Source organism: Marinobacter sp. MDS2 (assembly GCF_030718085.1).
In the GTDB taxonomy this organism is placed as follows: domain Bacteria; phylum Pseudomonadota; class Gammaproteobacteria; order Pseudomonadales; family Oleiphilaceae; genus Marinobacter.
The window spans coordinates 1,778,576-1,835,043 of sequence record NZ_JAVAJF010000001.1; the positions used below are offsets into that span (position 1 = coordinate 1,778,576).

The following is a 56,468-nucleotide window of genomic DNA, read 5'->3' on the forward strand; positions in this document are numbered from 1 at the left end:
ACGCCTTTACCCGGGAGCAATTTGGCCGCACCATCAGTCAGTTTGAAGGAGTTCAGGAAGCACTGGAACCCATCGCTGGCTACACCTACATGATGGATGCCGCCCGCTTGCTGACCGTGGGCATGCTCGATAGAGGCGTGCGCCCAGCGGTGCCTTCGGCTGTTTTGAAATACCGCAACACCGACCTGATGCGCGAGGTCATTAACCACGCCATGGACATTGTGGCCGGCCGCGGTGTGATCACCGGCCCCCGTAACTTCCTGGCTCGCGCCTATCAAGCGGTGCCGATCGGCATCACGGTAGAGGGTGCAAACATCCTGACCCGCAGCCTGATGATCTTTGGCCAGGGCTCTATTCGCTGTCATCCCTTCATCGTGGATGAGATCGAAGCCGCTGGCATGGACGATGAAGAGGCCGCAACCAAGAAATTCGATGATATTTTCTACAGCCATCTGGCGCACACCACCCGAAACTCGTTGCGGGCTTTCGTACTGGGCCTAACGAAAGGTTTGTTGGAAACCGCCCCCCGACAGGGCGATATCCAAGGCTATTACCGCCAGCTTGGCCGATTCTCGGCGGCCTTCGCCATGATGACTGACGTAACTCTGCTGACGGTAGGCGGTGGCCTGAAAGCCCGGCAACGGCTGTCTGGCCGTATGGCGGATTGTCTGGTGCAGCTGTATTACGCCACCGCCGTGATCAAGCAATGGCACGAAGAAGGTTATCCTGAAGATCAGCGGGATTTGGTGGAATGGAGCCTGCAAACCTGTTTGCACGATCTGCAGAATTCCATGCGCGAAGCCATCATCAACTTCCCGGTGCCGGCACTGCGCTGGCCGCTGCGCATTCTAGTGTTCCCGCTGGGTGCTACCGGCCTTAACGGCCCGGATGACAAGCTGGGCGCGAAAGTGGCCGCCACCATCGTGGACGACACCCCCGTGCGCCAGCGGGTAAGCCGTGGCACCTTCACCACTCAGGATCCGAACGATCCGTTAGGGCGCGTGCTGAATGCCTACAAGCTGGCTAACGAAACCCACGAAATGCGCCAGCGCCTGCACGAAGCCATTCGCAACCGCAATGAGGATGAGCTGGATGGTATTGCGCTGCTGATGGGCCACCAACGCAAAGAACTGGTGGACTGGGCCTGCGCCCAAGGCATCGTGACCGCTGATGAATGTCCGAAACTGGAAGAGGCCCTGACCGCCTTGTACGACGTGATTCGTGTCGATGCCTTTGAGCCCGACGGCCTCAAGTCTCTGGCAAAAACCGCCAAGGGCAAACGCAAAGTGGTCGAACGGCCCAAGAAAAAGCACTAGCCTCTGATTGAGGGGCGTTCACTCGCCCCTCAATCCTGCCCGAATCGCCTCATCCACCAGCCAGCGCCGCAAGGTCTGGATTCCGCGCTCCCGCCGGCGACTGGTCTTCCAGGCAAAATAGAACTTGTCGCCGGTTACCACCGCATGGGCCGGCAGCCGCACGAAATCTTCCGAGTCTTTGCGGGTACTGAGCATGTAGTCGTTGGTCAGAGCAATGCCCTGATTGAAACGCGCCGCCTCCAGCGCCAGCAACATATGACTGAAATGCTGAACCCGGGTGCCGCTGGGCAGAGACTGATCCACCGTGCGAAACCAGGCGGCCCAATCACCGGCTTGCCGATCAAAAATGCTGTGCGTCGATAGCAAAGGAAATTGGGCAATCTGCTCGGGCAAAATAGGCAACTCACCGCGGGCATCGGGCTCCGTGTCCCAGCCCATTTCCCGCCGTATCCGCTGCCAATAATCCTGACTGCACACCGGGAACAGACGCTCGGTGTACAAATGCTCGTAACTGTAGGCCGGTGCCGAGGTGTAAATGGTGATAAAACAATCCGCGACCCGATCCGACAACACCGGATTCTGGCTGCTCATCTCCAGCGCCAGATCAATTTGCGGGTGTAACCGCTGCAACTCCGGCAAACGCGGTACCAGCCAGCGCACCGCGAAGGAGCTGAACACCGACAACCGCAGCCGCGATTCTTCGTGCCCCAGCAACTGCTCACTCGCCCGCTCGATCTGCAACAACGCCGAACCAATGGCATCGAAATACTGACGACCTTCATCGGTCAGGGTCACCATGCGCCCCGAACGCCAGAACAAAGGCTCACCCAGATAGGTTTCCAGCTGTTTGATCTGGTGGCTAACGGCACTTTGGGTGATCAACAATTCCTCGGCGGCCGCGGAAAAACTGGTCAGCCGGGCAACCGCTTCGAACACCGGTAAAGCTTTCAGGGGCGGAAGTCTCATCTATCTAAATTTCTAATAGCAAGTGAATAATCATCATTTTATCGGATAGTAAATCATAGATAGACTGGTATTCACAGTTCACGGAGGCAACCGTCTTCTCGTGGCCATTCAACAGGTAAAAAAAGGGGGGATTGAATGTCAGGCAAAACCGTTAATAGCGCTATCTTGTTACTGGTCATCGGCAACGCTATGGCTATCCTCTCTGATATTTTTATCAAAACGCTGGAGCCTGGTGGATCGGTTTTTCAGTTCGCTTTTTTGCGCATCCTTATTACGCTTGTGTTCTTGTTGCCACTGATCGGCAAACTCAACCGTGACCATTTGTTCAGCGGTTTCGGCGTTCACGCGCTTCGCGCACACGTGCACCTGGCGGGTATTCTGGTGATGGTTATCGCCCTCACCAACTTACCGCTGGCGACGGCGAACGCGTTGTTTTATGCCGCGCCTATCATGGTGATGGCGTTATCGGCCATCTTCTTCAGTGAAAAGCTCACGCGGTTAAGCATGGCTGCGGTGATCAGTGGTTTTGCCGGCATTATCGTTATCCTGCGGCCGGTGGAATTCAATTGGGCCGCCATCGCCGCATTGATATCCGCCCTGACTCTGGCCATCAATGCCGTGCTGGTGCGCAAGCTGCCCCAAGAGCAAAGCACGGTGCACAAGTTGTTTCTGAACTACTTGTTGATCATTCCGGCGGCAGGGGCTCTGGCTCTGTGGGAAGGCGCCGAATGGCACCCGGAAATGTTGATCAGCGCAGCAGGCTCGGCCTTTTTCATCCTCGGTTACAACATCGCCGTGTTGCTGGCTTACCATCAGGTGGATGCCAATCAGGTCACCAGTGCCGAATACACCGGTCTGATCTGGGCAGTTGCGATTGGTTGGATATGGTTTGGTGAAGTGCCTGACCTGTGGTTCATTATCGGCAGCCTGATGATCATCGTACCCTTGGTGCTGATTGGTCTGCGCAACCGTAAACGGTCACCAGCCCGGGGCTTCAACCCGGCACCGCGGGATCGCGAGCGCTCGGCAAGCTACCGGGCAACTCAGACGTCCGAGGACAGCTGTTCTTTCAAGCAGGACTCGATCGCAAAGGTGTGATCGCACTGGTCACCCAGTGCCCGGAGTGATTCGGCCAGGCGCAGCAGGTAATCGGTGTTGGGGCCACTGGGCCCCAATGCCTGCGCAATCTGCCGGGCAATATCTTCTGCCGGGGCGTCGCCCAGAAACGCTTCGTTGTCTTCCGTGGCGATGTACACCAAGCCTTCGGCCTGGCCGCCATCATCAAACGTCATCGTAGTGCTGAAACGCAGATAGCCGTTCTTCTCCCGCACATCCAAATGCTCGAACACCTTCGGTGCTACCCGAAACGCCATGCCTTTACACACGGCCCCGGGCCGCTCAATCAAGGTCACCACGCGCCCCGGTGCCTCCGGAGTGCCCCGGTGATCGTGAGAGCCTTGCCAGAACCGGCGCGCCCAGCCCTTGATGGTGGCTGGCTTTTGCTCAAGGAAGGGAAAATCGACCTTGTAGATCAAAGACCCGTAGCCAAACAACCACACCGAATCGATGCCTTCGAAATTCTGGCGCTTACGATTATGGTCAATGGTATTGGCGGGCATACCTATCCTCGTTTCTCAAACTCAAGCACAGTGTGTCAGGCGGCCTGAGTGCTGGCAATAAAACCGGCGATGCCGGTTAGTACAATTTCAGCCGCCATGGCAGACAGGATCAAACCACTGATTTTCGACATGATGTTCAGGCCGGTTTTCCCCAGTGCCTTCTCAAGATAGCTCGACAGCCGCAGTAACACGCCCAGAAAGACCAGACTGGTCACCAGACCCAACAGGCCGCCAACCACTTCCGGCACCTCTTTAAGTTCGGCACCGTAAACCAGAATCGCACCGATGGTGGCCGGGCCGATCATCACCGGAATGGCCAATGGGACCACTGCAACGTCTTCCCGATCTTCCTCTGGCAGGCTGGTTGCGTGATTCCGCGTGCCGCTGGTCACCAAACTGATGGCCGTCAGGAACAACAACGCGCCGGCACCAATCCGGAACGAATTCAGAGTAATCCCGATCGCACTGAACAGCAGCGGGCCGGCGAAGAACAGGATAAGGCCGAGAATCAGCGCTGACACACAGGCGCGGCGAATGATGGAGGCTTTCTCCGACGCGGGTAATCCCCGGGTCAGTGCCAAGAACATAGTGACCACGAAGAAAGGTGCAATCAGGAACCAAAAGCGGATGGTACTGCTGAGGTAGGTGGAGAAAAACGTTTCAAGCATTCAAGGAAATCCGGCCGAGGGTTGGTGCCGGTAAGAATAGCGCTTGTTGCTCATTCCTGCCGTAAGGAACTGAACCTATTTCCCGCCCATCAAGCACTTAACGCTTAACGGACGGCTTGCGTGGTTTTTTCGGTTTGGATGGCCGCCCCTTCGGCCCTGCCGGGTTGCGCCCGCCCGCTTTAGGACCACCCCCCGGCTTACCTCCGGGCCTGCCCGGCCGCTTACCGGGCCCGGGACCTTTACCTCGCCCCTTACCGGAACCTTTTCCGGGCGCACCACCCGCGCCCTTCCCACCCCGGCCAGCGGCCGGTCGCCCTCCGGGCTTGGCACCCGGACGCGGCGGTTTTCCGCCAGCTCCCGAACGGGCAGGCTTCTTCTTGGGTTTGCTCGATGCGGGCTCGGTCGCTTCCGACGAAGAATCCCGCACGGCATCCAACAACGTGGTGAGCTCTTTCTCGGTCAAATCCCGCCATGCTCCCACCGGCAAACCACTGAGGTTCACGTTCATGATCCGCACCCGCTCCAAGCGGGTCACTTCATAACCGAAGTGCTCCGCCATGCGGCGAATCTGCCGGTTTAACCCTTGCACCAAGGTGATACGGAAAACAAAGCGAGAGATTTGCTCAACCGGGCAGGGCTTAGTCACCGTGCCAAGAATCGGAACGCCACTGCTCATGCCCTTAATGAATTCTTTCGTCACCGGCTTATCCACAGTGACGATGTATTCCTTGGAGTGATTGTTACCCGCCCGCAGGATTTTGTTCACCAAATCGCCATTGCTGGTCAAAAAGATCAGGCCTTGGGAGTCCTTGTCGAGCCGGCCAATGGGGAAAATCCGCTCACTGTGGCCCACAAAGCGAACAATGTTGTCGCGTTCGGCGCTGTCGGTGGTGCTCACCACACCCACCGGCTTGTTCAGCGCGATAAAAATCAGGTCTTCTTCGTCTCGCGGCTCCACCACCTGGCCATTCACTTTCACGGTATCACCGGGCATCACCTGGTCACCCACCTGCGCTCGACGCCCGTTAATATGCACGTTGCCTTGCTCGATGTAGCGATCCGCATCCCGCCGGGAGCACATCCCGCTTTCGCTGATGTATTTATTCAAACGGGTGGATGTTTTGGTGGTCATGACGTCCTGCGGGATGGTGGTTGAGTATGTATCAGACGTGCGCGTTGCACAGGGGGCATCATCCCATCGAGATGCAGGCACGGCAACCGCCCACGGGATTCGTCAAGGAGCAAACACGCCAAGATATAGAACAAATACTACGTTTAGACTAAATGATTACGCAATAACACTAACATTTTTCACAAAACTTTGATGATTCACTGCTAAAATAGGGCGGCTTTTTGTAGCTCGCTAATCATCTGTGCTTTTTTCCCGCTCGTCCTGCAGAGCCGTTTTCAAAACATGAGGTCGATCATGTCCACCGAATCCCGAATTCGTTGCCCGAAACTCCGTCAGCGCATTATGAGCGCCCAAGATGCCGCCGCTTTGATTCCCTCCGGCGTGAATGTCGGAATGAGCGGCTTTACCGGCGCCGGCTACCCGAAAGCGGTCCCTGGCGCTTTGGCAGAACACATTCGGGCGGCGCAGGCGCGAGATGAGCGCTTTCAGATTAGCGTGTGGACGGGTGCGTCTACCGCACCTGAGCTGGACGGTGCACTGGCCGAGGTCAATGGCATTCAAATGCGCCTGCCCTACCAGAGCGATCCGTTATGTCGTCAGAAAATCAACGATGGCCACATGGAATACATGGACATTCACCTGTCGCATGTTGCTCAGCATGCCTGGTCCGGCTTTTACGGCAAGCTGGATATCGCGGTCATTGAGGTGGTCGGGGTGACCGAGGACGGCAAGCTAATTCCATCTTCGTCTGTGGGCAACAACAAGACCTGGATTGATCAGGCAGATAAGGTGATTCTGGAAGTGAACCACGGCCAGAGTGCCGGGCTGGAAGGCATGCACGATATCTACTACGGTACCGCCCTGCCTCCGCGCCGAAAGCCGATTCCCCTGACCCGGCCCGACGAGCGTTTTGGAGAAAAATACCTGATGTGCCCACCGGAAAAGATCATTGCGGTGGTGGAAACCAATGCGCCCGACCGCAATTCCCGGTTCAGCCCGCCTGACGAAAACTCGCAACGGATCGCCAACCATCTGCTGGAGTTTTTCAGCCGAGAAGTGGAAACCAAACGCCTGCCGCCGGAATTGTTGCCGCTGCAGTCCGGTGTCGGCAACATCGCCAATGCCGTGATGGCCGGTTTGAACGAAGGCCCGTTCAATCACATGACCGCGTTCACCGAAGTACTGCAAGATGGCATGCTGGCCATGCTGAAATCCGGCAAGCTGGCAAAAGCATCGGCCACCGCGTTTTCCCTGAGCCCGGAAGCCAACGAAGAGCTGGCCAACAACATCGATTTCTACCGCGATCGTATTGTTCTGCGCTCACAAGAAATCAGTAACCATCCGGAAGTGATTCGCCGCCTGGGCGTAATCGCACTGAACGGCATGATCGAAGCCGATATCTACGGCAATGTGAACTCCACCCACGTGATGGCATCGCGCATTATGAACGGTATTGGCGGCTCCGGTGACTTTGCCCGCAATGGCTACCTGTCGGTGTTCATGACCCCTTCCACCGCCAAGGGCGGCACCATTTCCACCATCGTTCCCATGGTGTCGCACGTGGATCACACCGAACACGATGTGCAGATTGTGGTCACCGAACAAGGATTGGCAGACCTGCGCGGCCTGCCGCCCCGCCAGCGGGCGCTGAACATCATCGAAAACTGCGCCCATCCGGATTTCCGGCCCCACCTGCGCGACTACTTCGAGCGCGCCTGCAGCAGCAAGCGCGGCATGCACACCCCGCACCTGCTGGACGAAGCTTTAAGCTGGCACCACCGGTACGAAGCCTGCGGGCAAATGTAAGCGGCCTGACAGGAAAACAAAAAAAGCCGCGGGCCCGAAGGCGCGCGGCTAAAAGAGATCGCAGAATCGAAGGGGCGATCAGTAAAGCTTGGCCAGTGACTTCTTGGCAAAGGCATCCACTTCGTCCAAGCGGCCTTCTTTCACTTTCACCAGCCACTCTGGGTCTTGCAGCAGTGCACGGCCTACCGCGATCAATTCGAATTCGTGGTTGGTCATGCGCTCAACCAGCTCATCAATACCCGATTGCTCAACGGCTTCTTTCTTACTGGCAAAGGTGCCGCTGATGAAGTCTTCGGTCAGGCCGACACTGCCCACCGACATGGTCGGGATGCCGGTCAGCTTTTGGGTCCAACCGGCCAGGTTCAGATCGGAACCTTCAAATTCAGGCTCCCAGAAGCGACGTGTGGAGGCGTGGAAGATATCCACACCGGCATCCACCAGCGGCTTCAGGAACTGTTCGAGCTCTTCCGGGCTGTTTACCAACCGGGCTTCGTAATCCTGCTGCTTCCACTGTGAGAAACGCAGCATGATCGGGTATTCCGGGCCCACGCGGTGGCGTACTTCTTCTACGATTTCAACCACGAAGCGCAGACGGTTTTCCATGCTGCCGCCGTACTCGTCGTCACGCTGATTAGTGCCTTCCCACAGGAACTGGTCGAGCAGGTAACCGTGCGCACCGTGGATTTCCACACCATCAAAACCCAGCGCCTTGGCATCCTGAGCAGCATCGCCGAACGCTTTAACCACGTCTTGAATGTCTTCTTTGGTCATGGCTTTGCCGTTGGGCTTACCCGGCGCAAACAAGCCAGAAGGGCTGTAGCCTGGCTCGGACGGATCCGGCTCGGTGCCTTCTTGACGAACCGCACCCACGTGCCACAACTGAGGGAAGATGGCGCCACCCGCTTCGTGCACGGCATCAACCACTTTCTTCCAACCGGCCAAGGCTTCTTCGCCGTGGAAAGCCGGTACGTTCGGATAGCCATTGGCACCCGCATGGTTCACGGTGGTGCCTTCAGTGATCACCAGACCAACCCCGGCTTCCGCACGGCGACGGTAGTAATCCACCACGTTTTCACCCGGTACACCCTTGGGTGAGAAGTTCCGGGTCATCGGCGCCATCGCTACGCGGTTGCGCAGCTTGAGGTTGTGGAGTTCAAACGGTTCAAACATCGGGCCTAGATTCATGCTCATAATTCGGTGCAACCTTGTTAATTTGGTTTCTTAACGCAACCCTATTCAAATTGGTTTCATAATGCAACCCTATTCGGTACACTCACCTACATGGCCAGAAAACGTTTTGATGACTCCAATTGCTCCGTTGCCCGCGCACTCAATGAAGTGGGCGACTGGTGGTCCCTGCTGATTGTGCTGCATGCTATGTACGGCACCCGCCGGTTCGTGGATTTCCAGCAACAGCTGGGCATTGCTAAAAACATCCTGTGCGACCGCCTGAGCAAACTGGTAGACAACGAAGTGCTGCGCAAAGTGGAAGCCGGCGAGCACGGCTCCCGCTTCGAATACCGGCTCACCGAGAAAGGCCGGGACTTATTCCCGGTGGTGGTTGCCCTGCGCCAGTGGGGTGACAAATGGAACCCCGCGCCCGAGGGTGAACAACTGGACCTGCGCGACCGTGCAACCGGCCAACCCATCCAGCCCGTTACCGTTCGCAACAGCGACGGCGAACCTTTAACCATTCGCGACGTGTTAGTCGCCAACGACTTGAAAGCCGCAAAAGACGCAGGCTGAACAGTGTGGAAAGCCACATGCCGTGTGGCTTTTTGAGCTATATCAATATCTCGACCCTCTCGTTTCCCTCGCCTTGCGTTTTTTGCGCTAAATCAAAAACACACAAGCCATCACCGGTAAATTGGAGCCATCAATTAATGGCGCAATTCTGGAGATGGTTATGTCTCGTAGTTTCAAACTCAGTGTTCTGGCAGCAGCCGTACTGGCCGTAGCTCCGGCCGCTCAGGCCTTCGAAGCGGGTGATTTGATTGTTCGGGCAGGTGCTGTGCATGTGGCGCCGGATGATTCCAGCGATGTGATTACTGTGGGTTCAGTCGCGGCGTTGGGCTCAGATGCTCGCGTTGCGGTTGATTCCAATACCCAGCTGGGCCTTCGCGGAACCTATATGTTCACTAGCAACCTCGGTTTGGGCGTATTGGCGGCCACACCATTCAAGCACTCAATCAGCGGCGCCGGTGACATCGCGGCTCTGGGTGAGATTGGCGAGACGAAGCATCTGCCGCCTACGGTCACTCTGCAGTACTACCCAATGAAAAGCTCATCCGCTTTTCAGCCCTTTGCAGGGATCGGCGTAAACTACACCACCTTTTTCGAAGAAAAGACCGTGTTAGGTGAGCTGGATCTGGATGACAGTGTGGGTGTTGCTGTTGAGGTTGGTATGGACTACATGCTGAACGAAGAATTCGGCCTGAACGCCGCCATCTGGTGGGCTGATATCAATACCGACGCACAGGTTACCATGGCTGACGGCACCAAAACCGATCGGTTTGAAGTCGAAATCGACCCCATGGTTTACATGGTCGGCTTCACCTACAAGTTCTGATTGCTGCTACGTTTTCAGAGCAAACAAAAAAGCGGGACTTTTCAGCCCCGCTTTTTTAATGCCCGGAAAACCGGTTTGGCTTACGCGCTACGGCGCTGAGCCGGGCGACCACTACGGCCTTGCCCTTCACCCTGACCTTGACGACCGCGGCCACCACTGCGGCCAGCAGGCTTAGGCCCGAAGCTCTTGCCATTGCCACCCTGCGGGCGACGGTTACGGGCTTTGCTCGGGTCCGCTTTGGCTTTCGGCTTCAGCGGCAGGTTGTTCTTCGGCTCAAAGCCCTCGATTTCCTTACGCGGCAACTGCTTTTTGATCAGCCGCTCGATACCCGCCAGCAGTTTGCCTTCGTCGGCACTGACCAATGACAAGGCATGGCCTTTCTCGCCGGCACGACCGGTACGGCCGATACGGTGCACGTAGTCTTCCGGTACGTTCGGCAGCTCGAAGTTCACCACTTGCGGCAGCTGTTTGATGTCCAGGCCACGGGCAGCAATATCGGTTGCCACCAGTACACGCACTTCGCCCGCTTTGAAATCCGCCAGCGCACGGGTACGGGCACCTTGTGACTTGTTGCCATGAATCGCGGCGGCGGTGATACCGTCACGCTCCAGCTTCTGGGTCAGACGGTTGGCACCGTGCTTGGTGCGGGTGAAAACCAGTACCTGATCCCAGCTGTTGTCACGCACCAGCTTGCTCAACAGCGCCGTTTTCTGGCTCTGATCGACCGGGTAAACCGACTGCTTGATGGTTTCGGCCGAGGTGTTTCGGGCGGCTACTTCAACCTGCACCGGGTTATCCAGCAGGCCTTCGGCCAAACCGCGGATCTCGTTGGAGAAGGTAGCAGAGAACAACAAGTTTTGACGCTTGGCCGGCAACAGTGCAAGAATCTTGCGAATGTCGCGGATGAAGCCCATGTCCAGCATACGGTCGGCTTCGTCCAGCACCAGGATTTCCACTTCGTTGAAGCGCACTGCGTTCTGCTGATACAGGTCCATCAAACGGCCCGGTGTCGCCACCAGAACGTCCAGACCCTTGCGCAGCTTCATCATCTGCGGATTGATTTTGACACCACCAAACACCACGGCGGCTTTGGTCGGCACATATCGGCTGTAAAGGTTCACGCTGTCATGAACCTGCGCCGCCAGCTCCCGGGTCGGCGTCAAAATCAGCGCGCGCGGGCCTTTGCCCTCGCGCGGCTTTTCAGACAGACGCTGCAACAGGGGCAGCGTAAAGCCGGCCGTTTTGCCGGTACCGGTCTGGGCCGCCGCCATCACGTCTTTACCAGACAGAACGGCAGGAATCGCCTGCAGCTGAATGGGAGACGGGGTATCGTAACCCTGATCGGAAGTGGCACGGACCAGCTGCTCGGACAAACCGAGGGAAGAAAAACTCATAAACGATGTACTCTTGATTAATTCTGCCTCCACGAACACCGTCGTCGGCGAATGCGGGCAGATGCCATGAAAGTTCATGGAATAAAAGACGACTACGGTCACGCGCCGAAAATGGGGTGACGTCCTCTGACAGGTCGTATGGAGTGTTCGCAAAGCGGCTTAAAAGCCTGAAACTGCGGAATCCCTAGAGGCAGGATGTGTGCACGGTAACAGAGCACCTTTGAAATAGCCATAAGTGTTTATTGTTAGCTACCGTACGATTTACCCCACGCGATGGAACTCGTGACCAGCTCCGAGGTCTGTACTGGCTTATAACCGTTTATTTAACCAAAGAAAATGGGAGTCGTCATGATCAGTGTTGGTATCGGCCCACTGAGCCTTTCAATCGGGCATCTGCTTCTGGTGCTGGCCTTTGTGGTCGCGCTGATTGTCGGCGCTCTGACGGGGCGCAAACGGCAAACGCCGGTATCAGGCACACTGGCCGATATTTTTCTGGTGGCCATGGTCGCGGCCCGCATTGGCTTTGTGGTGCGCTACTTCGAGCATTACCAGAGTGATTTGTGGGGCATTATCGATATCCGCGACGGCGGCTTTGATATGGTTTCCGGCCTGATGGCTGCGCTCATTTTCACGGCCTACCTGATGTGGAAGCACACCGCTAAACGCCGTGCGCTTGGCTCTGCCGTAGCTGCGGGCCTGATCACCTGGGGTTTTACCACCGGTGTGATCGCTCTGATCCATCAACAAACCCAAGGTTTTCCGGAAGTGGCGTTGACCAATCTGAACGAGCAGCCGGTCCGTCTGGAAACCATCGCCGGTAACCGCCCAACCGTGGTGAACCTTTGGGCCACCTGGTGCCCGCCCTGCATCCGTGAAATGCCGGTACTCGAAGAGGCACAACTGCGCTACCCGGGCATCAATTTCGTGTTTGCCAATCAGGGCGAGCATCCGGAAAGCATTCGAAAATTCCTGATGGAACAGAACCTGAACCTCAGTCATGTGCTTAGCGACCGCCAAGGCCAATTCGGCCGGGTTGTCGGAAGCTATGGCCTGCCCACAACCTTGTTCTACAGCGCCGAAGGCAATCTGGTCGACACTCATTTAGGCGAACTCTCCCACGCCAGCCTGGCCCGAAGCCTGGAACGTTTCGACGATGCTGATGACACCCCTGAAAGCAATTAATTAATGGAACTCGAGATAACCATCGTCAATCGCATCTGAACACAACACCTTGGAATCTCGCTGATAATCCTGCACCGTCAGCCATGGGCCATGTGTGCCCTGGCGCGGCAAGGTGTCGGCTGCTCGCTTGATGTAGCCAGCCTCTAAAGATCCCATCACCGTTTCCTCACTGCGGCAGCCGCCTTCATTACGGGGCACCGCCACCGCAAGGTTCTGGCTGTCCATGTGATTCAGTAACCGGCACAGGTATTCGGAGGCAATATCGACTTTCAGCGTCCAGGAGGCGTTGGTGTAGCCGATGATCACGGCGGCATTAGGAATGTCTTCCACCATCACACTTTTGTAAAACACTTTCTTGTTGAGGGCCACTTCCTGGCCATCCAGCGTAGGCTTGATGCCACCCAGCATCTGAATGTTCAGGCCGGTGGCGGGCACAACAATATCGGCCTGCAGCTCCTCGCCGGATTTTAAGCGGATGCCGGTTTCCGTGAAGCGATCAATGTGGTCAGTCTTGATAGACGCGCGGCCTGCTTTAAGGGCCTTGAACAAATCGCCGTCCTTCACCACGCACAGGCGCTGGTCCCAAGGGTTGTAGTCGGGTGTGAAGTGGCGCATATCCACTTTGCCCTTTAATTCGCGCTTCACCATCCACAACAGGAATCGCCGCATAGCTCGCGGGCTTTTGCGGGAGCGTTTATACAACTGCCGTGAGATAAAGAGGTTTCGTGAGCGAGTCAGCTTGTACGACAGTTTTGCAGGTAGCACCTTCTGCATCGCAAGGGTGACCTCATCTGTCGACGGGAGAGGCATCAGATAGGACGGTGAGCGCTGAAGCATGGTCACATGTGCGGCGTCTTCTGCCATGGTCGGCACCAGTGTAATGGCGGTTGCGCCACTGCCAATCACCACCACCTTCTTGCCGGTGTAATCCAGATGCTCCGGCCAGTGCTGGGGATGCACGATCCGGCCTTTGAAGTCGGCTTCTCCCGGAAAATCCGGCTTATAGCCCTGATCGTAGTCATAGTAGCCGGTACAACCCACCAGGAAATTGGCGGTCCAGGTTTCGAGCTCACCGGTTTCGGCATTCTCGGCGCTTAGTCTCCAGCATTTGTCTGCACTGGACCAGTTGGCCGCTTTCACCGCCAAACCATAATGGATGTGCTTATCGACCCCTTTCTCTCGAGCGGTCTTGGTCAGGTACTGCTTGATCGAGGCACCGTCTGCCAGCACCTTACCGCCTGACCAGGGCCGGAACTTGTAGCCGAAGGTAAACATATCGGAATCCGAACGGATACCGGGATAGCGGAACAGGTCCCAGGTGCCACCGAGCGACTGGCGCCGCTCCAGAATGGCAAAACGCTTGTGCGGGCACGATTTTGTGAGATGGCAGGCCATGCCGATACCGGAGACGCCCGCGCCGATGATCAAGACATCATAATGTTGCTCATCCATGGGAGTTCGCCCTCTCTTGTTGTTTGTTGTTTGACGACCTCCAACACTACGTGCTTTGTCGCAGACTTCGATTGGCCAGAAACTCGATACCCATCAAAAATCCGGTCAAATCGTCCAACAAAAATAGTATTTCCCATAGCTAGCTAACTGCGAGATGATCACTCAATTGACACGCAGACTCGGGATAACAACGATGCAAAACTACCTGAAGCCAACGCCGTTTTTCGACTACCAATCACCAGCCGTTCAAGCCTGGATGCAGCAGCATCTTGAGGGCGTATCAGACGATCCGGTCGAACAAATCAAAGCGCTCTATTTGGCCGTGCGGGATGGCATCAGCTACAACCCCTATGTCTTCAGCCCTGACCCTGAAACGTTCAGCGCCAGTTATGCACTCACCGTGGGCGAAAGCTACTGCATTCCCAAAGCGGTGCTGCTGGGCGCCGCGGCTCGGGCAATCGGGATTCCCAGCCGGCTGGGCCTTGCCGATGTCCGTAACCACCTGTCGAGCCCCAAACTGATTGAATGGCTGCAATCCGATGTATTCCGCATGCACGGGTTTATCGAACTCTACCTGAACGGCCGCTGGGTCAAAGCAACGCCCGCGTTCAACAAAAAACTCTGCGCCTTGATGAACGTGGACGTACTTGAATTCGACGGCGTGAACGACTCCATCTTTCAGGAATACACCGAATCCGGCGCGGCACACATGGAGTACATCAACAACCACGGCGTGTTCGACGATGTTCCTCACCGCTTTATTCTGGACGGCATTATGGCCGCCTACGGCCATCTGTTTGAAGAAGAGGGGGTCGGCCCGAACGATCACAGTCTTGAGAAAGACATCTCCGGGCGCTCATAAAAAAAACCGGTAGCCGCATCCTGCGGGTACCGGTTTCAGGGGTCAGCCTGAAGCTTTCAGGCTTGGCTCAACATTTACTGAGCTTCGTTGCGGATCAAGAAGTCAAAGGCACTCAAAGACGCCTTGGAACCCTCACCCATTGAAATCACAATCTGCTTGTAAGGCACCGTGGTGGCGTCACCGGCCGCAAACACGCCCGGGATCGAGGTTTCATTACGCTCGTTGATGATCACCTCACCGTGCTGGCTCAACTCGATGTCGCCTTTCAGCCACTCGGTGTTCGGCACCAGCCCGATCTGCACAAATACACCTTCGAGTTCTACGTGGTGCTCTTCACCGGTGGTGCGGTCCTTATAGTTCAGGCCGCTCACTTTGCCGTTCTCACCTACGATTTCAGTGGTCTGGCCGGACGTAATGATGTCCACGTTGTTCAGGCTGCGCAGTTTCTTCTGCAGCACTTCGTCTGCCCGCATTTGCTCACCGAACTCGATCAACGTCACGTGGCCGACAATACCGGCCAAATCGATGGCGGCTTCCACACCGGAGTTACCACCACCAATCACCGCTACGCGCTTACCTTTGAACAAGGGGCCGTCACAGTGCGGGCAGTAAGCCACACCCTTGTTACGGTACTCTTCCTCACCCGGCACACCCATCTGGCGCCAGCGGGCGCCGGTAGACAGAATCACCGTTCTGGATTTCAGTGAAGCTCCATTCGCCAGACGCACTTCGTGCAAGCCGCCCTTCGTTTCAGCTGGGATCAGCTTCTCGGCGCGCTGCAGGTTCATCACGTCTACGTCGTATTCGTTCACGTGCTGCTCCATGGCAGACACCAGCTTCGGACCTTCGGTGTAAGGCACGGAGATCAGGTTTTCGATCGACATGGTGTCGCCCACCTGACCACCAAAGCGCTCAGCCGCCAGGCCAGTGGAAATGCCTTTACGGGCGGCGTAGATGGCCGCCGCAGAACCCGCCGGGCCACCTCCGATCACTAATACGTCAAAGGCATCTTTCTGGTTCAGCTTCTCGGCTTCTTTGGCACCGGCGTTGGTATCCAACTTGGCAACAATTTCTTCCAGCGTCATGCGGCCCTGGCCCCAAGGCTGGCCGTTCAGGTACACACTGGGCACCGCCATCACTTCACGCTGTTCAACTTCGTCCTGGAACAGGGCGCCGTCGATGGAGGTGTGCTTGATGCTCGGGTTCAGCACACTGATCAGGTTCAAAGCCTGCACCACGTCTGGGCAGTTCTGGCATGACAAGGAGAAGTAGGTTTCAAACTCGAACTCACCGTCCAGTTCCTGAATCTGTTCAATCAGATCCTGTGACGCTTTGGACGGGTGACCACCCACCTGCAGCAGCGCCAGCACCAACGAGGTGAACTCGTGCCCCATCGGGATACCGGCAAACGCTACGCTTACATCCGTTCCCACCCGGTTGATCGAGAACGACGGGCGGCGCACATCCGCAGACTCTTCATCCCGCAGGCTGATCTTGTCTGACATGCTGGCCAGCTCTTCCAAAAGCTCTCTTAGCTCCTGGGACTTGTCGCTGTCGTCATACGCTGCCACCAATTCAATCGGCTGTTGCAGCTTGTCCATGTAGGCGTTCAACTGTTGCTTGATATTGGTGTCTAACATCGTTGCTCTTCCCCTCAACTCAGGTGAAATCAGGTGTTTGCGTGATTAACGGTCGCAAACTGAATATGCCTCTAAGATAAAGACTCACTATCAAAAGCTCAAATTGATTAGCTGAAAGCATTTGATAGTAAATCCCTATATCTAATATTCCGGCCAATCCTTGCCAAAATCCCAAAAAAAAGGCCCGCATGGCGGGCCTTTTCGTTAGCTTTACCGTTAAGGCAAAACTTAGATCTTGCCAACCAGGTCCAAAGACGGAGCCAGAGTAGCTTCACCTTCTTTCCACTTAGCCGGGCACACTTCGCCAGGATGGTTGCGAACGTACTGAGCGGCTTTCACTTTGCGCATCAGGTCGTCTGCGTCACGGCCGATACCTTCAGCAGTGATTTCCATCGCCTGGATAACACCATCCGGATCGATCAGGAAGGTAGCGCGGTCTGCAAGGCCTTGGCCTTCACGCATCACACCGAAGTTGTTGGTGATGGTGCCGTTCTGGTCGCCAACCATGTAGTAGTTGATCTTACCGATGGTTTCAGAGCTGTCGTGCCATGCTTTGTGGGTGAAGTGGGTGTCGGTAGACACGGAGAATACTTCAACGCCCAGCTTCTGCAGCTCTTCGTACTTGTCTGCAACGTCGCCCAGCTCAGTCGGGCAAACGAAAGTGAAGTCGGCCGGGTAGAAGAAGAAAATCGACCACTTGCCTTTTACGTCGGCTTCAGAGATTTCTACAAACTCGCCCTGCTTGAAAGCAGTTGCGTTAAACGGTTTGATTTCGCTGTTAATAATTCCCATCGCAGAATTTCTCCTGTTGGTAAACGTGCGTGTTTATGAATCTACGGTGCCTAGAGTAAGCAACGAGACACCTTTAGTAAAATTGATTATTCAAAAGATCAAGATAGGCTTGCCCTATCTCATGATTCAAAGTCAACGTGACAATCTATGGTAGGAGTTTCGCAAATATTAGCAATAGGGGTAGTAACCACTAGACTTGCCGATTCACCGGTACCCGACGTCAGGAGGAGATCATCGGCCGAGTCCGCGCTTGTTTTCGATCCGCCAGCCAGCGGTCAAAATCCGCCAATGCCATAGGCTTTCCATACAAATATCCCTGCACCAGATCGCACCCGCTCGCGTGCAGGAACCGCTCATCGTCAGCGGTCTCCACGCCTTCTGCCACCACGGTCATGCCCAGATCATGGGCCATATTGATCGTTGAGCGCACAATCACCTGATTGTTCGGGAATTCCTGAATGTAAGAGACGAACGATTTATCGATTTTCAGAACCGATGCCCGCAAACTCTGCAGGTAGGCCAGTGATGAGTACCCGGTGCCAAAGTCGTCTATGGCAATACTGGCTCCGCTATCAATCAATTCACTGACCATCTCCCGCGCCAAGCCTTCATTGTCCAGTAACGCGGTTTCTGTGATTTCACACTCAATGTCGAAATAACCACTGCTCGAACGCAGCAGATCTTTCAGGCCATCGAAGAACACGCGATCCTGGAATAAACGCGGCGAGAGATTGAGCGCGAGATGCCTCGGGCGGCCCAGTCTTTCCCACTCTGATTCTTGAGATAACAGCGTTTCGACCACCCAGCGGGTTAGCGGCACGATTTGCCTCGAGTTCTCGGCGACTTCAATTAACTGAGCAACGGAAATGTACTCGTTGGCAGAGTCAGGCCATCTTAACAACGCCTCGCACCCCACCGGAGTCAACGTATTCAACTCCAGCTTCGGTTGATACACCAGATTAAACGCGTTGTTCTGGATATGCGTCCGTATCGCAGGCACCAACTCCAACCGCCTCAACGCCGCCTGCTGATCGTTCTGGTTGTAGCACCGTACCGCAACGCCCTCCTGCTTACCCAAACGCATGGCATCCGCGGCTTGGCGCAACATAATTTCGGCCGGCGTGGCCGAACACTCGTTCGCGGCCTTATCGGCTGTACTTTTTTTACCTTGATAGTCGGCAGCCCCCACCGTTGCAGACACTTCTACCGAAGGGCCATCCACACCCGCCAGCGCCAGTGGCCGCTCAAGATGCTCCAGAAGACTCCCACAGAACTCGCTGCCACCCGCCGAATAACGCAGTCCCGGCAGCCACAACGCAAAACCGTCGCCGCCGATTCGCGCACAACACCCCAAGGTGCCCACGAACTGGGTAATGCGACCCGCAATTGCCGCCAATAACGTATCCCCCGCAGCATGCCCGTAGGTATCGTTAACGTCCCGAAAATAATCAATGTCGAGGCACACCAAACAGCCTGCCGAATGATTCTGGAGTGTTTCATTGACCCTATCGAAGAAGGCGGACCGGTTTAACAGCCCGGTCAAAGCGTCATAGCTGGCTCGGTATTCCAGCTCCCGCTCGCGCTCGACCCGTTCTCTCAGGTCCCTCAGAACCACCGTAAAGATTGCATCCCCGGAGGTTGCCACCCGGCTCACCGTCGCCTGCGCAGGAATGTGGTGCCCGCCTTGCGTCACCAGATAGGTGTCGAACGGCTCATCCGGCAACTCCATCACCCCATGCCGGGCATCCGGCATGATTGCCTCAAGGCTCGCACCTTCCATGTCACTCTCGGAGAGCTCACAAAGGGTCTGGATGGCTTGATTGGCTTTGGTTATCCGGCCACTGCGATCCACGCACAAAATGTAATCATTGGTAGTCGCGACAATACGATTCAGCAACGCTTCGTTATCGCTCAGGCTGATCTGCAGCCACAACCGTTCGAGCGTCACCGCATCAAGCCGCGCAAGATTCACCGCCACGTACACCAAAGCACTCAGCAGGATGGGTTTAAACACATCCAGCAAAAGCTGCGCCTCGAGATAGGCCCAAACGAAGACGCCCGACCATACACCAATGGCCACACCCAACATCAACAGGCCTTGTCGCCAATGACAACGAGAAAAAACAACGGCCGCCACGAACAGCACCAACGCAAGAATGACAAAACCGACCAATGGTGAAGGGGAATACAAACCGCCATTGCGAAGGGTTTGCGCGCCCAACGCCTGAATCACCACGCCGGGAAGCACCTGATGAATCGGCGTTGCCAGTGTGTCCCCCAACTCGATGGCGGTAGCCCCAATCAACACATCCCGGCCGCGCAGGACCTCATCTGGCACACGGCCTTGAAGCAAATCGATAAACCGAACATAACGGAAAGACTGGGGAGAGATGGTGTAATCCACCCAGGTTCCGCTGTCTGACTGCTCTGCAAGCGCGCTCCAGGCTCCGCGGTAGAATTCATCCGGCCATCGAAATCCGACGGAAAGATAACGCACCAGACCGTCGCTGGAGGGGTGCATATTCACAGAGACCAGTTCCACACTGTCTGCCAATGCCGTTATCGGGCGCCGGATCATCAACGCGGATTCGGCCTGGCTGCGCCGTTGCACAAAGACAGGCAAATAGGTGGGGATGTCTTTTGAAATGGACTGGATTGCCTGTTCCAACTCCCGATCGCCACCAATACTGGAGGGAGAACTGAAATCCACATCGATCATCAGCGAGCGAATCCCCGCGTTCTCCAACTGGTTAATGGCGCGGGCGTGAACGCTCCGAGGCCACGGCCACTGCCCTATGGCCTCGATGCTGGCGGAATCAATTTCGAGAATCAGCAGATTACTAGGCTGCTCTTTGACCAAATGGCTGATGATGCGGTCCCGCAGCCCGGCTTCCGGGCGCTCCAAAATGCCCTGCCAGAGCAGCAATACGAATACCACCCCAGCTAAAAAGGCGGCCAGCATGGCCTTCAGGGCCGAGCGGGATCGACTGAAAACTCCGCTCGATATCGACTTCATAGAATCGGGTTCAGAGGTTCTAACAGGTCATCAATCAATGCACTTTCGTTCTGATCATCGTCGTCATCGTCGTCAAACTCGTCGTCGTCAAAGTCATCCTCATCAAAGTCATCTTCATCAAACTCATGGTCGTCGAAATCAGCCTGACCAAAGTCGTGATCATCGGCACCCCCGAGTTCCAGGCCAGCATCGAGATCCAGAACATCATCTACGCCCAAATCCAGCCCCAGATCCAGTCCATCGTCTACATCTACATCAAGCCCCAAATCGAGCCGATCATCCAAACCGATCTCTGCGCCAAGGCTCAGACCTTCGCCCCCTGCCGGTTCGTCCCCCTGCCCCATCTGACCGCCGGTTTCGGACGATACATCACCGCTCATATCACCGGGAACAGTTGTCGACGCAGCCCCGAGATCAACCATTTCCTGCAACTGAGCATCGAAGCTGGCAGGCTTCTCGCGGCCACTTTCTGTCACCGCAACCGCCCCGGCTGCCGGCTCGGTGCTTGCTGAAGCGGCGGATTGCTCTGACTGTTGGAACGTTTGGATACCGGCCTGCATTTCGCCAACCCCCACAACATCGCCGGGTGCCATCATCTGGGTTTGCTCACTGGCAAGATCGAGCACTTCCAGCGAGCCTTCCGTCAGAGTAACCAACGAAGACGTGTCGGTCGTTACAATCACAAACTGCGTGCCCTTTACCGTCGACACCAAAAAGGGCGTTTCCACACTAAACTCATCCGGCTGACGCTCAATTCGATAAAACACCGTGCCAAACCACTGCTTTATCCGGGTTACCAGCCCGTCCGATTCTGCCGTATTGGCTTGTAAAATAACGTGAGACCCGCTTTTCAACTCGAATTCCGAACCAGCCTGACTGATCAGGCCCGATGCCTCTGCCAGAGCCCGAAATTCAACCGGAGCTTCGACAGCCATTCCCGCATGCACGGGTTTCCACGCCTGTTGTTCATGGGCCCGGTACTGCACCTGCCCGGTAAAAGATTCGACGCGAATAGGCTCTGCAGCCATAGCGACCAAGGTCAGCATCATCAGGGACAGGCCCAGAATGCAGCGATACATCTTGCTTTTGGCTGGGCCAATTAGAATGTCCATTTCTTCTCCCGTTATCTCAGTTCGATACTGCAACGGCTAATAATGTTCTATGCTAGGAATGTTTGTATAAGCAGAGGCTACACAAGCTTATTAAAGACCCTAGCCCGCTGGCTGTAAAATTAATGGACACACATAAATTGCGAAACATGGCTGTTCACGCGCTTCTCCTTTTAGCCGTACTCATTTTACCCACTGCCGATGCTTCCGCTGAGGAGCCAGTTCTGGGCGCAGTGGTTTTTGAGGGTGTCTCTGCCTTCAGCACGCCGCAGCTTATCCCCCTGTACGCGAATAGCCTAGGTGAACCCATCACCCCACAACTCAAAACAGGCCTGCACACACGCTTTCGCGGATACTACCTTGAGCAAGGCTTTCTTTCCCCGGCTGTAACGATCCGCACACATCCGGACAGCGTGCACATACTGATTGCCGAGATCACCGAGCCCCGCATCGCTGAAATCCGGATTACCGGTGGAACGGAAGATCTGCGAAACGCCGTACGCGACCGTCTTGCCCCCCTGAGGCAACGCGTCCCCATTTCCCAGCACGATATAGAACGCTTCAACCGAACGCTGGAAAAGGCGGTCAGAGTAGGGCTAGCCGCTACAATTGACGAAACGTCTCCGGGCCAACATCGGATTGCCTACACCCTGAAACCGGAGATTCATGGCGAACTGACTTACAGCGCCGAAGGCAGTCAAACCCTGGGCCAACATATGGTCGCCGGCAAACTCCGTGTTACCGGACTGGGCGCGGGGATTCGCGAGATCTACCTTTTTGGACTTCATACCCTCGAGTCCAGTGGCTACCGAAATCTCGGAGCCGGCTTGTCTTATCATGCGACCGACACCGATACCGTTTATGCCGATGTCAGCAGCTCGCGAGCGGTACCTCAAGGTCAACGAATTCGTCCCGAACGGGAGTATGAGCGTATCTGGTCCCAGGTACGGTGGCGCCACCGTGTGCTGGATTCCACGTCCTTCACGCTAAGCCTGGATAGCAGCCTGATTCTGCGGGATTACACTCGCGAACGGGGCAACGACACCGAAGTGGATGAGCAACTGCGTATGGCCAGTCTGGGCGCTCTCGCCTACGCAAAAAGTACCGGCAATCTATCAAGGTTCGGCGTGTCGGGCCGCGTGGGTGTGGATAACTTTGGTGCAAAGCGCAGCGGTTCTCGTGCGAACGATTCCCTGGATCTGGATTTTCAGATTCTCCACGCCTTCTACACGCTTTGGCAGGAATTGCCCGCGGATTTCTCTTTGAAGCTTGACCTGTCTGGCCAATATTCCAGCGACAATCTGCCCTACTCTCAACGTTTCTCTATCGGTGGCAGTAACATAGCCCTGGCCTACGAACCAGGAGAGTTCAGCGGGGATTCCGGGCTGGGCTCCAAGCTGGAATTACGCCGCGGCTTCAGCAGTGAACAATGGATACCAGGCTCTCGATGGGTTCCCTATGCCTACTACGGCGTTGCCCGAGCCTTCCAAAACCAGAGCGGTGATCGCGAATCAGGTGCCGCCGCAGGTGCAGGGCTGCGCTTCCTGAACCGTAAGGTATCCGCCTACATCGAAATGGGTAAACCCTTGACCACAGCTTCCGCCTATAAAGACAAAGACCTTCGGTTGACTGGGCGACTTACCACTTACTTTTAATGCACAGCGCAGAAAATCCACCATCTAATATCCAGGAGCTCAGTCATTATCGAATTAATGCTGAACCGACGACGAAAACACATTCATCACCACAATCCCGCTCACAATCAGCGCCATACCGACAATGGCAGGTAAATCCAGCTTTTGGCCGAACATGGCTGCTCCCACTAACGAAATCAACACCACACCGGCACCCGCCCAAATGGCATAGGCCACGCCAACGGGAATATGGTTCAACACCAACGACAAAAAATAGAACGCCATGCCGTAACCCAACACCACGATGATGCTGGGGATCAAATTGGTGAACCCTTCGGAGGACTTCAGGGCAGCCGTGCCGGCCACTTCGGCAATAATGGCAAGGGCGAGGTACACGTAACTCATAGTAAAACCTTTCAAACAGGGCTCAGGTGTCAGTTGGCGCCATCATGCTGACTCTATGCGCCTTTTGCCAGTGCCCGAGTGAGATCCGCCGCGGGAACTTCCTTGCAGCCGCTGACATTCTGGCCCGCCCACAACGGCGAGAACTCGCCGCAATTAGCCTGCTCCGCGGCCGCACGCAGAGGCGCCAAAGCCGCCGAAGCCAGCGGGAATGCTGGCGCTGCCGGGCTGATCGGCCCAAGCTCTTTCATAATACGGTTCACAATACCCCGAGCCGGTCGCCCCGAGAACACGTTGGTCAGAGCCGTCACGGCTGCGGCATCACTTTTGATAGCCGCACGGTGAATCGCGCTGGTGTTGGCTTCCGGACACAACAGGTACGCCGTGCCTACTTGCACACCAGCCGCTCCCAGGGCCATGGCAGCAGCCACCCCGTTCGCATCTGCAATGCCGCCCGCCGCAATCACTGGCACCTTCACCGCCTTGGCAATTTGAGGCAACAAGGCAAAGGTTCCGAGCTGGCTGTTGAGATCATCAGACAGGAAAATACCGCGATGCCCGCCAGCCTCTATACCCTGCGCAATGATGGCATCCACACCCTGTGCTTCCAGCCAACGCGCCTCTTCCACCGTGGTCGCGGTAGAGAGAATTTTTGCGCCCCACGCACGCACGCGGTCCAGTAAATCCTGCTCTGGCAGGCCGTAATGAAAGCTGATAACGGAGGGCTCAAATTCCGCCAGCACATCGGCGGCTTCGGCTCCGAAAGGCAGCCGCCCGGCCCCGGCAGCAACGTTGTTTTCATCGATACCAAACTCCCGATAATAGGGCGACAAAGCTGCTTTCCACTTTGCATCTTGCTCCGCATCGGGTTCGGGCTGGGTATGGCAGAAAAAATTCACGTTGAACGGCCGGTTCGTTCGGGCCTTGATCGCCGCCAATTCCTTACGCATAGCGTCTACACCTAACATTCCACACGGGAGTGACCCCAGGCCCCCGGCCTCGGATACCGCAATTGCCAGCTCACTGCCCTGCACGCCCGCCATCGGTGCCTGGATAATGGGCAGTTCGATACCCAAAAGTTCCTGAATGCTCATAGGCCACCTCTTTCGATTTGGGATGGAAAAATCACAACGTCATCGCCTTCCTGCCACGGCTGGTATTTGACCATCACTTGCTGAAACACCGGATGCTCCAGCCAAGTGGTCAGCCAGTTCTGTAGCTTGGGGTAAGGCAGGCTGTAGAACACGTCGCGATCGACGTGGGCAAACTGGCGCACGAACGGCATTACGGCAATATCCGCCATGCTGATGCCTTCTCCCAGCAGAAACGTATTCTGGCCCAGCAAATCCTCTAAAGCCTGCAAAAACACCTCGCCCTGTTGCCGGTATTCCAGCTGGCTTCGCTCAGGGTGCCGGTCGGCGTACTTGTAACGGTCCAGCCAGTGTTTGAACTCGTTGTCGTTGCGCTCAATCAGGGCGCCCGCCTTCGCCAGATCCGTGTTGAGCAGTCCCTGTGGGTCGCTCTGCTGCAACGCCCATTCGAGAATGTCCCGGCTTTCCTCGATCACCTGTAGCTGGCGGCCGTCACTGTCGAGCAGCTCCAGCACGGGCACTGTGCCTTTTGGGCTGATGGCCAGCATTTGCGGCGGTTTGTTTTTCAGAACGATTTCCCGCAGTTCAACCTGCAGCCCGGCAAATACCAAGCCTAAGCGGGCGCGCATGGCGTAAGGGCAACGGCGGAAAGAGTACAAGCGGTGAAGAGAGGTAGTGATAGTAGGTTACCTGGCTATAAACAGTTGGAGGATCAATATGAAAGCGTCAGTTAACCTATTATTTATCCTTTTTTCAAACGCTCAATCGGAAGGAGAAACAACTGCACGCGAGACAAAATAGTGCCTACCCAGAATGACCATTAAAATACCGCCAAGCACTAAAACCGAAGACTCGGCTAAACGCAGAGTAACCGCCTCATGGGTCACTAAAACGCCACCCATCGCAGCGATGATTGGAACACACAACTGAACCACAGCCGCCTGAGTCACCGACAGCCCTCTGAGTGCGAAATACCACACCGCATACCCCGCGCCAGACGCAACAGCACCAGACACGATCGCCAGTAGCACACCCTGCTGAGTTACATGAGCATCCTGTAGAGTGAAAACAAGCAAGATCAGAACAAAGGGCGACGTTCTCAAGAAGTTATAAGCCGTGTCTGCAAGCGGCTGCGTTGAAGACCGTCCAACAAGCGTGTATCCGCCCCACGCAATACCCGACACCGTCATAAGAAGAAAACCCGCCAACGATGGCGTGGTGACGCTCGGAATAATCAAATACACGAAACCTGAGAACGCAATGAATAGCCCCAACCACTCGGCAAAATGAAGCCGGTTCCCCAAGACAATGCCAACAGCAATCATGGTGATCTGAACCGCCGCAAACAGGATTAACGCACCGGTGCCGGTGTCTAGAGAAAGGTATCCGTAAGAGAAAGCCAACGCATAGACAAACAACAGACATGCGGCCAACCAGCTCCCGCGGGACTGGCCTTTCTTTGGCCTCTTCGTCATGGCGACGACGACCATCAGAACGGCGATTCCCGACAGAAGCCTTATCATCGTGAAACTGGCTGCATCAATGGCATTGCCGCCCAAAGCTAAACGGCAAAGCACGGAGTTACCCGCAAATGCCAGAAGCGCAAAAACGGTGCAAGCACTGATTTTTATCGTCTTTTTATTCATCATCCAATGCTTCACCGAATGTTTAAATTGACGGCTTTGTGGTGTTCAGAATAAACCTATAACGACTCCATCAAGGCAAACATTCGATCGATCATAGACTGAGCCAAATGATCGACGCCCGGACGATTAAAGTAGCTGCGCAAACCTGTAAATTGAACTTGAAAAAAACGCGCATACTCCAGCCCCGACACACGGCTGCTCAGCTCTCCACGACTGATTGCTTGTTCAAACAATGTCGTTAAATAGACCTCAAACTCAGCCGATAAATCGACACTTAGATCGCGTAACGGAGACTCCGTTTCAGAAAACTCACCATTTGCTTTAACCAACATACAAATAGCACTTGGGCTGCAGCCCTTTTCTTTCACAATCACGCTTTCCACAAAGGCGCGTAATCCCCCGAGTACCGTACCTGAGCCGCATACAAAACCGTCGATCTTGGCTTTCATTTGTGCGGTGTAAGCTTTCAGAGATTCGCTGTACAGCCCCTCTTTCGAGCCAAATGCCGAGTATATGCTACCCGGGCGCATGTTTACGGCATCTTGCAAATCGCGCGTGGACGTTGCGTGAAAGCCCTTTTTCCAGAAGAGCTCGCTAGCAACGCGCACCACGTTTTCGCGCTCGAACTTGACCTTATTTGCCATACTTTCTTCAACCAAAATGAGCGATTGCTCAATTTTAACTTGAGCGATCGCTCAAATACAACTACAGTGGCTCCCGAAATCATCCAAAACCGTTAGGAGTGACTGATGGCAGACTTTACTCTGTACACCAAAGAAAACGCACCGGAACAAGCGAAGCCGTTGCTGGAGGATTCCATCGCCGGGTTTGGCATGATCCCGAACCTCCATGCGGTCATGGCAGAGGCGCCCACGCTGCTTAAGGGCTACCAGGTACTGCATGACTTGTTTCAAAAAACCTCGTTTAATGCTGAAGAGCTAACCGTGGTGTGGCAGTCCATTAACGTCGAACACGATTGTCATTACTGCGTTCCTGCACACAGCGGAATTGCGGCTTCAATGAAGGTCGATCAGGACATTGTTGATGCGCTGGTAAACCAAACTCCACTGGCAGACCCCAAGCTGGAAACCCTGCGTGAAACAACGCTCGCCATGACGCGTGAACGCGGTGTGATCAGTGATGAGCAAATCGAAAAGTTTTTTGCAGCGGGTTACGGAAAGCAGCAGCTACTTGAAATTATTGTGGGCTTATCTCAGAAAGTGATGAGCAACTACACGAATCACCTTGCTGATACGCCAGTAGACGATGCGTTTAAGAAATTCGTGAAGTAACGGCTGTTTGTATCGCGGAAAAGGCAGCCCAGGCTGCCTCAAGAACCACCAGACCTGGTCAGCCGCACCGCAACGTTGCTGTGCGGCGCTCCAGTGCAGGCCTCGTGCTGTGAGCCGAAAAGCGTGACCCATTGATCCTTAATCAGCAGCAACGCCCCGCTGTCAGCACTATTCCCATTACTCGTGACGTAACTGCCCGCGTAGTTGAAATGAAACTTGCCACAGCTGCGTAGCGGTCAGGTGGAGTGTATCGTTCAGCACCCTGTCATGAGATAAGGGATAGAATTCTAGATAATAAAGACCTACGCAAATTTGCGCTTAATATCCAATCTGAAATATCAAAATACTGATATCGCTTGCGAAAGAGCGATAGACCATCCATTACATGCTCTCCCTCTGGATCCTTCAGATCGGGCAGAGAAAGATGGTTTGAGGCACCGTATTCGTTAATTCCTAATGAAATCTTATTGCGAAAGGAAAGGGCATGAAATCTTTCTAGATGGCCTTGCTCGCATCCATCTCGATCACAGAACTTTACGAAAAATGGCGTATTTGCATCCCTGGCGTCTTTTAATCGTGCAATTCTTCGATTCCATTTTCTGTAGGCCTCTTCCTGTGATTTGTAATGCAAGAAATGGATTTCTATGTCCCCACAAACGACTCCAACTGGATAACTTGGCGTCGCTGACATGTATTTTGAAACCGTTGAAAATTTAATCTCTGAATCGATACACGTTTCGAAATCTTCTAGAAACCGAACGTAGCATTCAGGAAAAAGGAAAAGGCCGACAAACGGAGTGTTGTATTGCCTGTCGAGGACATTGTATAGCTCATATCCCCAGCAATTATTTGAGATAATTACAAAGTGGTTATCATTCAAGCGAAATTTCTCGATTGCATGACCGAGTTTTTTTATTGCTGGCTGCATTTTGTTTCCTCTGACTAACGCTGCTAGCATCAGCGGCGACCTTTTTTCAGCGAAGCGGAGACAAAGGCATCCGAGTGACGCGCCTGGTTAGCTGTTCTCAAGCATGTACGCCCGAAGCTGTCGCTCCTCTGGCATGACATAGAGAATGAGAACTCGCTTATCATCCTCACGATAAAAAATGCGACACGGTGGAACCACTACCTCCCTGTATACTGAATTAGGGAGTTCTGGAGGAATCCGTCCGGATTGGGGAGAATCTTCCAAACGCCCGGTCTTATCGAAAACTTCCTGGACCAGGTGACTTGCGGCTGCACGATTATCCAGAGCAATGTACTCAGCGATGGCATCCAGTTCTTGGAGGGCAGGCTCCGTCCAGATTACTTCAGCCATTTACTCATTTTCTCCCTGGCCTCACTCTGGCTGTACGTTCTTCCCTCAAGTACAGCACGCTCTCCCCGTGAGAGCCCCTCAAGCAGCTCAAGTCGACGTTGCATAAACTCATAATCTTGCACATCGACAAGGTATGCGGATGGTTTACCGTGCTCCGTGATCAGTATCGGCTCCTTAGACAAGCGCAAATCTGCAAGAATCTTTGTGGCTTGGCGCTTGAGATTCGTAACAAGCTCAACTTTCATGGGCTCACCCTGAATCAGACTAGTAGTGGCACTATAGTATCACTTTTCAGGTGGGGCAATCACAGCTAACGCTAAGCTAATGTGCGCCGCCTACGGGGTCACCATTGAGCGGCTTGTTAGCAGATTCTGCTTGTAGACGCTCAACCAGCCACACCTTGATGATTGATTGGCGGGTAACGCCGATACGCGCAGCCTCACGATCCAATGACTCTACGACCCAAGCAGGAAAGTCCACGTTAATTCGCTTTTGCTCCAGATTGGTACGACGGGCCGTGGATAGATCAAGGTCATCGATGATATCTTCCTGACCTCCATCGAATTTTTTATCGAAGTCTTTAGCTTTCATAGAGCTCAACCTCCTTCTTGCGGGAACGCCTGACTGAAATCAGCCGAATACGACTTTCCCTATACGTGACGACAGCCGACCAATGCTTTTCGCCAATTCTGCCTATCAGCACGAACCTTGGCTCACCTTCTGATTTTGCCCGTATTTCCAGCAGATACGGGTCTTTCCATAGCTCTTGAGCAGACGCGAAATCCATACCATGCTTATCAAGGTTGGCCTGACTTTTAGCTTCGTCGAATTCAAACTCATCCATGAGTATAAATTATTCCTTTTTTACTCAGCTCGCAAGATTTAAAAGGTGTGGTGCAACTGTTAACGCCCGGCTCACGCGCCGGTTTGGAGCCGCGAAGAGGCGGAAAATCCGTCTCTGTGCAGCCGCTGGTTATGCCCTGTGTCCGATTTCGGATACAGCAGTCCACGGACGAATATTCTTCAACTGATCCTCTAGGGCATCTTCGGCAATCTCAGTGTCGTAGGCTGCCTGAGCTCGCAACCAGTAGCCGTTAGACAAACCAAAAAAGCGACAGAGCCGCAGGTCCGTGTCGGCGGTAATCGAACGTTTTCCCGCAATGATCTGGCCTATTCTCTGGGCAGGCACCCCGATTTCTTTGGCCAGGCGGTACTGAGAAATGCCCATCGGCTCCAGAAAATCTTCTTTGAGCAACTCGCCTGGTGTAACAGCGTCAATGTTGCGCATGAGCCACCTCCTAATGGTAATCAACAATTTCGACATCTTCCGCGCCAGCCTTGGTCCAGCGGAAGCAAACCCGGAACTGATTGTTGATTCGAATGCTGTGCTGACCTTGCCGGTCACCATGCAATGGCTCCAACATATTTCCGGGCGGTACTCTCAAATCATCCAACTGGCTTGCAGCTTGGAGTTGCCGAATTTTCCTCAAGGCAACTCGCTCAAAGTTGACGAAGCGCCTGACACGGCGTCCGCTTGCCAGTTTCTCGGTATCCTTACACTTGAACGATATGATCATGATTCAATGATGACGGGGCGCGTTATTAACGTCAAGCGTTATGATCTGACGGATGGATCTGGAGAAAGGCATAACGCGAAGCTTTGCGGCAATTTTGCAGCCGCAAAGCGGTGGAAAAATTGTCCGGCAACAGCGGCTGGTTATGCATTATTCGTAGTGGCTCCAGAGCCTGAGAACTTTCACCACTCGCTCGTCATAGAGCACTTGGTAGACCAGACGACGCTGAATATTGATGCGGCGTGAATAAGCCCCCGCAAGATCACCAATGAGCTTCTCAAATGGAGGCGGCTTGCGGTATGGGTCTTCCGCTATCAGCGCTAACAGTTCCTGGGCTTTTGGCTTGAGGCCGCTGGAGGCCAACTTCTTTGCATCTTTCTGGGCTTGCGTTGTATAGACCAACTTCCATGTCACCAGTCCAGCTCCTCATCGCATTCATCCACGGGGGTATCCATCCCCTCACGAATAGACTCCCGCATGCCCGGTACGGACAATAGGTACAGTGTTTCCTGAATTGCAGACCAATCTTCTTCGGACACCAAGACGGCTCTGTTTCGTTTACCCATGATGATGATTGGCTGGTGGGACTCAGCAGTTTCGTCGATCAACCGATAAAGGTTGCTGCGCGCCTCAGTTGCTGTGATTCCGGTCATGACGCACCTCTTGCGTGTTTAACTTTTGACCAATTGTACGCCTTTGCGTACGTGCGTCAAGACGAACGCCCTGCATAACGCCGCTAGCATGCGCGGCTTTGTAGTGGAGGCGAAGCCGCAACGAAAAGACGTCGCCGTGACTGGCCTGGTTATGTTGATTGCTGTATCACCCGGCCGATCGCCTGCTTCACATAGCGGTATATTCCAGGACAACTGCTTGATCTAGGGCCTGCAACATTCAATACACTTACGTTAAATTCCCGGACAAACCCGCTAAGAACTTCTGCTGCGCGCGATGATTCAACCAGCTCAATATCAATAAGCTTGTACGGTTTGCCTTGCCGAATGCAAAAGAGAACGGTTGCTTCCGTTCCCCCATGAAGATACGACTCGTAAAAAATAGCCGTGCCGTCTGAATCGATAACATTTTGCTTCGTTCGCTGGCGATAACCACCGCCGATTTCAGTCAACGTGTATGTGTCATTGATCGGCCCATCTTCAGCCATACGCCCAACAGGGCAGCTTCCTCCAATTGGAAAGCCCGACTCAAGAGCCGCATCTAACGCCGCCCGGTCAGCACCGGTTTGTCCACCACTTATGACCTTTGAGAGCACGACCTACCCCAATCAACATAACGCCAGCCAGCATGCGCGGCTACGGAATGGAGGCGAAGCCGCAATGTAGTAGGCGTCGCGTGCCTGGCCTTGTTATGGGTTCTTACTTGGGCAACTGTTTCCAAGGATAGTCCTCCTTCCCCTCTGGCCCAGATTTCCATTCTTTATAACGCGATACCATGCACCGCCCGCACGGCCTGTAGCCAGCGTGAATGGCATCTTGTTCATTCGCAAAGAAGACACGATGTTCTGCATAGCCTTTAGAGAGCGCTCCTTTGGCCGCAGAGCAATCCAATCGACCGTAAATTCGCGCTTTGGAGTTGCCACCCAGAGAGCCAGGCGTTTTGCTGATGACGGTAGTTCCGTCTGCGGACAATAATTTATAGGTCTTCACTGATACTCCCTTACCCATAACGCTTTTGTTCAGCGGCAGCCTTGGCGCAGCGAAGCGGAGACAAGGCTGTCCGGTGGAGGGCCTTCAGGCCCGGAACGTACTGGAACTATTGGTTAGGCATGATTACTGCCGGGCGCGATTACAGACGAAAGTAACCAAATCGGCCTTGCTTGAACCTGACACAAGCTCAGCCCACTGGACATTGTCGTACATTTTGATATTTGATTGGCTGCCATCACCATATCCTAAGTCCTGATAGCGCCTCTTGTCGCAGTCAATTCGAGTCACAGAATATCCATGACTAGCTGAGCTCACCCTACTATGCACCGTCCGCAGATACTCCCCATCAGATTCAGTAGTGATGAGATAATAGCTGGCCTTTTCGGACATGCTTCTTGGGATTAATTCTCCTTCTGGAGCGGACTGAGAGGATGATTGTTTTGTAACCTCGCCCGTATAGCTCGACGAATTATACCTTTCCGCCGAATTTTCCATTTTAAATGATGCGAATATAAAGAAACCAATTACTGACAACCCAGCAGTGATACCAACAAACCTGGCAAAAAGCTTATTTTTAAGTTTTAACTCTTTTTTCTTTATCAACTTTTCACGCTCTTTCAGCGACTTCTCCAATGCTTTGAGCTCTGCCTCTTTTTTATATACCCAATCCTCCATTTTTTTTCGCCGTTTCTCATCGCGTTCAGCTTTGAGGTGTGCCGCTTTATCAACGAATTCTTCTGTCTTTTTACCAGCGCTCTCAATATAGCTAGCTGCTTTGCCCTTCCAGCCATCAATTCTGCTCATTTTATTCGGCCCCTCCGGGCTTAAATATTATTGCTAACGCCAGAATTAAGGGGCGCCCGAATAGGGCGTCCGGTGGACGGCCGCTAGGCCGGGAACGAACTTGAATGATTGGTTAGGCATTTTTCAGTCTCCCGCTCCGCACGGAGCTGCCGGTAATTTGCCTGCCAGAGTTCGCTGCCATGCAGTGGCAACCTCTTGGGAACTGAATGCTCCATGTAAGTCCCCATTAGACATTGGCCCCATTATCGTCGCCCTCAAGAACTCCTGATCACCGACAACAAGGCGGCTCATTCTGCCAATGTTTGCTTCAGTGAACCTCTCAAAACTAGTGGCCCCAACTTTTGTCAGCTTTACGTGAACCGGCCATTCATTCTCGATCTGTGTACCTACTGCCGATTGCTGCACGTAAGCCGAACACAAGTGAAAATCTAGCTCAGTCTCTGCTAATACAGCACCGGGGGTAACCAGCAAAAGGGTTGCGACCCATTTCATCATCACGATTGCCTAACGCCAATATTAAGCGGCGCCCGACTAGGGCGTCCGGTGGACGGACGCCAGGCCGGGAACGAACTTGAATGACTGGTTATGTTGCGGTTCCGTACGACGAAACCTCGATCAAATTTTGATCGGGATCTCTGAAGTAAAAGGATTGTATTGGCCCTACCGCCCCTGTGCGCGAAACAATGCCTTCTACGATTTGAACCTTTTTTTCTGAAACTCGATCGTAAGCCTCGTGGATAGGCAGTTCGGTAATAAAACATACATCTGCCGAACCCGGCGTAGGAGTGCGAGCTTTTGGTTCAAACTCCTTACCCGATTGGTGCAGATTGATTTTCTGGGCACCAAATTTCAGCGCAACTCTTCCCTCACCAAAAATTTCCTGCTCCATACCGAGGACATCCGTATAAAAGCGAACCGTATCCTCTATGCTGCGAACAGTGAGTACAAAATGGTCAAGTCTCAAGATCACAACGAGGCTCTCCTAGCAACATAACGCCTGCATAAACGGCGCCCGACTAGGGCGTCCGGTGGAGGCCCATCGGGCCGGAACGAATTTAATGCACTGGTTATGTGGTGCGCGGCGCAAACATGATGATTGCCATACCTACCAGCGCAACGGCTGAGCCTACCAAGTCCCAAGCAGTTGGACGGATGCCATCTACTGCCCACAGCCAAAGTATTGCCATGAAAATATAAACGCCACCGTAAGCAGCATAGACCCTACCAGCGGCTGTCGGATGCAATGAAAGCAGCCAGGCGAATGCTGCAAGACTCAATGCACCAGGCACCAAAAGCCAAATAGTTTTGCCCTCGCGAAGCCAGAGGTAAGGCAGATAACAGCCGACAATTTCTGCAAATGCGGTAACGAGGAAAAGGCCAATTGTTTTCAACTCAGGCAAAACAACCTACTCCTTGGCAGTAACACATAACGCCGCGCTCTGCGGCAATTTTGGAGCGCAGCGGAAAAATTGTCCGCCAGCAGCGCCTGGTTATACGAATGTGGCCGAATAAAATCCAGTTAGCAGTGCACCAAAGATCGTAAATCCTGATCCAATATGGATGATGTATCTAGATACACGAAACTTCAAAATCGCTGACCAAATATCGAGCATACATTCATAAGCCATGTACTCGTCTGAAGGTGAGAGGCCTGATTCTTCATTTTTCTCTTCTTTTTTCTTTCTTCCGAACACGGTGTGAGCAGAGCTTCGAAACCGGAATAATGGCCAGAAATTAGCGAACAATGGCAGGTCGAAGTAGTCTTCCATTACTGTAGGAAGATGAATTCGAATAACATGCGTTCCAACATCCAACGGAACTTCTGGATTGCTTAGCGTGAGCTGGTGCAAATCCCCATTTAAAAGACGCCTCTTAGCGGCTCGGGGGAGAAACGGCCACCTTCTCCACGGACTCTCTTGTTCCAGAATGTCTCTATAAAGAATGTCAACATTTAGGCGGACTCGTTCATGTAGGTCTGTCTGCCAAATCAAACCGATGGCTCCAATTGCGGAACCAAACGTCGCTAGAATTGCTCCCGATGACAGCAGGGTAACCAAGGTGGCTTGGCTTTCAGGTCGAGATAGAATCTCATACGCAATAGCGCCTCCGACGAAATAGACAAGGGTGATAATAAGATAATGCAGCCTCAAGTGGTGATGGGTGCTTTCCTTTGCAGGCCGCTTTTGATTGTCTTCTTTTTCATCACTCACGTTTCACCACTGACCTCTTTAATTAGTATAACGCCCTGAATAAGCCGACAATTTGGAGCGGCCGCGGAAAATTGGTCGGCTTGATTCAATTGTTAGCTGTGTTCGATATCGTATCCCGCATTTCTCAACTCAGCATCTAATTCACTTCGCCAATTTCCCGCGGCATCCATGGTTATGTAGACAACACCACTTATATCATTAGGCGTTTCAACGGTTCCTTTCACTAAAGCAGCTACACGTGATCTTGATAATTTTGCAATGAGATAACCATGCTCAAAAACAACATTTTGACGGGCTCTCCATTTATAGCCGAGGCTGTCGCGCTTTGCGCCAACGTCACACTCTGTATAAAGGACTATGCCAAAACCTACGTTGCTATAATGGTCAATCTTTTCAATAATCGTTCTACCACCACTAGCTTGCAAGTGAAGGATTATCGGCTCAAGCCCTTTAGATTCAACGTAAGATTTGACATCGTTTTTCGCATGCTCATCATGACCATGAACAATAAACACCTGATCTCTATTAAATTGCGCGCCCTCTTCAGCTGGCTTATTCTCTGGAAGATCTTGCGTTGGCACGTCTTTATTAGCATTGGTTATATTGTTTTCTTTAAGAACTCTCTGGAGATCAATATTTTTTATAGCCCAATGTGTCCGAAAGAATTCATACTCTTCAATACCTAACTCGAGTGCGACCCTTTCTATATTTTCAGTAGAAATAACTCCGATACTTTCGTCACGCTCAAAGATTACGCGGTAATCTCTACCCGAAGCAGTGATGTTCGTGATGTTGCCAACGAATGCGCCCCCCTCGCAGTGTTCGTGCATAAATAGGCACGGATATGACTTAATTTCCCGCACTACATCCGGACCGAGATTGCGATACCGCATTTGAGTTTCTGAATCAGTGTACTCAAGGAAGCGGGAGGCAGAGACCGTCACTTCGTTCTCAGTTTCTTCTGGGCCAATGTAACCCATGAATAAGTTATACATTTCTTTCCCTATTTACAGCTAACGCTGTGGCTTTGCGGCGTACCGGAGCGCCAGCGCAGGTGCGTCCGACAACAGCCAATTGTTATATTTTTTCATAGTGTCTCGTAACCTCTTGCTGCGCCACTTTTTGAAACAGAGATATTTTTTCTCGGGCATCCGCCACCATTGTGTCAAGCAAGCCGGTCTCTTGTTGATTTTTGCTCAAACAAATAAACGACTGGACAGAATACATCGCTTCGTAGGCTTTCAGCCGAATTGTGTCGTCGGAGATTATCTGCAATTCATTAAAAGCACGGAGGTACTGGTTGTAGTCATCGGAAGCAGGAGAGCAGCTGCTATAGAGATAGGTTTGAATAAGCTTTTGTGACAAAGATAGGAAATCTACATATTTCGACTTCTTTTCCTCTTGAAGAGCATAGAAAAATCTCCGTTGCTCTTGGTCGTTTTCATGCTCCTGCTTTTTGACCAACACAAAGTAACCAAAAACGCTCGATATGGCGGCTCCGAGACCAATCTTTACAGCCGTATCCACAACACCAATCCAGGTCAAATCCACTCAGAACTCCAATACTCGGTCAAAATATAACAGCAATTGGATCGATGTCTCAGTGATTGCGAAAAATTGACTGCTTCGTTATCACGGATTTTTCGAACCCCAGTACACCGATCAAAAACACGTAAAACAAAAGCTTAGCTCAGTTTTTAGAAGCCTACTACGTAATCATTTGACTTCTGTGATCTGCGCCACCAATAATACTGTTCAAATATACAGTTATATTTTTGGCACGGAGGCCCAAAATGCAAGGAAAGCAACCTCGCCTTCGCGATCAGGTTCGCGCGGTGATTCGCGTTAATCATTACAGCATTCGTACCGATAAAACCTATTGGTATTGGATTCGCTATTTCATTCGTTTCCACCAAATGAAACACCCACGAGATATGGGCCCGCCGGAGGTTAATGAGTTTTTGACCTGGCTTGCCGTACATCGCAATGTTGCGGCAGCCACGCAGGCACAGGCGCTGAACTCTTTGGTGTTTTTGTACGACAAGGTATTCGGGACTCCACTCGGCGAGATTGGAGAGGTAGTCCGGGCAAAGAAGCCTCGTAAGTTGCCCGTGGTGCTCACGCACGATGAAGCGATGCGCATCATCAACCATCTCAGTGAACCTAATAAGCTGATAGCATCCCTCATGTATGGCTCGGGTTTGCGGGTAACCGAGGCCTGTCGTCTGCGCATCAAGGATCTAGATTTTCAACAGCAGGTAATCACCGTGCGCGACGGAAAAGGCGCCAAGGATAGAACCACCTTATTGCCTGCCACGCTTATAGAGCCACTGCAGAGCCATGTTGAGAACATCCGCAAAGCCTGGCAGCAGCGTAGTGAGGAGTTTCTGCACCCTGTCAGTATGCCCTTGCCTTCCGCCACACCTTCGCCACTGAACTCCTAAAACGTGGCAACGATATTCGCACCGTGCAGGACCTCCTCGGCCACGCCGACCTGCGAACCACCCAAATCTATACCCATGTTCTTGGGCAAGGTTTTGCGGGGGTTCGCAGTCCGTTGGGATGAATGCAGCTCAGCGTTTGTGAGTACTCACCACTCCAACTGCGCCCCAGTCTGGTACTCAATTACCCGCGTTTCAAAGAAGTTCTTTTCTTTGCGCATGGTGGCTTGCTCATCCAGCCAGGGCGAGACGTTTTTCGCGCCCGGGAACGGGTCTTCCAGCCCTACGGTGCGAGCGCGGCGGTTGGCCACAAAGCGGAATTGTTCGGTGTGGTATTCCGCGGAGTAGCCCAGTATCGGGTCGCGCAGAATATAGTTGGCGTAGTCGCGCTCGGCGGCTTCGGATTCTTCCCACATCTCGCGCACGGCCTTCGGGTCCAGGCTGATGTTTTCTTCTTCCAGTATCTGGTTCACCACTTTCAGGCCGAAGGCGAAGTGCATGGCTTCATCGCGCAGGATGTACTGGAACTGCTCACCGGTGCCGCGCATCAGGCCGCGGCGTTGCAGGGCGAAGATGGGGCTGAAGCCGTTGTAGAACCAGCAGCCTTCAAACACCGCCGCAAAGAACAGGTACGACATGATGAATTCTTGCAGGTCGTCTTTGTTGCGCAGGTTGATGTCGGGGCGCATGGCGGCGTCCAGCCGGCGGTTGGCCATCTGGATTTTAGCGTTGATTTGCGGCACCACGCGGTAGCGATTGTAGATTTCGCTCTGGTCCAGGTTCAGGGTTTCAATGCAGTGCTGGTAGGTCCAGGTGTGCAAGGCCTCTTCGTACACTTGGCGCGCCTGGTAGATTTGCAGCTCCGGCGCGGTCATTTTTTCCATCACCGCCAGGCCGATGTTGCGCATGGCCAGTATGTCGGAGGTGGTCAAGTAAGCCACCACGTTTTCGAACACGTGCTTTTCCGCCGGGTTCAGGCGGTGGTGGTAGTCGTGAACGTCTTGCGCCATGTTCACGTCCAGCGGGGTCCAGTGGTTTTTGTTGGCGTTCATGAAGAACTCCCAAGCCCACGGGTACTTGAACGGCGCCAGCTGGTTTACGTCGGTTTCGCCGTTGATCACGCGTTTGTCGTCTACGTTCACCGGGGCCACGCTGCTGTCTGCAGCGGGCTGGCTTTTTGGTTTGGTTTCGTCGTCCCAATTCAACATGGTTGTGCCTCTCTGAATAAGTAAGTGGTTACTGACAGGCTTCGCAGTCGGGTTCGTCGATACTGCACACTTGTGGCTGCGGCGCGGCAACCGGGGCGGCTTGCTCGTTCACGCCGGTGGCGCCGAGTGAGCGCAGGTAGTAGGTGGTTTTCAAGCCACGTTCCCACGCCAGCTGGTACAACTCGTCCAGTTTTTTACCGCTGGGTTCGGCCATGTACAGGTTCAGGCTCTGGGCCTGATCCAGCCATTTCTGACGGCGAGAGGCGGCTTCTACCAACCAACGGGCGTCGATCTCAAACGCGGTGGCGTAGCGGGATTTCAGTTCGGTGGGTATACGGTCAATTTGCTGCACGCTGCCGTCGTAGTATTTGAGGTCGTTCACCATCACGTTGTCCCACAGGCCGACCGCCTTGAGGTCACGCACCAGCGAGGGGTTCACCACGGTGAATTCGCCAGAGAGGTTCGATTTCACGAACAGGTTTTGATACGCCGGCTCGATGGATTGCGACACGCCCACGATGTTGGAAATGGTGGCGGTGGGTGCAATGGCCATGACGTTGCTGTTGCGCATGCCGTGCTGGGCGATGAGTTCGCGTACCGGCGCCCAGTCCAAGCGGCTGTCGGTATTCACGTTGATGTCGTCTTCGCGGCGGGCGTTTTTCAGCAGTTCGATGGAGTCGATGGGTAGAATGCCCTGGCTCCACAAGGAACCTTCGTAGCTTTCATAAGCGCCCCGCTCCGCCGCCAGCTGGGCGGAGGCGCGAATCGCGAAGTAGCTCAGCTGCTCCATGGCCACGTCGGCGAATTCCACCGCTTGCGGGCTGGTGTACGGCAGGCCCAGTGCGTAGAGCGCATCTTGGAAGCCCATCAGGCCAAGGCCGACCGGGCGGTGCTTCAGGTTGGAATTGCGTGCTTGGGGTACGGCGTAGAAGTTGATGTCGATAACGTTATCGAGCATGCGCACGGCGGTGTTTACGGTGCGCTCCAGGCGCTGCACATCCAGCTCGCCATTGGCGATGTGAGCCGCCAGATTCACCGAGCCCAGGTTGCACACGGCAATCTCATCGGCGCTGGTGTTCAGGGTGATTTCGGTACACAGGTTGGAGCTGTGGACTACGCCCTTGTGCTGCTGCGGCGAGCGCAAGTTGCAGGGGTCTTTGAAAGTGATCCACGGGTGGCCGGTTTCAAACAGTACGGTCAGCATTTTGCGCCACAGCTGTTTGGCCGGGATGGTTTTGAACAGCTCGATTTTGCCTTCCGCGGCCAGTGCTTCGTAATGCTCGTAGCGCTCGCGGAATTCGTTTCCGTACAGGTCGTGCAAATCGGGCACGTCGCTGGGGCTGAACAGAGTCCAGTCGCGGTCTTGGCGCATGCGTTCAATCAGCAAGTCCGGCACCCAGTTGGCGGTGTTCATGTCGTGGGTACGGCGGCGTTCGTCACCGGTGTTTTTACGCAGTTCCAGAAACTCTTCGATGTCCAGGTGCCAGCTTTCAAGATAGGCACACACCGCGCCTTTGCGCTTGCCGCCCTGGTTTACGGCGACGGCGGTGTCGTTCACCACTTTCAGGAACGGCACCACGCCCTGGCTTTGGCCGTTGGTGCCTTTGATGCGGGAGCCCAATGCGCGCACGGGTGTCCAGTCGTTACCCAAACCGCCAGCCCATTTCGAGAGCATGGCGTTGTCGCGAATCGCGCCGTAGATGTCTTCCAGATCGTCGCCCACGGTGGTGAGGTAGCAGGACGAAAGCTGGGAATGGCGAGTTCCGCTGTTAAACAGCGTGGGCGTGGAGGCCATGTAGTCGAACGACGACAAAAGATTGTAGAACTCGATGGCGCGGCTGTTGGGGTCGTCTTCACGCAGCGCCAAACCCATGGCCACACGCATGAAGAATACCTGTGGTAGTTCCAGGCGGTCTTCTTTCCAGTGCAGGAAGTAACGGTCGTACAGGGTTTGCAGGCCGAGGAAACCAAACTGTTGGTCGCGCTCGGGCTTGATCGCCGCGCCCAGCTGTTCCAGGTCAAACGCGGCCATGGCTTCGTCCAGCAGTTCGTAACGAATGCCGGCGTGAATAAAGGCGCTCAGGGCCTGTGGATAAACCTCCGCAAGGCTCAGGCTGGTGTCGAGATTCAGAGCGGTCACGCTTTCAAGGCGCAGTTGTTCCAGCAGCAAACGGGCAGTCACGGCGCTGTAGTCGGGCTCACGCTCGATACGGCCACGAGCGGTCATAATCAGGGCGCTCAGTACCTCGGCTTCGTCGATTCCGTTGTAGAGGTTGCGGATGGCCTCTTCCACCAACGAATCGCCTTCAATGCCTTCCAGCCCTTGAGAAGCCTGCTCGACTTGGCGTTTCATCAGGCCTAAGTCCAAGGGTACGGTACGGCCACTGGCTTGTTTTACGGTGAGATGAGGGTGCGCTTCTACGGGTTCGTGCTGGGCGCGCTCACGGGCGTGTTCTTCACGGTAGAGTACGTAGGCGCGGGCCACTTTTTGTTCTTCGGCGCGCATCAGGGCCAGTTCTACCTGATCCTGGATGTCTTCAATGTGTACCCGGCCACCGGCTTTCAGGCGGCGACTGATGGCCTGCACAACCTGTTCGGTTACGCGGTGGACGGCATCGTTAATTCGGGCAGATCCGGCGGCTTGATCGCCTTCAACCGCCAGGAAGGCTTTGGTAACGGCTACGCTGATTTTAGACGGGGTAAAACTGACCAGATTGCCGTTGCGCTTGATAACCTGCAGGGCTTCTGTGTCGGACGGTGAGGTGGGCCGCGGTTCGGCCAGGGCTGTAGCAGACATACCGTTATCTCCTGAATACGCGTGGGTTCTATAACCTTCGCGTACGCAGGACGAACAAAGCATCAACCCGAGCGGGCTGTCGCTGTGCCATGTTCGTTGCTGCTCACCTTAGGGTGCCAAAATGCAGGCGCCTGAGTCGCGAAGGTGCAGTCGAGCTGTTTTCTTCGTGGCGATAGAAAACAACACGTCTCTGGCAGGTCTTCGGACTCAGGGGCGTGAACCTTGTGGTTCGGCCTTGTGTGGCGACTTCCCGGCGGTTGCCAGTGTCGTTATGCCACGCTCGTTCCCCAATACCGCTGCGCGTCAGTTCCGGATTCTCACCGGATTCCCGGCTACCTTTTGATCGAAGTGTTTGAAATTCGCTCAAAACACAACATCTGGTAGCTAGCCAGAGACACCACAACTATATACACGAACTCATAGAGAAACAAGATCAGCGCAGGATTGCCGCTCAGAGGGCCGGAAAGCCCGGTAACAGAATGGATTTATCACGGGTGTCGGCCGGCGGTAACTCACCTCGTTCCGCCAATCGGTGGTAGGCAGCGTCGAACTCTGCCCGAAGGGTTTTCGCCCAGGGTGTGGCGGCTGAGAACAACCAGGCCCCTTTTCGGGTTCGGAGTTCGGTTTCCCGGAGTATCGCATCCGAAAAATCCGTTAATTCTTCTCGCACCGGATCACGGTAATCCAGCAGGTAGTCCCCTCGGCCACGCTTGAGCATATCAATAGCCGAGCGGTGGCTCGGTGCGTTGGTAATCCGGATGTCGCCCTGCTGTTCCAGCCATGACCGAAGGCCGCCATAGGTGAACCCGTTGATCAGTATCACCACCTGGTCGCGAAAATCGTCTATGTGCGTAATCGGCGCTTGGTCTTCGCGGTACCAGGCACTCAGTACAACAGACACCAGATTGATCTCGCTGTCGATCACGGCATCCTGCAGTGCAGGCACGTTGGTCAAACCCAGCGCGAAATCGATGCTGCCCTTTTTCAGATAGAGGTATGCGCGACTAACGGGAAGATACAGGAAATCCAGCTCATAGCCCGCCTCACGGGCCACCTTGCGGGTTACATCCAGCATCGCGCCTTCCGGCTCACCCTCCGCGTTCTGATAGGTAACCGGAGGGAACTCCATGTAAGCCACTCGCAGGGTGCGGGTGGCTGGCTCGGTGTGCTGGATATTTTCTGCGTGCACAGTACCCACAACCCCTGTGAGCCAAAGCCCGCTCAACAACACAACGATGAAGCGGTGCATAGCTCTGGGTATGAGAAGGCTAAGGCGCATAACAACTCTCTGGAATCTCTTTAGCGATAGAGAAGAGTAACAGATCACAGGATTGTCTGTGCAACGCAATACTCACACTGGTTCAGAAAGCGTGAGTGACCATATACAAGCCGACGCCGCCCATCACCAATGTGTAAGGGAAGGCCATAATAACCATCTTGCCGTAGGACAAACGCACCAGAGGCGCAATCGCCGAGGTCAGCAAGAACAGAAACGCCGCTTGGCCATTGGGTGTGGCTACGCTGGGCAGGTTGGTGCCGGTGTTGATGGCTACGGCCAAGGTCTGGAAGTGTTCGTAACTGATGCTGCCGCTATCCAGCGCTTGCTTCACTTCACTGATGTACACCGTTGCGACAAACACGTTGTCGCTGATCATGGACAGTATGCCGTTGGCAAGGAAGAACATGCCCGGCTGCTGGCCTTCCGGCAGGCTCAGAACGTAGTCGATAATCGGCTTGAACAGGTGCTGCTCGTGGATCACCGCCACCACGGCGAAGAACACCACCAACAATGAGGTAAACGGCAGCGATTCCTGGAAGGCTTTACCGATTTTGTGCTCATCAATCACGCCGGTGAACGAGGTGATCAGAATGATCACCAGCAAGCCAATCAGCCCCACTTCAGCAATGTGGAGCGCAAGCCCCAATACCAGCACCACCGCCGCAGCGGCCTGAACCCAGAGCGCGGCTTTATCGGAAGCCGTGCGGCTGGTGCGCTCGTTTTCGGCAAACTCTTCCAGCACCCGGCGCACGGGTTTCGGCAAACGGCCGCCGTAGCCAAACCAGCGCAGTTTCTCCAGTGCCCAACAGGTACACAGCCCGGCCACGAGAACCGGCAAGCTCACCGGCGCCATGTGCAAGAAGAAGCCCGCAAAATCCCAGCCCACCACTTTAGCAATCAGCAGGTTTTGCGGCTCCCCGACCATGGTGGCCACACCACCGAGCGCGGTACCAATGGCCCCGTGCATCAGCAGGCTGCGCAAAAAGGCACGGAAGTTTTCGAGATCTTCCCGGTGCAGTTCAACCACGTCATCGTCACTGTTGGCGTTGTGATCTTTTTGCTGATATCCCTTACCGGAGGCAACCTTGTGATACACCGAGTAGAACCCGACCGCAACACTGATGATCACTGCCGTAACGGTGAGTGCGTCAAGAAACGCGGACAAGATCGCAGCGGCAATACAAAAGAGCAACGAGAGTGCCGATTTGGAGCGCACACCCACCAGTATTTGGGTGAAGGTAACCAGCAATAGCTCCTTCATGAAATAGATGCCCGCCACCATGAACATCAGCAGCAGAATCACCGGGAAGTTGGTGAGCACTTCGTTGTAAACCGCATCGGCGGTGGTCAGGCCAATCAGCAAGGCTTCCACCGCCAGCAACCCGCCCGGCAGCAACGGGTAACATTTGAGCGCCATTGCCAATGTGAAAATAAACTCACCAATCAACAACCAGCCCGCAACGCCCGGCCCGAACACGTACATCACGATGGGATTGGCGATCAAAAACAACAGGATGACTTGTTTGTACCAGACGGGGGCGTTGCCGAGGAAGTTACTTTTAAAGCCGGACACGATGGAGTTGGGCATTGCTGGGTTCTTTTGAAAGTGGGCGTTAATAGGTTACGGGGTGGCGCCCATACTTTCCTTGATAATAGTCGGCTTGGTGCTGGCTAAAACGCCCCTGCATGGGCGCCATGCAGAGGACTTGGAGTCGTTATAGGATCACGGCCAACGACTCTTCAGTAAATCAGGAAGCCGTACCTTAAAGTCATTCGCTTAAGAAATAAAGCAAGCTGCGCGAAGCTGATGATCCAGATCATCGGGTTGCAGCGTTCGGCTAATAATTTCCAGCCGTGATTCCTCGGCGGGCTCCGTTTCCAGGAGCGTTAGTGTGCCTTGCACGGCGTTTAACATCCACCAGCCATCGGTTGTGTGCACCACCCCTTTAAAGCGTTCAAAGTCCTCGTTACTGGCCAGACTTTGCAGAGCGATCGGATCAAACACGGTGTTTTTGTGGATGCGCCAGCCCATGCTGGTATAGCCATCGCCCTTGTTAAAATACGACTGCCAGGGCTCTTCCGCCAGTGAGGGTTTTTCCTCCAGAGTTTTGTTGTGGTGATGGTGGTGAGCTTCAGGAAACTGAGGCGGAAGTTGGTCAGAATCCCCTGCCAACCATTCTAGAGGGAGCTGCCCTCCACTGATTTGCTCAATGCGCCGCTTTGCCGGTTGCCAGTCACTCGCCCAAACATCAAACCGGGCTAGCTGTTCGGGTGTGCACAGATCGGCTTTGCTCGCCACCAACAACTCCGCTACGGCTACCTGATCATGAAACTGCCGGCTGGCAAGCACCCGCTCGTCTTCAAGCCTGCGCGGATCAACCAGGCAAACGGACGTGGAAAGATGCAAAACGTCCCTATAGAACTCACCGGTCAGCGTTTCAATCACTTGGGCCGGGTGCCCCAACCCCGTGGGTTCGATGAACAGCCGGTCAGGGCGCGCAAAACTGATCAAACTGTTGAGACCAATCTGCATAGGCAGCCCGGAGACGCAGCACATGCAGCCGCCTGGCACTTCTTTCACCGCCACGCCCTGATTCGACAGCATGGCGCCATCAATGCCCACTTCCCCAAACTCGTTGACCAACACCGCCCAGCACTCGCCTGCTGGCTTTTGCTTCATCAGATTAAGAATTGCCGTGGTCTTGCCTGCGCCTAGAAAGCCAAGTACCAGGTGCGTGGGTATGCGTGCCGGGGTGTTTGCCATTTTTTTATTAAGTCTTTACCAAATCGCCTAAAAAGTTACGGCCGGAAACCGGCCGCAACTAAAAAACCTGTCAGCGTGGCCGGTCGGTTATTCGACCGTCACGCTCTTGGCGAGGTTACGAGGCTGGTCTACGTCGGTGCCTTTCAGTACCGCGACATGGTACGACAGCAACTGCAGAGGCACGGTGTAGACGATTGGTGCGGTGATTTCATGGACCGACGGCAGCTGCATTACATGAATGCCGGGCTCGGCTTTCACGCCAGCGGCTTTGTCAGCAAACACAAACAGCTCGCCGCCACGGGCACGCACTTCTTCCAGGTTGGATTTGAGCTTCTCAACCAAGTCGTTGTTGGGGGCAACCGTCACCACCGGCATCTCACTGTCCACCAGCGCCAGCGGTCCGTGCTTCAGCTCGCCGGCCGGGTAGGCTTCGGCGTGGATGTAGGAGATTTCCTTAAGCTTAAGCGCACCTTCCATCGCCACCGGGTACTGAGAGCCACGGCCCAGGAACAGGCTGTGGTTCTTGTCCATGAAGGCTTTGGACATAGTCTCGATTTCGCCGTCCAATGCCAGAACGTCGCTCACTTGGCCGGGCACCAGGTGCAAAGCTTCAACGATTTCAGCTTCTTTCTCTTCGCTCAGGCCGTTGTGACGGGCCAAGGCCACCGAGAACAACAACAAGGCTACCAGCTGGGTGGTGAAGGCCTTGGTAGAGGCCACGCCAATTTCCGGGCCGGCCTGGGTCATGATCACCAGGTCGGATTCACGCACCAAGGAGCTGCCCGGTACGTTGCAAATGGCCAGTGCCGCGCGGAAGCCGGCTTTTTTGGCCTGCCGCAGAGCCGCCAGGGTGTCGGCCGTTTCGCCCGACTGTGAAATGCACAGGAACAGAGTGTCCTGCTGAATCACGTGTTTGCGGTAGCGGAACTCGGAGGCCACTTCAACCGAACAGGGCACTCCGGCCAGTTCTTCGATCCAGTAACGCGCGACCATACCGGCGTGGTAAGAGGTACCGCAGGCAATAATCTGCACGTGACGCACATTTTCCAGCAGCTTGGCGGCATCGGTACCCAGCGCTTGTTCCAGAACGCGGCTATCTGTGATGCGGCCGGTCATGGTGGCTTTCACCACCTTTGGCTGCTCGTAGATTTCTTTCAGCATGTAGTGGCGGTATTCGCCTTTATCGGCCGAATCCGACGCATGCTCAAAGCGGGTGATGCTGCGTTCAACCACGTTACCGTCGCGGTCTTCGATGGCGATCTTGTCCTTGCGGATGTCGGCGATGTCGCCTTCTTCCAGGAACATGAAACGGTCGGTTACCGGCAACAAGGCCAGTTGGTCAGACGCAATGAAGTTTTCGCCAATGCCCACACCGATAACCAGCGGGCTGCCTTCACGAGACACCACCATATGATCCGGCTCGTCGGCGTGCACGACCGCCAGGGCGTAAGCGCCGCGCAGACGGGTCATTGCCGTTTTTACCGCCTTGTACAGGTTGTTGTCGGCCTGATAATGCTTGTTGATCAGGTGCGCAACCACTTCGGTATCGGTCTGGGAGGTGAACTCGTAGCCTTCGGCTTTGAGTTCATCGCGCAGTTCCTGATAGTTTTCGATGATACCGTTGTGCACGAGAGCCAGGCGCTCACCCGACATATGCGGGTGCGCGTTCAGCTGTGACGGTTCACCGTGGGTGGCCCAACGGGTGTGGGCAATGCCCATGTGGCCGGCAACGGGATTGGCTTCGATCGCGTCTGCCAAGGCAGCAACTTTACCAACTTCCCGGGCGCGCTGAACCTGGGCCTCGGCCCCGACAACGGCCATACCCGCGGAGTCGTAACCCCGATACTCGAGACGGCGAAGGCCCTCCAGCAGAATTCCCTGGACATCCCGTTCAGATACCGCTCCTACAATCCCACACATGCTGCTATCACCTGTTCGTTAATCGGTCTTTACGCTTTTTTCGGCCGTTCCCAGCCTGAAATATTTCGTTGTTTGCCACGAGCCACGGCCAAGTCGTTTTCGGCGACGTCTCGGGTAATGGTAGAGCCCGCACCAATGGTCGCCCCTTCATCAACTTTCACCGGGGCCACCAAAGAGGTGTTGGAGCCGACAAAGACGCCGTCACCCAATTCGGTGCGGAACTTGTTAACGCCATCATAATTGCAGGTGATCGTACCTGCACCCACATTCACATTACGGCCAAGAGAGGCATCGCCTACGTAACTGAGGTGGTTGATCTTGCTGCCCTCACCCACAATGGCTTTCTTAGTTTCCACGAAGTTGCCCACCTTGGTATTGGCCGACAACTCGGTCCCGGGGCGCAATCGCGCAAAGGGGCCGATTTGAGCATTCGCTCCGACCACCGCGCCTTCAATCACGCTGTGGGCCTTAATCTCGGCGCCGTCTGCAATCGTCGCATCTTTAATAACACAACCCGGGCCAATGCTGACGTTGCTGCCAAGGCTGACCTTGCCTTCAAACACCACATTGACGTCGATCCAAAGGTCGTTGCCAATGGTCAGTTCGCCCCGAACGTCGACGCGAGAGGGATCCGCCAGAGTGGCACCGTTGGTCATCAATCGTTCCGCTTGCTGGAATTGATACCAACGCTCTAGCTCCGCCAGTTGCAGGCGGTTGTTCACGCCCTGCACTTCAAACGCCGTCTTTGGCTGGGATACCGCCACCGACAAACCGTGTTCAACCGACATGGCAATGATGTCTGTCAGGTAGTATTCGCCCTGGGCATTACTGTTCGAGAGCGTGGGTAACCAACTCTTCAAGTGCTTGGCGGAAACCGCCAAGATGCCGGTGTTTACTTCTTTGATCGCCTGTTGCTCAGCGGTGGCATCTTTCTGCTCAACGATGGCCTGCACCTGTCCTTCCGCACTGCGCACAATCCGACCGTAACCCTGCGGGTTGTCCAGATCGACCGTGAGCAATGCCAGGCGCTCTTCGTTGAGCTCTTGAACCATGCCTTGCAAGGTGTCTTTGCTGGTTAACGGCACGTCGCCGTACAGAACCAATACGCGTGCGTCGTCTGGCAAATCCGGCAACGCTTGGGCCACGGCATGGCCCGTACCCAATTGCTCGGTTTGCAGAACCCAGTTAACGCTGTCGTCCTGCAGGGATGCCCGCACCTGATCTGCACCATGACCGATCACCGTGTGTATTTTTTCTGCGCCCAGCTGCTTTGCGGTTTCAACCACGTGGTGCAGCATGGCTTTGCCGGCTACCGGGTGTAACACCTTCGGCAGTGCGGATTTCATCCTTGAACCCTGACCGGCGGCCAGAATAACAACGTGTAACGGATTCATGGGGCGATCAACTCCAAATTCGTTGGTCATCTCATAGTAAAAAACCGCATCCCGATGAAGGGCTACTGGTTTCCTCTCGGAACACCAGCGCCCGCCACCTGCGGATGCGGTTCACTGTCAGGCCTGTCCGGGCACTGACGCAAGCACTGCTTATCGCAGGTTCTTGCGCAGTTTCTGGATAGTGCGCAGCTGAGCGGCGGCTTCTGCCAGCTCTGCTGCGGCCCGGGAGTATTCAAACTCACCTGATTTGTTCGCCAGTGCCTTCTCGGCTTCCTTCTGGGCTTCCAGAGCTGCAGCTTCGTCTACGTCTTTAGCACGAACTGCAGAGTCGGCCATCAGGGTCACGAGGTTCGGCTGTACTTCGATGTATCCACCGGATACGTACAGAATTTCCTCAGCGCCACCCTGTTTGATGATCCGCACTGCGCCCGGCTTGAGCGCAGACAGTAGCGGAGCATGGCCAAACTGAATACCAAGCTCACCCTCGGTGCCGGTGGCGATTAACATCTCCACCAGACCGGAGTAAATTTTCTCTTCGGCACTTACGACGTCACAATGTACGGTCATAGCCATTTCTTACGCCTCTTGCGTCTGAAAGTGAAGAAAGGTGTTATTTACCTTCCTTCTCCTTCATTGCCTTAGCTTTCTCAATTGCTTCTTCGATGCCGCCGCACATGTAGAACGCCTGCTCTGGCATGTCATCGTAGTCGCCGTTAAGAATTCCTTCGAAGCTGGCGATGGTCTCTTTCAGAGACACGTACTTACCGGGAGAACCGGTGAATACTTCAGCAACGTGGAAAGGCTGAGACAGGAAACGCTCAATCTTACGTGCACGGGATACGATCAGCTTGTCGTCTTCTGACAGCTCGTCCATACCCAGGATGGCGATGATGTCTTTCAGTTCTTTGTAACGCTGAAGAACGTTCTGAACACCACGAGCAACGTTGTAGTGCTGCTCACCAATCACCAGCGGATCCAGCTGACGGGAAGTAGAGTCAAGCGGGTCGATCGCCGGGTAGATACCCTTGGAAGCGATGTCACGGCTCAGTACTACAGTCGCGTCAAGGTGCGAGAAGGTGGTGGCCGGGGATGGGTCAGTCAAGTCATCCGCAGGTACGTATACCGCCTGGATAGACGTGATAGAGCCGTCTTTAGTGGAGGTAATACGCTCCTGAAGCTCACCCATCTCCTGAGCCAGAGTCGGCTGGTAACCTACCGCTGAAGGCATACGGCCCAGCAGTGCAGATACCTCGGTACCGGCCAGGGTGTAACGGTAGATGTTGTCTACGAACAACAGTACGTCACGACCTTCGTCACGGAACTTCTCAGCCATGGTCAGGCCGGTCAGTGCTACACGCAGACGGTTTCCTGGGGGCTCGTTCATCTGGCCGTAGACCATCGCTACTTTATCAAGAACGTTAGAGTCCTTCATTTCGTAGTAGAAGTCGTTACCTTCACGAGTCCGCTCACCAACACCGGCGAATACAGAGAGACCGGAGTGCTCTTTCGCGATGTTGTTGATCAGTTCCATCATGTTAACGGTCTTACCAACACCGGCACCACCGAACAGACCAACTTTACCACCCTTGGCGAACGGGCAGATCAGGTCAATAACCTTGATGCCGGTTTCCAGCAGGTCGGCAGAGGCTGACTGGTCAGCGTAACCCGGTGCTTTACGGTGAATGCCCCAACGCTCTTCTTCACCGATCGGACCCTGTTCGTCGATAGGACGACCCAGAACATCCATAATCCGGCCCAGAGTTTGTGTACCTACAGGTACAGAAATCGGCTTGCCGGTGTTTTCTGCTTTCAGGCCACGCTTGAGGCCTTCGGTGCTGCCCATGGCGATGGTACGTACAATGCCGTCACCCAGCTGCTGCTGGACTTCCAGAGTTGTTTCGCCACCTTCAAGCAGCAGTGCGTCGTAAACGCTTGGCACGGAGTCACGTGGAAATTCCACGTCGATAACCGCGCCAATGATCTGAACGATGTGTCCGCTACTCATGCTCGGTTCCTCGTTATCTAGTAGTCAATAAAACCAGTAGGTTAGTGAGCGCGATCAAACAGATGCTGCGCCGCTCACGATCTCCGAAATCTCTTGTGTGATCGCTGCCTGACGGGCCTTGTTATAAGCCAGCTGGAGCTCATCAATGATGCCACCAGCGTTGTCAGTTGCGCTCTTCATAGCGATCATCCGGGCGGCCTGCTCACAGGCCAGATTTTCTACCACACCCTGATACACCTGGGATTCGATATAACGTGGCATCAACCCGTCAAGAATCGGACGTGAGTCCGGCTCGTAGATGTAATCCCACTGGCGACCGATGTCGTCATCTGAACCTTCCGGCAGAGGCAAGAGCTGCTCTGACTTCGGGCTTTGCGTCATGGTGTTTACAAACTCGTTGCTGATCAGGAACAGGCGATCAATCTTGCCTTCCTCGAACGCATTCAGCATCACCTTAACGCTGCCAATCAGCTGTTCCGCACTTGGGCTGTCGCCCATGTGGGTCAGGGCTGCCACCACATTTCCGCCGTAGCTGCGGAAAAAGGAGGCGGCTTTCTGGCCGATGGCACAGATATCGGTCTCAATACCTTTTTCTTTCCATTCACGCATTTCGCGCACGAGCAGTTTGAACGCGTTCGTGTTCAAACCACCACACAGACCGCGGTCTGAGGAAACTACAATGTAGCCTACCCGCTTGACCTCGCGCTCCTGCATGAACGGATGACGGTAATCTTTGTTGGACTTGGCAATATGTCCGATTACCTGACGCATCTTTTCGGCATACGGGCGAGTCGCCTGCATGCGTTCCTGAGCTTTACGCATCTTACTTGCCGCCACCATTTCCATGGCGGAAGTGATCTTCTGCGTGCTCTTGATGCTTCCGATCTGGTTACGTATTTCTTTTCCGACGGCCATAAGTCACTGCCTTTTCAAGTTAGACACTCAAAGGGACCAGCAGGCCCGCTTATCGGCGGGCCCAATGGATTTACCAGCTCTGAGTGGTCTTGAATTTCTCCAGAGCAGCTTTCAGGCCGGCAGCGATGTCGTCGTTGAACTTACCTTCAGGACCGATCTGGTCGAGCAGTTCTTTCTGCTCGGCACGCATCCAGTCCAGAAGTTGTGCTTCAAAGTTCACAACCTTGTCTACGTCAACATCGTCAAGGAAGCCTTCGTTCGCTGCGAACAGCACAGTACCCATTTCAGCCACAGTCATTGGGCTGTACTGGTTCTGCTTCATCAGCTCGGTTACGCGCTGACCATGCTCAAGCTGCTTACGGGTCGCTTCATCAAGATCAGAAGCGAACTGGGCGAATGCCGCCAGTTCACGGTACTGAGCCAGTGCCAGACGGATGCTGCCGCCGAGCTTCTTCATGATCTTGGTCTGAGCTGCACCACCTACCCGCGATACCGAGATACCTGCGTTCATTGCAGGACGGATACCGGAGTTAAACAGGTTGGTTTCCAGGAAGATCTGACCGTCGGTGATGGAGATCACGTTGGTCGGAACGAACGCAGAAACGTCACCCGCCTGAGTTTCGATGATCGGCAGCGCGGTCAAGGAACCGGTCTTGCCTTTCACTTCGCCGTTGGTCAGCTTTTCTACTTCTTCAGCGTTGATGCGAGAAGCACGCTCCAGCAGACGGGAGTGCAGGTAGAATACGTCACCCGGGTATGCTTCACGTCCTGGCGGACGACGCAGCAACAGGGAAATCTGACGATAAGCAACAGCCTGCTTGGACAGATCATCGTATACGATCAGAGCGTCTTCACCGCGGTCACGGAAGAATTCACCCATGGAGGTACCGGAGTACGGAGCCAGGAACTGCATAGCTGCAGGATCGGCAGCGCCAGCGGCAACGATGATGGTGTGGTCCATAGCGCCGTGCTCTTCGAGCTTGCGCACAACCGCAGCGATGGACGACTGCTTCTGACCAACCGCAACGTAGATACACTTGATGCCAGTGTTCTTCTGGTTGATGATCGCGTCGATCGCAACAGCGGTCTTACCAATCTGACGGTCACCGATGATCAGCTCACGCTGGCCACGACCGATAGGTACCATGGTGTCGATCGCTTTCAGACCGGTCTGAACCGGCTCGTCAACGGACTGACGAGCGATAACGCCCGGTGCAACCTTCTCAACAGGAGACGTCTGAGTGTTACCCAGCTCGCCCTTACCGTCGATCGGGTTACCCAGACCGTCTACTACACGGCCCAGCAGTTCGTTACCAACCGGTACTTCCAGGATACGACCCGTACAACGAACCTTCTGACCTTCGGCCAGGTCCTGGTAGTCGCCCAGAACAACCGCACCAACAGAATCACGCTCAAGGTTCAGCGCCATACCGTAAGTGCCGTTGGCAAATTCAATCATCTCGCCGTACATAACGTCGGCCAGACCGTGAATCAGTACGATACCGTCAGAAACGGAAAGGATCGTACCTTCGTTCTTTGCTTCGGAAGAGATGTCGAGTTTCTCGATTCTCTTCTTGATGATGTCACTGATCTCGGATGGATTCAGTTGCTGCATGCCTTTGTCCTCAAACCTTGTGCTGAAATCAGGAGCCCAGAGCTTTGGCCATTCTGGCCAGCTTGCCACGGACTGAAGCGTCGATAACCAGGTCGCCTGTGCGTACTACCACGCCGCCGATCAGAGACTGATCCACTGCGGTTTCAAGCTCAACCTTGCGCTCCAGCTTTCTGGACAATGCGTCAATCAGTTTCTGTTGCTCGTCGCCCGACAGCTCGAATGCGGTATCGATTGTCAGCTTAACGGATTGCTCCAGATCTGCACGATACAGAGCGAATAACGCAGAAACTTCTGGTAACAGGGCCAGACGCTTGTTTTCAGCAAGAATCAACAGGAAGTTTCTGAGTGCTTCAGGCAGCGGCTCTTCAAAACAGTCTGCGAAGAGTTCCGCCTTGCGTTGCTCAGACAGGCCAGGATTGGCCAGGATGTTCACTACCTCTTGGTCAGCCGCAACCTGAGCTGCGAAAGCCAGAGCCTGATCCCACTGATCAACGGCATTCTGGTCCTGCGCGGCTTTAAAAACGGCTTTCGCGTAGGGTCGGGCTAACGTAGTTAGTTCTGCCATGATGACCCTCTATTAGAGTTCTGCGGCCAGCTTTTCCAGCATCTCGCTGTGAGCTTTGCCGTCGACAGAGGTTTCCAGAATCTTCTCGGCACCTGCAACAGCCAAAGCTGCTACTTCATTTCTCAGTGCGTCGCGAGCCTGAACACGCTCCTGTTGAATTTCTGCCCTGGCCTGTTCAATAAGCTTTTCGCCTTCTTTGCGAGCGTCGTCCTTGGAGGCTTCGACGATCTGGGCGGCACGCTTGTTGGCCTGGTCAATCAGGGCTGCAGCTTCTTCTTTCGCTGTGCGCAGTTCCTTGGCCGCTTTCTCTTGAGCAAGCTCAAGATCGAGGGATGCACGGTCTGCGGCGGAAAGGCCGTCTGCAATTTTCTTCTGGCGCGCTTCCATGGCTGCCGTGATCGGCGGCCATACATACTTGACGCAGAACCAGACGAAAATAGCGAAGGCAATTGATTGCCCTATCAACGTAAGGTTTATATTCACGGCAATATACCTCTTGCTATTCGTTGCGTCCTGGTTTCCGGAAATAGGGCGCGGTGACTTTCACCAGCGCCCTGCATTCGCGGTCTAAATTAACCAGCAACAACGAAGATCAGGTACATCGCGATACCAACACCGATCATGGGAACGGCGTCAAGCAGACCTGCCATGATGAAGGCTTTAGTTTGCAGCTGGTTAGCCATTTCTGGCTGACGAGCAGTAGATTCGAGCAGCTTGCCGCCCAGCAGACCGAAACCGATACCGGCGCCCAAAGCACCCAGACCGATGATCAACGCAGCTGCGATAAATACCATTTCCATTGAGAACTCCTCAGTTTTTTCAGATAGTTAAGGGTTTGTGTATTTAAGGGTAAATCAGTGATCTTCGTGCGCTGCACTGAGATAAACCACAGTCAGCACGGTAAAAATAAAGGCCTGAAGCGGGATAACCAGAATGTGGAAAATAGCCCAGGGTACGTTCAGCGTCCACTGGATCCACAATGGCAACAAAGCAATCAGGATAAACACAACTTCACCGGCGTACATGTTACCGAACAAACGCAGTGCCAGACTGATTGGCTTGATAATCAAAGCCAGGATCTCGAGCATCAGGTTAACGGGAATCATGGACCAATGGTTGAACGGGTTAAAGGCCAGCTCCTTGCTGAAGCCACTGACGCCTTTCACCTTGAAGCTGTAGAACAAGATCAGCAGGAACACGCCAAACGACATACCAAAGGTGGCGTTCGGATCGGTGGTCGGCACGATCTTAAAGTATTCCAGACCCATGGCGTGCGCCAGAGACGGGATGAAATCCACAGGAATCAGCTTCAGGACGTTCATCAGGAAAATCCAGACGAAAATCGTCAACGCCAGCGGCGCAATCAGAGGGTTTTTGCCGTGGAATACGTCACGAACAAGCCCTTGGATAAACTCGAAACACACTTCTACCAGGTTTTGCAGTCCGGTCGGCACACCTTCGGTTACCCGGGAGGCGGCAAAACGGAACAAGCCCAAAAATAGAAGACCCATTGCGATGGACCAACCCATGGTATCCACGTGGATCGCCATGAAACCCATGTCTGCTGCTTCCTGGGCGGTGGTTGCAAATGACCAACCGGCCTCTTGCGTCACACTGCCGTCAGCCCGCTCATAGCCAGCCGGAAGCTTGCCATAGGTAAGGTTGGTTAGGTGGTGTTTTATATACTCTACTGGGGTATCAGCTGCCATACTGCTCTCGTCCAGTCATCGCTGTGGTTGCGGCCGGATAAGCCAGCGCAATGCCGTACCCATCACAACCATCACAGCAAAAGTGAATAACAGAGCCGGTACATGTACTGGCTCCATTAAAGTGAAAACGGCCGCAAAAAAAATTGCGGTAAGGGCGAGTTTAATGCTCTCGGCCCTGAACATATTTCCAACCGCCACATGAATCTGGCGGGCGCCCTGATACCGAAAGGTCCGATGGGCAAAATACGCGTTTGGTATGACAAAAATAAGACCGCCGATAAACGCGGAATAACCAGCCAAACGACTTTCTGTTAACCAAAACAGACTGAGAATGATCAGTGTGGCCATCTCTATGGTGAGCCACTTCGCCAGCGGCACGTACGTGATGGCTTTCCTATAACGGGTCATATCACCTACTGTCATTCCAAGCGCGCGGAATTATATGTGTTAACCGCTAGCGGTTCAACTGAGTCTTGGGGATAATCTGGATGTTTTTTAAGCAATTGAAGGTAACAGACGCTTCAACTTCACACAAGTTGTGGTCTGCAACCTATCGCGCAACCACATCTGGTGTTTACTGGTGAAACTAGGCCTTTCGGATGATTTCGCTAAATTTTCGGGTGTCAGCGAATATGACCCAATATTCCATCAAGTTCATCCAATGATGTGTATTCGATCACCAGCTTACCCTTGCCCCGCTT

Annotated in this window: 60 protein-coding genes, 1 pseudogene and 1 riboswitch (2 of these 62 running past the window's edge); of the genes and pseudogenes, 10 read left to right on the plus strand and 51 right to left on the minus strand. The window is 54.3% G+C overall.

Annotation, left to right across the window (positions count from 1 at the left end):
- A protein-coding gene (locus Q9245_RS08395; protein WP_305896704.1) for an acyl-CoA dehydrogenase crosses the window boundary here: on the plus strand, positions 1–1,316 show its 3' portion. 1,189 nt of this gene lie to the left of the window's left edge; 1,316 of the gene's 2,505 nt are visible here — the last part of the coding sequence; its start codon lies beyond the left edge, outside the window; it ends in the stop codon at positions 1,314–1,316.
- 18 nt (positions 1,317–1,334) lie between these two features.
- Here the strand turns inward: Q9245_RS08395 and Q9245_RS08400 are convergent, their stop codons facing one another.
- On the minus strand, positions 1,335–2,282 hold the full coding sequence (locus tag Q9245_RS08400; protein ID WP_305896705.1) for a LysR substrate-binding domain-containing protein: 948 nt from the start codon (positions 2,280–2,282) through the stop codon (positions 1,335–1,337).
- A 135-nt stretch (positions 2,283–2,417) separates the two neighbouring features.
- On the opposite strand from Q9245_RS08400, the gene Q9245_RS08405 reads away from it, so the two are divergent.
- On the plus strand, positions 2,418–3,380 hold the full coding sequence (locus Q9245_RS08405) for a DMT family transporter (protein ID WP_305896706.1): 963 nt from the start codon (positions 2,418–2,420) through the stop codon (positions 3,378–3,380).
- Here the strand turns inward: Q9245_RS08405 and Q9245_RS08410 are convergent.
- The 3 genes from Q9245_RS08410 to rluF all read right to left on the minus strand — a co-directional run bounded on the left by Q9245_RS08410 (position 3,326) and on the right by rluF (position 5,701).
- Positions 3,326–3,901, minus strand: coding sequence for a gamma-glutamylcyclotransferase (locus Q9245_RS08410; protein WP_305896707.1), 576 nt, complete (start codon positions 3,899–3,901; stop codon positions 3,326–3,328). The two genes, Q9245_RS08405 and Q9245_RS08410, sit on opposite strands and share 55 nt — an antisense overlap.
- 35 nt (positions 3,902–3,936) lie before the next feature.
- Positions 3,937–4,569, minus strand: coding sequence for a MarC family protein (locus tag Q9245_RS08415; protein WP_305896708.1), 633 nt, complete (start codon positions 4,567–4,569; stop codon positions 3,937–3,939).
- Positions 4,570–4,666: 97 nt separating this feature from the next.
- Positions 4,667–5,701 (minus strand): 23S rRNA pseudouridine(2604) synthase RluF, encoded by a 1,035-nt coding sequence (gene rluF / locus Q9245_RS08420; RefSeq protein ID WP_305896709.1) that lies wholly within the window; start codon positions 5,699–5,701, stop codon positions 4,667–4,669.
- Between the two features lie 294 nt (positions 5,702–5,995).
- On the opposite strand from rluF, the gene Q9245_RS08425 reads away from it, so the two are divergent.
- The gene (locus Q9245_RS08425) at positions 5,996–7,507 is read left to right on the plus strand and encodes an acetyl-CoA hydrolase/transferase family protein (RefSeq protein WP_305896710.1); all 1,512 of its coding nucleotides are present in this window, start codon (positions 5,996–5,998) and stop codon (positions 7,505–7,507) included.
- Between the two features lie 78 nt (positions 7,508–7,585).
- On the opposite strand, the gene Q9245_RS08430 is transcribed toward Q9245_RS08425, so the two are convergent.
- Entirely contained in the window at positions 7,586–8,698 is a 1,113-nt protein-coding gene (locus Q9245_RS08430) for an NADH:flavin oxidoreductase (RefSeq protein WP_305896711.1), read from the minus strand.
- Between the two features lie 90 nt (positions 8,699–8,788).
- Here Q9245_RS08430 and Q9245_RS08435 point away from each other — a divergent pair, with 90 nt between their 5' ends.
- A complete protein-coding gene (locus tag Q9245_RS08435; RefSeq protein ID WP_305896712.1) occupies positions 8,789–9,253 on the plus strand; it encodes a helix-turn-helix domain-containing protein in 465 nt (154 codons plus the stop codon).
- Between the two features lie 160 nt (positions 9,254–9,413).
- Positions 9,414–10,076: an OmpW family protein gene (locus Q9245_RS08440; RefSeq protein WP_305896713.1), complete on the plus strand. Its 663-nt coding sequence runs from the start codon at positions 9,414–9,416 to the stop codon at positions 10,074–10,076.
- Positions 10,077–10,156: 80 nt separating this feature from the next.
- Here the strand turns inward: Q9245_RS08440 and Q9245_RS08445 are convergent, their stop codons facing one another.
- Positions 10,157–11,470, minus strand: coding sequence for a DEAD/DEAH box helicase (locus tag Q9245_RS08445; RefSeq protein WP_305896714.1), 1,314 nt, complete (start codon positions 11,468–11,470; stop codon positions 10,157–10,159).
- Positions 11,471–11,818: 348 nt separating this feature from the next.
- Here Q9245_RS08445 and Q9245_RS08450 point away from each other — a divergent pair, with 348 nt between their 5' ends.
- Complete coding sequence (locus Q9245_RS08450) at positions 11,819–12,652, plus strand: TlpA disulfide reductase family protein (RefSeq protein WP_305896715.1); 834 nt, start codon at positions 11,819–11,821, stop codon at positions 12,650–12,652.
- On the opposite strand, the gene Q9245_RS08455 is transcribed toward Q9245_RS08450, so the two are convergent.
- Positions 12,653–14,104: an NAD(P)/FAD-dependent oxidoreductase gene (locus Q9245_RS08455; protein WP_305896716.1), complete on the minus strand. Its 1,452-nt coding sequence runs from the start codon at positions 14,102–14,104 to the stop codon at positions 12,653–12,655. It lies immediately after the preceding gene.
- 193 nt (positions 14,105–14,297) lie between these two features.
- On the opposite strand from Q9245_RS08455, the gene Q9245_RS08460 reads away from it, so the two are divergent.
- Positions 14,298–14,966 carry a transglutaminase family protein gene (locus tag Q9245_RS08460; RefSeq protein ID WP_305896717.1) on the plus strand — a complete coding sequence of 223 codons (669 nt, stop codon included), beginning with the start codon at positions 14,298–14,300 and terminating at the stop codon, positions 14,964–14,966.
- Positions 14,967–15,040: 74 nt separating this feature from the next.
- Here Q9245_RS08460 and ahpF read toward each other — a convergent pair whose 3' ends face one another.
- The 4 genes from ahpF to Q9245_RS08480 form a co-directional block, all read right to left on the minus strand.
- Positions 15,041–16,606, minus strand: coding sequence for an alkyl hydroperoxide reductase subunit F (gene ahpF, locus Q9245_RS08465; RefSeq protein ID WP_305896718.1), 1,566 nt, complete (start codon positions 16,604–16,606; stop codon positions 15,041–15,043).
- A 228-nt stretch (positions 16,607–16,834) separates the two neighbouring features.
- Positions 16,835–17,398, minus strand: coding sequence for an alkyl hydroperoxide reductase subunit C (ahpC, locus tag Q9245_RS08470; protein WP_199005607.1), 564 nt, complete (start codon positions 17,396–17,398; stop codon positions 16,835–16,837).
- Positions 17,399–17,618: 220 nt separating this feature from the next.
- Positions 17,619–20,414, minus strand: a complete 2,796-nt coding sequence (locus Q9245_RS08475) for an EAL domain-containing protein (protein WP_305896719.1) — start codon at positions 20,412–20,414, stop codon at positions 17,619–17,621.
- The gene (locus Q9245_RS08480; RefSeq protein ID WP_305896720.1) at positions 20,411–21,526 is read right to left on the minus strand and encodes a FecR domain-containing protein; all 1,116 of its coding nucleotides are present in this window, start codon (positions 21,524–21,526) and stop codon (positions 20,411–20,413) included. The genes Q9245_RS08475 and Q9245_RS08480 overlap by 4 nt, the downstream gene beginning before the upstream one ends.
- A 122-nt stretch (positions 21,527–21,648) precedes the next feature.
- On the opposite strand from Q9245_RS08480, the gene Q9245_RS08485 reads away from it, so the two are divergent.
- Positions 21,649–23,178: a ShlB/FhaC/HecB family hemolysin secretion/activation protein gene (locus Q9245_RS08485; RefSeq protein WP_305896721.1), complete on the plus strand. Its 1,530-nt coding sequence runs from the start codon at positions 21,649–21,651 to the stop codon at positions 23,176–23,178.
- A gap of 54 nt (positions 23,179–23,232) precedes the next feature.
- On the opposite strand, the gene Q9245_RS08490 is transcribed toward Q9245_RS08485, so the two are convergent.
- The 5 genes from Q9245_RS08490 to Q9245_RS08510 form a co-directional block, all read right to left on the minus strand.
- Complete coding sequence (locus Q9245_RS08490; protein ID WP_305896722.1) at positions 23,233–23,562, minus strand: SMR family transporter; 330 nt, start codon at positions 23,560–23,562, stop codon at positions 23,233–23,235.
- A gap of 53 nt (positions 23,563–23,615) precedes the next feature.
- Entirely contained in the window at positions 23,616–24,653 is a 1,038-nt protein-coding gene (locus Q9245_RS08495; RefSeq protein ID WP_305896723.1) for a nitronate monooxygenase family protein, read from the minus strand.
- Positions 24,650–25,309 (minus strand): glutathione S-transferase, encoded by a 660-nt coding sequence (locus tag Q9245_RS08500; RefSeq protein ID WP_305896724.1) that lies wholly within the window; start codon positions 25,307–25,309, stop codon positions 24,650–24,652. The genes Q9245_RS08495 and Q9245_RS08500 overlap by 4 nt, the downstream gene beginning before the upstream one ends.
- Positions 25,310–25,411: 102 nt before the next feature.
- Positions 25,412–26,299 carry a DMT family transporter gene (locus tag Q9245_RS08505; protein ID WP_305896725.1) on the minus strand — a complete coding sequence of 296 codons (888 nt, stop codon included), beginning with the start codon at positions 26,297–26,299 and terminating at the stop codon, positions 25,412–25,414.
- A gap of 53 nt (positions 26,300–26,352) precedes the next feature.
- Positions 26,353–26,940: a TetR/AcrR family transcriptional regulator gene (locus tag Q9245_RS08510; RefSeq protein ID WP_305896726.1), complete on the minus strand. Its 588-nt coding sequence runs from the start codon at positions 26,938–26,940 to the stop codon at positions 26,353–26,355.
- A gap of 105 nt (positions 26,941–27,045) precedes the next feature.
- On the opposite strand from Q9245_RS08510, the gene Q9245_RS08515 reads away from it, so the two are divergent.
- Positions 27,046–27,588: a carboxymuconolactone decarboxylase family protein gene (locus Q9245_RS08515; RefSeq protein ID WP_305896727.1), complete on the plus strand. Its 543-nt coding sequence runs from the start codon at positions 27,046–27,048 to the stop codon at positions 27,586–27,588.
- Positions 27,589–27,853: 265 nt separating this feature from the next.
- Here the strand turns inward: Q9245_RS08515 and Q9245_RS08520 are convergent, their stop codons facing one another.
- The 18 genes from Q9245_RS08520 to Q9245_RS08600 all read right to left on the minus strand — a co-directional run bounded on the left by Q9245_RS08520 (position 27,854) and on the right by Q9245_RS08600 (position 36,706).
- A complete protein-coding gene (locus Q9245_RS08520; RefSeq protein WP_305896728.1) occupies positions 27,854–28,516 on the minus strand; it encodes a DUF1919 domain-containing protein in 663 nt (220 codons plus the stop codon).
- 87 nt (positions 28,517–28,603) lie between these two features.
- A complete protein-coding gene (locus Q9245_RS08525) occupies positions 28,604–28,906 on the minus strand; it encodes a type II toxin-antitoxin system RelE/ParE family toxin (RefSeq protein ID WP_305896729.1) in 303 nt (100 codons plus the stop codon).
- Positions 28,894–29,151 carry a type II toxin-antitoxin system Phd/YefM family antitoxin gene (locus Q9245_RS08530; protein ID WP_305896730.1) on the minus strand — a complete coding sequence of 86 codons (258 nt, stop codon included), beginning with the start codon at positions 29,149–29,151 and terminating at the stop codon, positions 28,894–28,896. Before Q9245_RS08530 ends, Q9245_RS08525 begins: the two co-directional genes overlap by 13 nt.
- Before the next feature lie 76 nt (positions 29,152–29,227).
- Entirely contained in the window at positions 29,228–29,497 is a 270-nt protein-coding gene (gene brnA / locus Q9245_RS08535) for a type II toxin-antitoxin system BrnA family antitoxin (RefSeq protein WP_305896731.1), read from the minus strand.
- The gene (locus Q9245_RS08540) at positions 29,487–29,750 is read right to left on the minus strand and encodes a BrnT family toxin (protein ID WP_305896732.1); all 264 of its coding nucleotides are present in this window, start codon (positions 29,748–29,750) and stop codon (positions 29,487–29,489) included. Before Q9245_RS08540 ends, brnA begins: the two co-directional genes overlap by 11 nt.
- Before the next feature lie 129 nt (positions 29,751–29,879).
- A complete protein-coding gene (locus Q9245_RS08545) occupies positions 29,880–30,194 on the minus strand; it encodes a HigA family addiction module antitoxin (RefSeq protein ID WP_200365435.1) in 315 nt (104 codons plus the stop codon).
- 10 nt (positions 30,195–30,204) lie between these two features.
- Positions 30,205–30,483, minus strand: coding sequence for a type II toxin-antitoxin system RelE/ParE family toxin (locus tag Q9245_RS08550; RefSeq protein ID WP_305896733.1), 279 nt, complete (start codon positions 30,481–30,483; stop codon positions 30,205–30,207).
- A gap of 147 nt (positions 30,484–30,630) precedes the next feature.
- Positions 30,631–30,894 carry a Txe/YoeB family addiction module toxin gene (locus tag Q9245_RS08555; RefSeq protein ID WP_305896734.1) on the minus strand — a complete coding sequence of 88 codons (264 nt, stop codon included), beginning with the start codon at positions 30,892–30,894 and terminating at the stop codon, positions 30,631–30,633.
- Positions 30,891–31,133 (minus strand): type II toxin-antitoxin system Phd/YefM family antitoxin, encoded by a 243-nt coding sequence (locus tag Q9245_RS08560; protein ID WP_223134566.1) that lies wholly within the window; start codon positions 31,131–31,133, stop codon positions 30,891–30,893. Before Q9245_RS08560 ends, Q9245_RS08555 begins: the two co-directional genes overlap by 4 nt.
- A gap of 149 nt (positions 31,134–31,282) precedes the next feature.
- Positions 31,283–31,747 carry a putative molybdenum carrier protein gene (locus Q9245_RS08565; RefSeq protein WP_305896735.1) on the minus strand — a complete coding sequence of 155 codons (465 nt, stop codon included), beginning with the start codon at positions 31,745–31,747 and terminating at the stop codon, positions 31,283–31,285.
- A gap of 103 nt (positions 31,748–31,850) precedes the next feature.
- Entirely contained in the window at positions 31,851–32,159 is a 309-nt protein-coding gene (locus Q9245_RS08570) for an Ada metal-binding domain-containing protein (protein WP_153741639.1), read from the minus strand.
- A 105-nt stretch (positions 32,160–32,264) separates the two neighbouring features.
- The gene (locus Q9245_RS08575; protein WP_125872138.1) at positions 32,265–32,945 is read right to left on the minus strand and encodes a hypothetical protein; all 681 of its coding nucleotides are present in this window, start codon (positions 32,943–32,945) and stop codon (positions 32,265–32,267) included.
- Between the two features lie 123 nt (positions 32,946–33,068).
- Entirely contained in the window at positions 33,069–33,440 is a 372-nt protein-coding gene (locus tag Q9245_RS15965; RefSeq protein ID WP_371824798.1) for a hypothetical protein, read from the minus strand.
- A gap of 88 nt (positions 33,441–33,528) precedes the next feature.
- Positions 33,529–33,915: a VOC family protein gene (locus tag Q9245_RS08580; protein ID WP_305896736.1), complete on the minus strand. Its 387-nt coding sequence runs from the start codon at positions 33,913–33,915 to the stop codon at positions 33,529–33,531.
- 97 nt (positions 33,916–34,012) lie between these two features.
- On the minus strand, positions 34,013–34,345 hold the full coding sequence (locus Q9245_RS08585) for a YnfA family protein (protein WP_200205344.1): 333 nt from the start codon (positions 34,343–34,345) through the stop codon (positions 34,013–34,015).
- Positions 34,346–34,435: 90 nt separating this feature from the next.
- Positions 34,436–35,155, minus strand: coding sequence for a hypothetical protein (locus Q9245_RS08590; RefSeq protein WP_305896737.1), 720 nt, complete (start codon positions 35,153–35,155; stop codon positions 34,436–34,438).
- 92 nt (positions 35,156–35,247) lie between these two features.
- Positions 35,248–36,150 carry a nucleotide-binding protein gene (locus Q9245_RS08595; protein WP_305896738.1) on the minus strand — a complete coding sequence of 301 codons (903 nt, stop codon included), beginning with the start codon at positions 36,148–36,150 and terminating at the stop codon, positions 35,248–35,250.
- Between the two features lie 82 nt (positions 36,151–36,232).
- Positions 36,233–36,706 carry a hypothetical protein gene (locus tag Q9245_RS08600; RefSeq protein WP_305896739.1) on the minus strand — a complete coding sequence of 158 codons (474 nt, stop codon included), beginning with the start codon at positions 36,704–36,706 and terminating at the stop codon, positions 36,233–36,235.
- Positions 36,707–36,948: 242 nt separating this feature from the next.
- Here Q9245_RS08600 and Q9245_RS08605 point away from each other — a divergent pair.
- Positions 36,949–37,721: pseudogene (locus tag Q9245_RS08605) on the plus strand (tyrosine-type recombinase/integrase).
- 24 nt (positions 37,722–37,745) lie between these two features.
- Here the strand turns inward: Q9245_RS08605 and Q9245_RS08610 are convergent.
- The 17 genes from Q9245_RS08610 to Q9245_RS08690 all read right to left on the minus strand — a co-directional run.
- A complete protein-coding gene (locus Q9245_RS08610) occupies positions 37,746–38,804 on the minus strand; it encodes a ribonucleotide-diphosphate reductase subunit beta (protein ID WP_305896740.1) in 1,059 nt (352 codons plus the stop codon).
- Positions 38,805–38,832: 28 nt separating this feature from the next.
- Positions 38,833–41,601, minus strand: a complete 2,769-nt coding sequence (locus tag Q9245_RS08615; RefSeq protein WP_305896741.1) for a ribonucleoside-diphosphate reductase subunit alpha — start codon at positions 41,599–41,601, stop codon at positions 38,833–38,835.
- Between the two features lie 174 nt (positions 41,602–41,775).
- A riboswitch (cobalamin riboswitch) is annotated at positions 41,776–42,009 on the minus strand.
- A gap of 43 nt (positions 42,010–42,052) precedes the next feature.
- On the minus strand, positions 42,053–42,880 hold the full coding sequence (locus Q9245_RS08620; RefSeq protein WP_305896742.1) for an ABC transporter substrate-binding protein: 828 nt from the start codon (positions 42,878–42,880) through the stop codon (positions 42,053–42,055).
- An 82-nt stretch (positions 42,881–42,962) separates the two neighbouring features.
- Complete coding sequence (gene nhaB, locus Q9245_RS08625; RefSeq protein WP_305896743.1) at positions 42,963–44,468, minus strand: sodium/proton antiporter NhaB; 1,506 nt, start codon at positions 44,466–44,468, stop codon at positions 42,963–42,965.
- Between the two features lie 189 nt (positions 44,469–44,657).
- Complete coding sequence (locus tag Q9245_RS08630; RefSeq protein ID WP_305896744.1) at positions 44,658–45,644, minus strand: GTP-binding protein; 987 nt, start codon at positions 45,642–45,644, stop codon at positions 44,658–44,660.
- Between the two features lie 87 nt (positions 45,645–45,731).
- Positions 45,732–47,564, minus strand: coding sequence for a glutamine--fructose-6-phosphate transaminase (isomerizing) (glmS, locus tag Q9245_RS08635; protein ID WP_305896745.1), 1,833 nt, complete (start codon positions 47,562–47,564; stop codon positions 45,732–45,734).
- Between the two features lie 29 nt (positions 47,565–47,593).
- The gene (gene glmU / locus Q9245_RS08640; protein WP_305896746.1) at positions 47,594–48,958 is read right to left on the minus strand and encodes a bifunctional UDP-N-acetylglucosamine diphosphorylase/glucosamine-1-phosphate N-acetyltransferase GlmU; all 1,365 of its coding nucleotides are present in this window, start codon (positions 48,956–48,958) and stop codon (positions 47,594–47,596) included.
- A 150-nt stretch (positions 48,959–49,108) separates the two neighbouring features.
- The gene (locus tag Q9245_RS08645) at positions 49,109–49,531 is read right to left on the minus strand and encodes a F0F1 ATP synthase subunit epsilon (protein ID WP_114335143.1); all 423 of its coding nucleotides are present in this window, start codon (positions 49,529–49,531) and stop codon (positions 49,109–49,111) included.
- Between the two features lie 37 nt (positions 49,532–49,568).
- Complete coding sequence (gene atpD / locus Q9245_RS08650; protein ID WP_305896747.1) at positions 49,569–50,963, minus strand: F0F1 ATP synthase subunit beta; 1,395 nt, start codon at positions 50,961–50,963, stop codon at positions 49,569–49,571.
- Between the two features lie 54 nt (positions 50,964–51,017).
- Positions 51,018–51,878 (minus strand): F0F1 ATP synthase subunit gamma, encoded by an 861-nt coding sequence (gene atpG / locus Q9245_RS08655; RefSeq protein ID WP_305896748.1) that lies wholly within the window; start codon positions 51,876–51,878, stop codon positions 51,018–51,020.
- A 70-nt stretch (positions 51,879–51,948) separates the two neighbouring features.
- A complete protein-coding gene (gene atpA, locus Q9245_RS08660; RefSeq protein WP_199005565.1) occupies positions 51,949–53,493 on the minus strand; it encodes a F0F1 ATP synthase subunit alpha in 1,545 nt (514 codons plus the stop codon).
- Positions 53,494–53,521: 28 nt separating this feature from the next.
- Positions 53,522–54,058, minus strand: a complete 537-nt coding sequence (locus Q9245_RS08665) for a F0F1 ATP synthase subunit delta (RefSeq protein ID WP_199005564.1) — start codon at positions 54,056–54,058, stop codon at positions 53,522–53,524.
- A gap of 12 nt (positions 54,059–54,070) precedes the next feature.
- On the minus strand, positions 54,071–54,541 hold the full coding sequence (locus tag Q9245_RS08670; RefSeq protein ID WP_199005563.1) for a F0F1 ATP synthase subunit B: 471 nt from the start codon (positions 54,539–54,541) through the stop codon (positions 54,071–54,073).
- Positions 54,542–54,630: 89 nt separating this feature from the next.
- Positions 54,631–54,858, minus strand: coding sequence for a F0F1 ATP synthase subunit C (atpE, locus tag Q9245_RS08675; RefSeq protein WP_014423137.1), 228 nt, complete (start codon positions 54,856–54,858; stop codon positions 54,631–54,633).
- 54 nt (positions 54,859–54,912) lie between these two features.
- Positions 54,913–55,767: a F0F1 ATP synthase subunit A gene (atpB, locus tag Q9245_RS08680; protein WP_305896749.1), complete on the minus strand. Its 855-nt coding sequence runs from the start codon at positions 55,765–55,767 to the stop codon at positions 54,913–54,915.
- Positions 55,768–55,782: 15 nt separating this feature from the next.
- Positions 55,783–56,190, minus strand: coding sequence for an ATP synthase subunit I (locus Q9245_RS08685; RefSeq protein WP_305896750.1), 408 nt, complete (start codon positions 56,188–56,190; stop codon positions 55,783–55,785).
- A 200-nt stretch (positions 56,191–56,390) separates the two neighbouring features.
- On the minus strand, positions 56,391–56,468 hold the end of the coding sequence (locus tag Q9245_RS08690) for a ParB/RepB/Spo0J family partition protein (RefSeq protein WP_305896751.1). The gene runs 804 nt beyond the window's last position; the window shows 78 of its 882 coding nt (coding positions 805–882); its start codon lies off the right edge, out of view — the gene reads right to left on this strand; it ends in the stop codon at positions 56,391–56,393.

Bases quoted from the DNA above. Each gene is read 5' to 3' on its own strand.
- Q9245_RS08475 (WP_305896719.1), bottom strand. From the start codon at position 20,414: ATGAAGTCGATATCGAGCGGAGTTTTCAGTCGATCCCGCTCGGCCCTG.
- Q9245_RS08445 (WP_305896714.1), bottom strand. From the start codon at position 11,470: ATGAGTTTTTCTTCCCTCGGTTTGTCCGAGCAGCTGGTCCGTGCCACT.
- Q9245_RS08455 (WP_305896716.1), bottom strand. From the start codon at position 14,104: ATGGATGAGCAACATTATGATGTCTTGATCATCGGCGCGGGCGTCTCC.
- Q9245_RS08595 (WP_305896738.1), bottom strand. From the start codon at position 36,150: ATGTATAACTTATTCATGGGTTACATTGGCCCAGAAGAAACTGAGAAC.
- Q9245_RS08610 (WP_305896740.1), bottom strand. From the start codon at position 38,804: ATGTTGAATTGGGACGACGAAACCAAACCAAAAAGCCAGCCCGCTGCA.
- ahpF (WP_305896718.1), bottom strand. From the start codon at position 16,606: ATGTTAGACACCAATATCAAGCAACAGTTGAACGCCTACATGGACAAG.
- Q9245_RS08525 (WP_305896729.1), bottom strand. From the start codon at position 28,906: ATGGCTGAAGTAATCTGGACGGAGCCTGCCCTCCAAGAACTGGATGCC.
- Q9245_RS08575 (WP_125872138.1), bottom strand. From the start codon at position 32,945: ATGAGCAGAATTGATGGCTGGAAGGGCAAAGCAGCTAGCTATATTGAG.
- nhaB (WP_305896743.1), bottom strand. From the start codon at position 44,468: ATGCCCAACTCCATCGTGTCCGGCTTTAAAAGTAACTTCCTCGGCAAC.
- ahpC (WP_199005607.1), bottom strand. From the start codon at position 17,398: ATGGGAATTATTAACAGCGAAATCAAACCGTTTAACGCAACTGCTTTC.
- Q9245_RS08430 (WP_305896711.1), bottom strand. From the start codon at position 8,698: ATGAGCATGAATCTAGGCCCGATGTTTGAACCGTTTGAACTCCACAAC.
- Q9245_RS08540 (WP_305896732.1), bottom strand. From the start codon at position 29,750: ATGGATGAGTTTGAATTCGACGAAGCTAAAAGTCAGGCCAACCTTGAT.
- Q9245_RS08480 (WP_305896720.1), bottom strand. From the start codon at position 21,526: ATGGACATTCTAATTGGCCCAGCCAAAAGCAAGATGTATCGCTGCATT.
- Q9245_RS08405 (WP_305896706.1), top strand. From the start codon at position 2,418: ATGTCAGGCAAAACCGTTAATAGCGCTATCTTGTTACTGGTCATCGGC.
- atpE (WP_014423137.1), bottom strand. From the start codon at position 54,858: ATGGAAATGGTATTTATCGCAGCTGCGTTGATCATCGGTCTGGGTGCT.
- Q9245_RS08630 (WP_305896744.1), bottom strand. From the start codon at position 45,644: ATGGCAAACACCCCGGCACGCATACCCACGCACCTGGTACTTGGCTTT.
- Q9245_RS08685 (WP_305896750.1), bottom strand. From the start codon at position 56,190: ATGACAGTAGGTGATATGACCCGTTATAGGAAAGCCATCACGTACGTG.
- Q9245_RS08530 (WP_305896730.1), bottom strand. From the start codon at position 29,151: ATGAAAGTTGAGCTTGTTACGAATCTCAAGCGCCAAGCCACAAAGATT.
- Q9245_RS08410 (WP_305896707.1), bottom strand. From the start codon at position 3,901: ATGCCCGCCAATACCATTGACCATAATCGTAAGCGCCAGAATTTCGAA.
- Q9245_RS08490 (WP_305896722.1), bottom strand. From the start codon at position 23,562: ATGAGTTACGTGTACCTCGCCCTTGCCATTATTGCCGAAGTGGCCGGC.
- Q9245_RS08665 (WP_199005564.1), bottom strand. From the start codon at position 54,058: ATGGCAGAACTAACTACGTTAGCCCGACCCTACGCGAAAGCCGTTTTT.
- Q9245_RS08495 (WP_305896723.1), bottom strand. From the start codon at position 24,653: ATGAGCATTCAGGAACTTTTGGGTATCGAACTGCCCATTATCCAGGCA.
- atpA (WP_199005565.1), bottom strand. From the start codon at position 53,493: ATGCAGCAACTGAATCCATCCGAGATCAGTGACATCATCAAGAAGAGA.
- glmS (WP_305896745.1), bottom strand. From the start codon at position 47,564: ATGTGTGGGATTGTAGGAGCGGTATCTGAACGGGATGTCCAGGGAATT.
- Q9245_RS08645 (WP_114335143.1), bottom strand. From the start codon at position 49,531: ATGGCTATGACCGTACATTGTGACGTCGTAAGTGCCGAAGAGAAAATT.
- Q9245_RS08435 (WP_305896712.1), top strand. From the start codon at position 8,789: ATGGCCAGAAAACGTTTTGATGACTCCAATTGCTCCGTTGCCCGCGCA.
- glmU (WP_305896746.1), bottom strand. From the start codon at position 48,958: ATGAATCCGTTACACGTTGTTATTCTGGCCGCCGGTCAGGGTTCAAGG.
- rluF (WP_305896709.1), bottom strand. From the start codon at position 5,701: ATGACCACCAAAACATCCACCCGTTTGAATAAATACATCAGCGAAAGC.
- Q9245_RS08550 (WP_305896733.1), bottom strand. From the start codon at position 30,483: ATGATCATATCGTTCAAGTGTAAGGATACCGAGAAACTGGCAAGCGGA.
- Q9245_RS08570 (WP_153741639.1), bottom strand. From the start codon at position 32,159: ATGGGTAAGGGAGTATCAGTGAAGACCTATAAATTATTGTCCGCAGAC.
- Q9245_RS08615 (WP_305896741.1), bottom strand. From the start codon at position 41,601: ATGTCTGCTACAGCCCTGGCCGAACCGCGGCCCACCTCACCGTCCGAC.
- atpG (WP_305896748.1), bottom strand. From the start codon at position 51,878: ATGGCCGTCGGAAAAGAAATACGTAACCAGATCGGAAGCATCAAGAGC.
- Q9245_RS08460 (WP_305896717.1), top strand. From the start codon at position 14,298: ATGCAAAACTACCTGAAGCCAACGCCGTTTTTCGACTACCAATCACCA.
- Q9245_RS15965 (WP_371824798.1), bottom strand. From the start codon at position 33,440: ATGATGAAATGGGTCGCAACCCTTTTGCTGGTTACCCCCGGTGCTGTA.
- Q9245_RS08510 (WP_305896726.1), bottom strand. From the start codon at position 26,940: ATGGCAAATAAGGTCAAGTTCGAGCGCGAAAACGTGGTGCGCGTTGCT.
- Q9245_RS08515 (WP_305896727.1), top strand. From the start codon at position 27,046: ATGGCAGACTTTACTCTGTACACCAAAGAAAACGCACCGGAACAAGCG.
- atpD (WP_305896747.1), bottom strand. From the start codon at position 50,963: ATGAGTAGCGGACACATCGTTCAGATCATTGGCGCGGTTATCGACGTG.
- Q9245_RS08560 (WP_223134566.1), bottom strand. From the start codon at position 31,133: ATGACCGGAATCACAGCAACTGAGGCGCGCAGCAACCTTTATCGGTTG.
- brnA (WP_305896731.1), bottom strand. From the start codon at position 29,497: ATGAAAGCTAAAGACTTCGATAAAAAATTCGATGGAGGTCAGGAAGAT.
- Q9245_RS08520 (WP_305896728.1), bottom strand. From the start codon at position 28,516: ATGCAGCCAGCAATAAAAAAACTCGGTCATGCAATCGAGAAATTTCGC.
- Q9245_RS08620 (WP_305896742.1), bottom strand. From the start codon at position 42,880: ATGCGCCTTAGCCTTCTCATACCCAGAGCTATGCACCGCTTCATCGTT.
- Q9245_RS08440 (WP_305896713.1), top strand. From the start codon at position 9,414: ATGTCTCGTAGTTTCAAACTCAGTGTTCTGGCAGCAGCCGTACTGGCC.
- Q9245_RS08505 (WP_305896725.1), bottom strand. From the start codon at position 26,299: ATGATGAATAAAAAGACGATAAAAATCAGTGCTTGCACCGTTTTTGCG.
- Q9245_RS08425 (WP_305896710.1), top strand. From the start codon at position 5,996: ATGTCCACCGAATCCCGAATTCGTTGCCCGAAACTCCGTCAGCGCATT.
- Q9245_RS08415 (WP_305896708.1), bottom strand. From the start codon at position 4,569: ATGCTTGAAACGTTTTTCTCCACCTACCTCAGCAGTACCATCCGCTTT.
- Q9245_RS08485 (WP_305896721.1), top strand. From the start codon at position 21,649: ATGGACACACATAAATTGCGAAACATGGCTGTTCACGCGCTTCTCCTT.
- Q9245_RS08400 (WP_305896705.1), bottom strand. From the start codon at position 2,282: ATGAGACTTCCGCCCCTGAAAGCTTTACCGGTGTTCGAAGCGGTTGCC.
- Q9245_RS08545 (WP_200365435.1), bottom strand. From the start codon at position 30,194: ATGCGCAACATTGACGCTGTTACACCAGGCGAGTTGCTCAAAGAAGAT.
- Q9245_RS08450 (WP_305896715.1), top strand. From the start codon at position 11,819: ATGATCAGTGTTGGTATCGGCCCACTGAGCCTTTCAATCGGGCATCTG.
- atpB (WP_305896749.1), bottom strand. From the start codon at position 55,767: ATGGCAGCTGATACCCCAGTAGAGTATATAAAACACCACCTAACCAAC.